Origin of the sequence: Kitasatospora sp. NPDC004723 (assembly GCF_040609255.1) — a bacterium.
Classification (GTDB): Bacteria; Actinomycetota; Actinomycetes; order Streptomycetales; family Streptomycetaceae; genus Kitasatospora.
In genome coordinates, this window is the sequence record NZ_JBEXJT010000004.1 from 342,161 (window position 1) to 385,727 (window position 43,567).

Annotated in this window: 40 protein-coding genes and 1 pseudogene (1 of these 41 only partly in view); 18 read left to right on the forward strand and 23 right to left on the reverse strand. The window is 74.4% G+C overall.

The genetic code is table 11. The features are described 5' to 3' along the window. The 3 genes from ABZW10_RS07795 to ABZW10_RS07805 form a co-directional block, all read right to left on the reverse strand. Positions 1–486, reverse strand: the start of a protein-coding gene (locus ABZW10_RS07795; RefSeq protein WP_355361454.1) for a serine hydrolase domain-containing protein. The gene continues 777 nt to the left of window position 1, outside the view; the window shows 486 of its 1,263 coding nt (coding positions 1–486); its start codon is at positions 484–486; the stop codon falls past the left edge of the window. Positions 487–850: 364 nt separating this feature from the next. Continuing rightward, positions 851–2,149 (reverse strand): serine hydrolase domain-containing protein, encoded by a 1,299-nt coding sequence (locus ABZW10_RS07800; RefSeq protein ID WP_355361457.1) that lies wholly within the window; start codon positions 2,147–2,149, stop codon positions 851–853. A 292-nt stretch (positions 2,150–2,441) separates the two neighbouring features. Next, the gene (locus tag ABZW10_RS07805; protein WP_355361459.1) at positions 2,442–3,008 is read right to left on the reverse strand and encodes a DJ-1/PfpI family protein; all 567 of its coding nucleotides are present in this window, start codon (positions 3,006–3,008) and stop codon (positions 2,442–2,444) included. A 253-nt stretch (positions 3,009–3,261) separates the two neighbouring features. On the opposite strand from ABZW10_RS07805, the gene ABZW10_RS07810 reads away from it, so the two are divergent. Both ABZW10_RS07810 and ABZW10_RS07815 read left to right on the forward strand, forming a co-directional pair. Continuing rightward, entirely contained in the window at positions 3,262–3,810 is a 549-nt protein-coding gene (locus ABZW10_RS07810; RefSeq protein WP_355361461.1) for an alpha/beta hydrolase, read from the forward strand. Between the two features lie 385 nt (positions 3,811–4,195). Then, the gene (locus ABZW10_RS07815; protein WP_355361463.1) at positions 4,196–5,476 is read left to right on the forward strand and encodes a glycerophosphodiester phosphodiesterase; all 1,281 of its coding nucleotides are present in this window, start codon (positions 4,196–4,198) and stop codon (positions 5,474–5,476) included. A 106-nt stretch (positions 5,477–5,582) separates the two neighbouring features. On the opposite strand, the gene ABZW10_RS07820 is transcribed toward ABZW10_RS07815, so the two are convergent. Beyond that, on the reverse strand, positions 5,583–7,937 hold the full coding sequence (locus ABZW10_RS07820) for a transglycosylase domain-containing protein (protein ID WP_355361465.1): 2,355 nt from the start codon (positions 7,935–7,937) through the stop codon (positions 5,583–5,585). A 255-nt stretch (positions 7,938–8,192) separates the two neighbouring features. Continuing rightward, positions 8,193–9,260 carry a hypothetical protein gene (locus ABZW10_RS07825; protein ID WP_355361549.1) on the reverse strand — a complete coding sequence of 356 codons (1,068 nt, stop codon included), beginning with the start codon at positions 9,258–9,260 and terminating at the stop codon, positions 8,193–8,195. A 145-nt stretch (positions 9,261–9,405) separates the two neighbouring features. On the opposite strand from ABZW10_RS07825, the gene ABZW10_RS07830 reads away from it, so the two are divergent. Next, positions 9,406–10,422, forward strand: a complete 1,017-nt coding sequence (locus ABZW10_RS07830; protein ID WP_355361467.1) for an SPFH domain-containing protein — start codon at positions 9,406–9,408, stop codon at positions 10,420–10,422. Beyond that, the gene (locus tag ABZW10_RS07835) at positions 10,419–11,333 is read left to right on the forward strand and encodes a hypothetical protein (protein WP_355361469.1); all 915 of its coding nucleotides are present in this window, start codon (positions 10,419–10,421) and stop codon (positions 11,331–11,333) included. The genes ABZW10_RS07830 and ABZW10_RS07835 overlap by 4 nt, the downstream gene beginning before the upstream one ends. Positions 11,334–11,358: 25 nt before the next feature. Here the strand turns inward: ABZW10_RS07835 and ABZW10_RS07840 are convergent, their stop codons facing one another. From ABZW10_RS07840 to map, 3 genes are all read right to left on the reverse strand, one after another. Continuing rightward, the gene (locus ABZW10_RS07840; RefSeq protein WP_355361471.1) at positions 11,359–12,198 is read right to left on the reverse strand and encodes a universal stress protein; all 840 of its coding nucleotides are present in this window, start codon (positions 12,196–12,198) and stop codon (positions 11,359–11,361) included. Then, positions 12,191–13,126 (reverse strand): universal stress protein, encoded by a 936-nt coding sequence (locus ABZW10_RS07845; RefSeq protein WP_355361473.1) that lies wholly within the window; start codon positions 13,124–13,126, stop codon positions 12,191–12,193. The genes ABZW10_RS07840 and ABZW10_RS07845 overlap by 8 nt, the downstream gene beginning before the upstream one ends. Before the next feature lie 233 nt (positions 13,127–13,359). Then, entirely contained in the window at positions 13,360–14,127 is a 768-nt protein-coding gene (gene map, locus ABZW10_RS07850) for a type I methionyl aminopeptidase (RefSeq protein ID WP_355361475.1), read from the reverse strand. A gap of 97 nt (positions 14,128–14,224) precedes the next feature. Between map and ABZW10_RS07855 the strand changes: the two genes are divergently transcribed. Further along, the gene (locus ABZW10_RS07855) at positions 14,225–14,500 is read left to right on the forward strand and encodes a helix-turn-helix transcriptional regulator (protein WP_355361477.1); all 276 of its coding nucleotides are present in this window, start codon (positions 14,225–14,227) and stop codon (positions 14,498–14,500) included. 52 nt (positions 14,501–14,552) lie between these two features. On the opposite strand, the gene ABZW10_RS07860 is transcribed toward ABZW10_RS07855, so the two are convergent. From ABZW10_RS07860 to ABZW10_RS07880, 5 genes are all read right to left on the reverse strand, one after another. Then, on the reverse strand, positions 14,553–15,323 hold the full coding sequence (locus ABZW10_RS07860; RefSeq protein ID WP_355361479.1) for a glucose 1-dehydrogenase: 771 nt from the start codon (positions 15,321–15,323) through the stop codon (positions 14,553–14,555). A gap of 95 nt (positions 15,324–15,418) precedes the next feature. After that, a complete protein-coding gene (locus ABZW10_RS07865; RefSeq protein ID WP_355361481.1) occupies positions 15,419–16,009 on the reverse strand; it encodes a TetR family transcriptional regulator in 591 nt (196 codons plus the stop codon). 92 nt (positions 16,010–16,101) lie between these two features. After that, positions 16,102–16,398 (reverse strand): MTH1187 family thiamine-binding protein, encoded by a 297-nt coding sequence (locus tag ABZW10_RS07870; protein ID WP_355361483.1) that lies wholly within the window; start codon positions 16,396–16,398, stop codon positions 16,102–16,104. A 72-nt stretch (positions 16,399–16,470) separates the two neighbouring features. Beyond that, positions 16,471–17,985, reverse strand: coding sequence for a SulP family inorganic anion transporter (locus tag ABZW10_RS07875; protein WP_355361551.1), 1,515 nt, complete (start codon positions 17,983–17,985; stop codon positions 16,471–16,473). 83 nt (positions 17,986–18,068) lie between these two features. Then, positions 18,069–18,194, reverse strand: a complete 126-nt coding sequence (locus ABZW10_RS07880) for a hypothetical protein (RefSeq protein ID WP_355361485.1) — start codon at positions 18,192–18,194, stop codon at positions 18,069–18,071. Between the two features lie 610 nt (positions 18,195–18,804). Between ABZW10_RS07880 and ABZW10_RS07885 the strand changes: the two genes are divergently transcribed. Together ABZW10_RS07885 and ABZW10_RS07890 are read left to right on the forward strand one after the other, a co-directional pair. Then, positions 18,805–19,332, forward strand: a complete 528-nt coding sequence (locus ABZW10_RS07885) for a pyridoxamine 5'-phosphate oxidase family protein (protein WP_355361487.1) — start codon at positions 18,805–18,807, stop codon at positions 19,330–19,332. A 114-nt stretch (positions 19,333–19,446) separates the two neighbouring features. After that, a complete protein-coding gene (locus ABZW10_RS07890) occupies positions 19,447–19,935 on the forward strand; it encodes a glutathione peroxidase (RefSeq protein WP_355361489.1) in 489 nt (162 codons plus the stop codon). 84 nt (positions 19,936–20,019) lie between these two features. Here the strand turns inward: ABZW10_RS07890 and ABZW10_RS07895 are convergent, their stop codons facing one another. After that, positions 20,020–20,940: a LysR substrate-binding domain-containing protein gene (locus tag ABZW10_RS07895; protein ID WP_355361491.1), complete on the reverse strand. Its 921-nt coding sequence runs from the start codon at positions 20,938–20,940 to the stop codon at positions 20,020–20,022. Between the two features lie 96 nt (positions 20,941–21,036). Between ABZW10_RS07895 and ABZW10_RS07900 the strand changes: the two genes are divergently transcribed. The 3 genes from ABZW10_RS07900 to ABZW10_RS07910 are packed head-to-tail and all read left to right on the forward strand — an operon-like array spanning position 21,037 to position 24,418. Then, positions 21,037–21,741, forward strand: coding sequence for a succinate dehydrogenase cytochrome b subunit (locus ABZW10_RS07900; protein ID WP_355361493.1), 705 nt, complete (start codon positions 21,037–21,039; stop codon positions 21,739–21,741). Then, positions 21,738–23,684: a fumarate reductase/succinate dehydrogenase flavoprotein subunit gene (locus tag ABZW10_RS07905; RefSeq protein WP_355361495.1), complete on the forward strand. Its 1,947-nt coding sequence runs from the start codon at positions 21,738–21,740 to the stop codon at positions 23,682–23,684. Before ABZW10_RS07900 ends, ABZW10_RS07905 begins: the two co-directional genes overlap by 4 nt. After that, positions 23,681–24,418, forward strand: a complete 738-nt coding sequence (locus ABZW10_RS07910) for a succinate dehydrogenase/fumarate reductase iron-sulfur subunit (protein WP_355361497.1) — start codon at positions 23,681–23,683, stop codon at positions 24,416–24,418. Before ABZW10_RS07905 ends, ABZW10_RS07910 begins: the two co-directional genes overlap by 4 nt. A gap of 64 nt (positions 24,419–24,482) precedes the next feature. On the opposite strand, the gene ABZW10_RS07915 is transcribed toward ABZW10_RS07910, so the two are convergent. Both ABZW10_RS07915 and ABZW10_RS07920 read right to left on the reverse strand, forming a co-directional pair. Further along, the gene (locus tag ABZW10_RS07915; RefSeq protein WP_355361499.1) at positions 24,483–26,264 is read right to left on the reverse strand and encodes a sulfatase; all 1,782 of its coding nucleotides are present in this window, start codon (positions 26,262–26,264) and stop codon (positions 24,483–24,485) included. Then, positions 26,261–26,887, reverse strand: a complete 627-nt coding sequence (locus ABZW10_RS07920; RefSeq protein WP_355361501.1) for a PadR family transcriptional regulator — start codon at positions 26,885–26,887, stop codon at positions 26,261–26,263. Before ABZW10_RS07920 ends, ABZW10_RS07915 begins: the two co-directional genes overlap by 4 nt. 86 nt (positions 26,888–26,973) lie before the next feature. On the opposite strand from ABZW10_RS07920, the gene ABZW10_RS07925 reads away from it, so the two are divergent. Further along, positions 26,974–27,945, forward strand: coding sequence for a formylglycine-generating enzyme family protein (locus ABZW10_RS07925; RefSeq protein WP_355361503.1), 972 nt, complete (start codon positions 26,974–26,976; stop codon positions 27,943–27,945). A 302-nt stretch (positions 27,946–28,247) separates the two neighbouring features. After that, positions 28,248–28,550 (forward strand): hypothetical protein, encoded by a 303-nt coding sequence (locus ABZW10_RS07930; protein ID WP_355361505.1) that lies wholly within the window; start codon positions 28,248–28,250, stop codon positions 28,548–28,550. A gap of 175 nt (positions 28,551–28,725) precedes the next feature. Here the strand turns inward: ABZW10_RS07930 and ABZW10_RS07935 are convergent, their stop codons facing one another. From ABZW10_RS07935 to ABZW10_RS07945, 3 genes are all read right to left on the reverse strand, one after another. Then, positions 28,726–29,766, reverse strand: coding sequence for a hypothetical protein (locus tag ABZW10_RS07935; protein WP_355361507.1), 1,041 nt, complete (start codon positions 29,764–29,766; stop codon positions 28,726–28,728). Beyond that, positions 29,766–30,281: a sigma-70 family RNA polymerase sigma factor gene (locus ABZW10_RS07940; protein ID WP_355361553.1), complete on the reverse strand. Its 516-nt coding sequence runs from the start codon at positions 30,279–30,281 to the stop codon at positions 29,766–29,768. Before ABZW10_RS07940 ends, ABZW10_RS07935 begins: the two co-directional genes overlap by 1 nt. Positions 30,282–30,952: 671 nt before the next feature. Further along, complete coding sequence (locus ABZW10_RS07945) at positions 30,953–31,525, reverse strand: helix-turn-helix domain-containing protein (protein WP_355361555.1); 573 nt, start codon at positions 31,523–31,525, stop codon at positions 30,953–30,955. Between the two features lie 179 nt (positions 31,526–31,704). Here ABZW10_RS07945 and ABZW10_RS07950 point away from each other — a divergent pair, with 179 nt between their 5' ends. The 3 genes from ABZW10_RS07950 to secD all read left to right on the forward strand — a co-directional run bounded on the left by ABZW10_RS07950 (position 31,705) and on the right by secD (position 35,977). Continuing rightward, positions 31,705–32,694 carry an alpha/beta hydrolase gene (locus ABZW10_RS07950; RefSeq protein WP_355361509.1) on the forward strand — a complete coding sequence of 330 codons (990 nt, stop codon included), beginning with the start codon at positions 31,705–31,707 and terminating at the stop codon, positions 32,692–32,694. 377 nt (positions 32,695–33,071) lie between these two features. Then, positions 33,072–33,476, forward strand: a complete 405-nt coding sequence (locus ABZW10_RS07955; protein ID WP_355361511.1) for a hypothetical protein — start codon at positions 33,072–33,074, stop codon at positions 33,474–33,476. A gap of 149 nt (positions 33,477–33,625) precedes the next feature. Then, positions 33,626–35,977 carry a protein translocase subunit SecD gene (secD, locus tag ABZW10_RS07960; RefSeq protein WP_355361513.1) on the forward strand — a complete coding sequence of 784 codons (2,352 nt, stop codon included), beginning with the start codon at positions 33,626–33,628 and terminating at the stop codon, positions 35,975–35,977. 289 nt (positions 35,978–36,266) lie between these two features. On the opposite strand, the gene ABZW10_RS07965 is transcribed toward secD, so the two are convergent. From ABZW10_RS07965 to ABZW10_RS07980, 4 genes are all read right to left on the reverse strand, one after another. Next, positions 36,267–37,199 carry an alpha/beta fold hydrolase gene (locus tag ABZW10_RS07965; protein ID WP_355361515.1) on the reverse strand — a complete coding sequence of 311 codons (933 nt, stop codon included), beginning with the start codon at positions 37,197–37,199 and terminating at the stop codon, positions 36,267–36,269. A 117-nt stretch (positions 37,200–37,316) separates the two neighbouring features. Next, the gene (locus ABZW10_RS07970) at positions 37,317–38,231 is read right to left on the reverse strand and encodes a DUF2797 domain-containing protein (protein ID WP_355361517.1); all 915 of its coding nucleotides are present in this window, start codon (positions 38,229–38,231) and stop codon (positions 37,317–37,319) included. Positions 38,232–38,411: 180 nt separating this feature from the next. After that, entirely contained in the window at positions 38,412–38,999 is a 588-nt protein-coding gene (locus ABZW10_RS07975; RefSeq protein ID WP_355361519.1) for a rhodanese-like domain-containing protein, read from the reverse strand. A gap of 46 nt (positions 39,000–39,045) precedes the next feature. Beyond that, a complete protein-coding gene (locus ABZW10_RS07980) occupies positions 39,046–39,858 on the reverse strand; it encodes a sulfite exporter TauE/SafE family protein (RefSeq protein WP_355361521.1) in 813 nt (270 codons plus the stop codon). A gap of 335 nt (positions 39,859–40,193) precedes the next feature. Here ABZW10_RS07980 and ABZW10_RS07985 point away from each other — a divergent pair, with 335 nt between their 5' ends. From ABZW10_RS07985 to ABZW10_RS07995, 3 genes and pseudogenes are all read left to right on the forward strand, one after another. Then, positions 40,194–40,931: a maleylpyruvate isomerase N-terminal domain-containing protein gene (locus tag ABZW10_RS07985; RefSeq protein WP_355361523.1), complete on the forward strand. Its 738-nt coding sequence runs from the start codon at positions 40,194–40,196 to the stop codon at positions 40,929–40,931. Positions 40,932–41,073: 142 nt separating this feature from the next. After that, entirely contained in the window at positions 41,074–43,230 is a 2,157-nt protein-coding gene (locus ABZW10_RS07990; protein WP_355361525.1) for a restriction endonuclease, read from the forward strand. A gap of 181 nt (positions 43,231–43,411) precedes the next feature. Then, a pseudogene (locus tag ABZW10_RS07995) lies at positions 43,412–43,567 on the forward strand (ABC transporter ATP-binding protein); the annotation flags it as partial.

The window sequence follows — 43,567 nt, forward strand, 5'->3', positions numbered from 1 at the left end:
GTCGAACAGCCCGCTGGTGTGGCTGAGCAGCTGGCGCAGGGTGATGTTCGCACCGTTCGGCACCGCGCCCGGCAGCAGCTTCTCCACCGGATCCTCCAGGCCGAGCCGGCCCTCCGCGACCAGCTGGAGCACGACGGTGGAGACGAAGCTCTTGGTCAGGCTGCCGATCCGGAACCGGCCGTCCGGGGAGGCCGGGGCGCCGGTGGTGATGTCGGCGGTGCCGGCGCCGCCCTTCCACAGGGTGCGGCCGTACTCGCCGACCCGGGCGAGCGAGGCGGTCACGCCGTCGCCCGCGAGCATGCCGCGCACCGAGGCCTCCAGGGCCCTGGTGTCGACGCCCGTCCGCGGGCCCCGGCCGGCGGCGTCCTCCGCCGTGTCCTGGGGACCGGTCACCGTCACCACCGCGGTCGGCGCCGCCGTGCCGAGGGCGCCGGCCGTCGGGGCCGCTACACCCACCAGACCCGCACCCGCAAGCGCGAGCGCCACGACGCGCACCGCCGTCCCGCGCCACCGGCGTTCCGCTCCCGCTCGGGACCGCCCCCGCGCCGCCCCCGGGTCCGCTCCGTGCCCGAACTCCGTCATGCCCATGAACCCTCCCCTGCCCGTTGCCACCGACTCCGGCAACTCCGATGCCAGTCACCAGAACTGACATTCCGACAGATATGGCCGAAAGATCGTCGGCCCACCGTCCGTACCGGCCGCGACTCGGGTACGACCCTCGCACGGCGGTCGCCCCTCGGGTAGGCCGTCGGGCAGGGGATGCCCCCGAGGCCCGCCCGGGGGTGCCCTGGAGACCCACCCCGGAGTGCCCCGGTCCGGGGGCACTCCGGGGTGGGCCGACGGTCCGGGGTCAGTCCCGGCCGAGCGGGGCCGGGGCGTCGCAGGTCGCGGCGGCGACCAGCTTCTCGAAGGCCTTCCTGGTGGGCAGCGGAGTCGAGATGCCACTGCCGTTCATCGACACCGAGAGCTGGCGGCGCAGGTCGGCCGTGCTGTACAGGAAGGTGCTGAAGCCGGGGATGCCGCCGGTGTGGCCCCAGAGCTCACCGCAGTCGGTGGTGGTCCGCTCCAGGCCCAGGCCGTACCCGCCCTGGCTCTGCGGGGTGACCGTCATCATCTCCGCGAGCTGCTGCCGGGGCAGCAGCCGCCCGCCGAGCAGGGCGGTGATGAAGGTGTTGAGGTCGGCGGTGGTGGAGATCCCGGCGCCGGACGCACCTGCCATGCTCGGGTCCAGTTCGGTGACGTCCACGCGGCCGTCGGGCAGGTCGAAGTAGCCGTGCGCGTGCGGGCCGGGGACGGCCGTCTCGTGGTCGGGCATGGAGGTGGCGGTCAGGCCCAGCGGGCGGATGATGCGGCGCTCCACCTCCTGCTGCCAGCTGCGGCCGGTGGCCCGCTGGACGATCTGTCCGGCCAGGATGTAGTCGGTGTTGGAGTAGTGGTAGCCCTGGCCGGGCGGGAAGTACGCCGGGTGGTTGTTCGCCAGCGTGATGAGCTGCTGCGGTGTCCAGCGGGTGTAGCGCCCGTTCACCAGCCACCGTTCGAGGGCGCCGGGCGCTCCGGGATCGAAGGCCTGGTCCTCGGTGTAGTCGAACAGCCCGCTGGTGTGGTTGAGCAGCTGGCGCAGGGTGATGTTCGCGCCGTTCGGCACCGCGCCCGGCAGCAGCCGCTCCACCGGGTCGTCCAGGCCCAGCCGCCCCTCGGCGACCAACTGGAGGACGACGGTGGAGACGAAGGTCTTGGTCACGCTGCCGATCCGGAACCGGCCGGTGGCCGAGGCCGGGGCGCCGGTCGTGTAGTCGGCGGTACCGGCGGCGCCCTTCCACAGCGTGCGGCCGTACTCGCCGACCCGGGCGAGCGAGGCCGAGGCACCGCCGGAGTCGACGATGGCCTGCGCCGCCGCGTCCAGGGCCCTGGGGTCGACACCCTTGCGCGGCCCCCGCGCACCGGTGTCCGGCGTCACCCCGTCCTGGGCGCCGGTCACCGTCACCACCCCGACCGGCCCCGCCGCGCCGAGGGCGCCGGCCGCCGGGGCCGTCACCCCGACCAGGCCCGCGCCGGCGAGCGCGAGCGCCACCAGGCGCGCGGCCGGGCGGCGGCGACGCCCCGCGCCCCCGCGACCGCCCGGATCCGTTCCGCCCCTGTGTTCCGCCATGTCCGTCCACCTTCCCGTGTCCATGCCGAGGGGTGCGTTCAACACCCTTGTGCGTCTCGGCACTTGACACGCTGACAGGTGGCGGCGGCCAGGTCGTCAGCCCACGGTCCAGGTCGGCTCCGACCCTGGACGTACCTTCGAACGGTGGGCCGCTCCCCCTCAAGGATGGGCCACTCCCCCGAGACCGCTCGGGGACACCGGCGGGCAAGGACACCGGCGGGCAAGGACACCGGCGGGCAAGGACACCGGCGCCCCCGCGTCCAGGCGGTCAGGCGTGCAGGCGGTCAGGCGGTCAGGCGACCGGGGCCTTGACCCGCAGCACCTCGATGAACGCCCGCAGCCACGCCGGGTGGTCGGGCCAGGCGCGGGCCGAGACGACCACGCCGTCCACCACCGCCTCGCCGTCCACATAGGTCGCGCCCGCCGCCTTCACGTCCGGCTCCAGGGCCGGGTAGGCGGCGCTGGTCCGCCCGCCGAGCACCCCGGCGGCGGCGGACACCAGCGGGCCGTGGCAGATCTGCGCGACCGGCTTCTCGCCCTCGAAGAAGTGCCGGACGATCCGCTGCACCTCGGGGTCGTTGCGCAGGTACTCCGGGGCGCGTCCGCCCGGGATGACCAGGGCCACGTAGTCGGCCGGGTCGACGTCGGCGAACGCCACGTCGGCGGGCCAGGTGTAGCCCGGCTTCTCGGTGTAGGTGTCGAACCCCTCGACGAAGTCGTGCACCACGAACTGGAGCCGCTTCTTCGCCGGCGCCGCGATGTCGACCTGGTAGCCCTCCTCGCGCAGCCGCTGGTACGGGTAGAACACCTCCAGCGACTCCGCGGCGTCCCCGGTGACGAGCAGGATCTTCGATGCCATCGTCGACATCCCTCCGAAGTGATCGGTCCTCGAACAGTGGAGCAGTGGTACGGACCCCGACCGGCGGGCACCGGTGCGGGACCGCACCAACCTCCCGCACCCGCCCCACCCGCGCAACGGGGCGCACCGGTCAGCCGGCACCCTGTGCGCGCCCCCGCACGCCCCCTGTCGGCGGCGCGCGCCCCCACCAGGGCACACGCCTAGACTCCGTGCTGCCCCATGACCGCGACAGCCCCGAAGGGAGTCCGCCCCGATGTCGGACCGCACCACCTATCTCGTCCTGCCCGGCTACCAGAACTCCGGACCGGCCCACTGGCAGAGCCGCTGGGAGGCGGCCGACCCGGTGGCCTTCGTCCGGGTCCGGCAGCAGGACTGGGACCACCCGGAGCCGGAGGCCTGGGTGGGTCAGGTGGACGCGGCGGTCGCCGAGGCGGCGGTCGACGGGCCGGTGGTGCTGGTGGCGCACAGCCTCGGCTGTGTGACGGTGGCCCGCTGGGCGGCCACCGCGCCGGCCGGACGGACGGCGGCCGTGCGCGGCGCGCTGCTGGTCGCGCCCGCCGACGTCGACCACGCGGACGTGCCCGAGCTGTTCGGCTTCCGCCCGGTGGCGCTGTCCCGGCTGCCGTTCCCGGCCACCGTGGTCGGCAGCACCGACGACCCGTGGGTCACCCCGGAGCGGGCCCGGCGGTTCGCCGGGGCCTGGGGCGCGCGCTACGTCGAGCCCGGCGCCTTCGGGCACCTCAACTCCGACTCCGGGCTGGGCGACTGGCCGCTGGGCCGGGAGCTGCTCGCCGCCCTCTGAGCGGACGGGCGGCGCGGCTCGGGGGCTCGGGGGGCTCGGAGCCCCGGGGGCTCGGGGGCTCGGGGACCAGGGCTCGGGGGCCCGCGTTCATCCCAGGTTCCGGGGATGGGATTGCGTCCACCTCCCGCGCCAGAATCAAACGCAGTGGTCCGCCCACCCCGGACCGGAGGCCGGCCGCGGTGCGTGACCGCGGCCGGCCTCCCCCGTTCCCCGGGGCGGCGAGGCTCCAGCGGCGGCGGGGCCGGACGACGGGTACCGGGCCCGGACGGTAGGTGCGGGAACTTCTCCCGCAGTTCGCCCGACGGCCACCCGGCGGGGCACCACTGCTCCTAGTCTGCGGGCGGCACTCACACCGCGACGCCATCAGCGCGAGCTAGGAGCATCCATGACGTACCGTCCGTCCGACGGCAGCACCCCGGCGCAGTCCCCCGACACCACCGCCTCCTCCCGCCGGTCCTTCCTGCGGGTCACCGGTGCGGCCGGGCTCGGCGCGGCGGCCCTCGCGGCCGGCGCCGGCGAGGCCTTCGCCACCCCCGCCGCCGACGAGCCGGGCGACGAGCAGTACGGTGCCGCCGACGAGCGCGGCGCCGCCCGCCCGACCGGTACCCCCTCGCCGGTGCGCACCGGCACCGGCCTGGACCGCCTGCCGCACCCGCTGATCATCGGTCACCGCGGCGCCCCCGGCTACCGTCCCGAGCACACCCTCGGCTCCTACGACCTGGCGCTGCGGCTGGGCGCGGACGTCATCGAGCCGGACCTCGTCCCCACCAAGGACGGCCACCTGGTGGTCCGCCACGAGAACAACATCGCGGAGACCACGGACGTCGCGGACCACAAGGAGTTCGCGGACCGCCGCACCACCAGGACGATCGACGGCGCCGCCCAGACCGGCTGGTTCACCGAGGACTTCACGCTCGCCGAGCTGCGCACCCTGCGTGCCAAGGAGCGCCTGCCGCAGCAGCGCCAGCGCAACACGCTCTACGACGGCCGCTGGGCCGTGCCGACCTTCCGCGAGGTGGCCGACTTCGCCCGCAAGCGCGGCCGGGAGCTGGGCCGGGACGTCTGGGTCTACCCCGAGACCAAGCACCCCAGCTACTTCCGCTCGATCGGCCTGCCGCTGGAGGAGCGCCTCGCCGACGAGCTGCGCCGCACCGGCCTGGCCGGGCGCAACGGCCGGGCGATCCTGCAGTCCTTCGAGCCGAGCAGCCTGCAGCGCCTCGCCAAGCTGGTCGACAACCCGAAGATCTTCCTGCTCAGCGGCCCGACCAGCCAGCCGTACGACTTCGTGCTGTCCGGCGACAAGCGCACCGTCGCCGACCTGGTGAAGCCCGAGGGCCTGCGCTGGATCGCCTCCTTCGCGCACGGCATCGGCCCGACCACCACCCTGATCGCGCCCGTCGACGCGACCGGCAAGCTGCTGCCGCCGACCACCCTGGTCAAGGACGCGCACACGGCGGGCCTGCTGCTGCACCCCTACACGGTGCGCAACGAGAACTCCTTCCTGCCGCTGGACTACCGCCGGGGCACCGACCCCAACGCGTACGGCGACTCGATCGGCTGGGCGAAGTACCTCTACGAGCTCGGCGTGGACGGCTTCTTCACCGACCAGACGGACAGCACCGTGCTGGCCCGCCAGGACTTCTGGGCGGCCAAGGGCGTGCACTGACGCCAGGCTCCGCCCACGACCGCGCCCCGGAACGTCCGTCGACGTTCCGGGGCGCGGTGCCGTGCGGGGCGCGGTGCGGGGCGCGGTGCCGTGCGGGCGGGCCGGCTCAGCCGTCCTGGTGCTGCTGCTCGGGCTGCGCGGGCTCGCCCTGCTGCTGGTCCGGCTGCTTCGGCGGCTGCTCCTGCTGGGTCGGCTGCGCGGGCTTGGGGTTCGGGCTGGGGTTGCGCGGCGCCCGGGTGGACGGCTGGGGGCGTCCGGGCCAGGACGGCCAGTCGGTCGCGGAGCCGCTGCCCGATCCCGGGCTCGCCGAGGGGTCGCGCTTGGGCGCCGGGTTGGGGATGTAGACGGTCTTGAACTCCTGCTCCGGCATGCCCCGGACGGCGTCGTTCATCGCCATCTGCCAGATCGGTCCGGGGCCGGTCGCGCCGAAGACCTCGTCGAACCACTTGCCGCCGATCCGGATGTTCTTCATCTTCACGCCGCCGGCCGGGCCGCCCAGCCAGACCGAGGTGGCGAGGTTGGCGGTGTAGCCGCTGAACCAGGCGGACTTCTTCTCGTCGGAGGTGCCGGTCTTGCCGGCGATCTGGCGGTCGTCGTCGAGGCCGAGGTCGCGCGCGGTGCCGCCCTTCTCGGTCACCCCGAGCAGCACGGTGTTGATGATGTCGGCGGTGCCCTCGGAGAACACCCGCTCGCACTTGGCGGGGCTGACCGCGACGTCCTTGCCGTCGATCGTCTTGATGGCGCTGATCGCGACCGGCGTGCAGTAGGTGCCGCGGTTGGCGAAGGTCGCGTAGACGTTGGCCATGACCAGCGGGCTCACCTCCTGGGTGCCCAGGCCCAGGGCGGGCAGCTCCTCCAGCGGCTTGCCGCTCGCCTTGGTGAGCACGCCGAGCTTGTTGGCCATCTGCTTGACCGCGCAGAGGCCGATCTCCTGCTCCATCTGCACGAAGTAGGTGTTGACCGAGAGCGCCATCGCCTCCTTGAGCTCGTACGGGCCGACCTCGCCCGTCGACTCGTTGGGGATGGTGCCGCTCTTCTTGCCCTTGTCCAGGTTCTTCCAGGTGCCGTCGCAGGTGCTCATCGTCGGCCAGTCCATCTTGTTCGGCGAGTCGTAGGCCTGGGTGGAGGTGAGCCCGGCCTCCAGGCCGGCGGCGGCCACGATCGGCTTGAAGTTGGAGCCCGGCTGGAAGCCGTTGCCGCCGCCCATCGCCGCGTCCACGTTGTAGTTGACGACCGTCTGGTTCTTCGACGGGTCGATGCCGTACGGGCGGGTCTGGGCCATCGCCAGGATCTTGCCGCTGCCCGGCTCCACCATGGTCATCGCCGCCGACACCTCGTCGGTGACCTTGACCTTCGTGGTCACCGCCTTGAGCGCGGCGGCCTGCTTCGCCGGGTCGAGGGTGGTGTGGATGTACAGGCCGCCCATGTCCCAGAGCTTCTTGCGCTCGGCGGCGGTCTTGCCGAAGACCGGGTCCTGCTTGATCACGTGCTTGACGTAGTCGCAGAAGAAGCCCATGCCCGCGTCGGCGGTGATGCAGCCGTTCTGCGGCGCCTGGTAGTGCAGCACGATCGGCCCGGACTTGGCCTCCTTGGCCTGCTCCGCGGTGAGGTGCTTGTTCTCCACCATCTTGTCGATCACGACGTCACGGCGCTTGCGCGAGGCCTCGGGGTGGGCCTTGGGGTCGAACTGGGAGGGGTTCTGCACCAGGCCGGCGAGGGTGGCCGCCTCGGCGACGGAGAGGTCCTTGGTGTTCTTGCCGAAGTAGCGCTGGGCCGCCGCCTGGATCCCGTACGCCTGCTGGCCGTAGTAGGTGATGTTCAGGTAGTTGGTGAGGATCTGCTCCTTGGTGAGCTCCTCCTCCAGCTTGATGGCGTACTTGAGCTCCTGCACCTTGCGGCCCAGGGTCTTGCGCTGGGCCTCCCGGACCGCCACCTGGTCGTCGCCGGCCTTCTCGACGTTGACGTTCTTCACGTACTGCTGCGTCAGGGTGGAGGCGCCCTGCAGGGCGGTGCCGCTCTCCGCGTTCTTGGTGATGGCCCGCAGGACGCCCTTGAGGTCGACGGCGCCGTGCTCGTAGAAGCGCGCGTCCTCGATGTCCACCTGGGCCTGGCGTATCAGCGGGCCCATCTCCTCCGCGGTGATCACCCGGCGGTCGCGCTCGTAGACCTTGGCTATCTGCTGGCCCTTGGCGTCGAATATCCAGCTGGCCTGGGTCAGCGGCGGGGCCTTCAGGTCGTCAGGGATGGTGTCGAACTCCTCCACGGTGCCCTTCATGCCGAGCCCGAGCGCGCCGGCGGCCGGCAGCGCGATGCCCGCCAGCAGCACGCCCGCGAGGGTGCTGTAGCCGAGGAACTTCACGCCGTGGCCGAGGAGGCCGAGCGGGGTCTCCCGGCGCCGGGGGCGCGGCACCCAGGTGTCGAGGGGCTCCGGGGAGGGCGTGCGGCGGCTTCTCCGTGACATAGTCGGAACACTACGTCCACGAAAACCGCCCGTGGGGCCGGTGTTGGCCAAGCTTTGTCACAAATCGGCGACAGATCGGCGTTGTTGGGCGTGGCATGACCACCGGACCGGAGTCCGGCCCGGTGCGGACGGGGTCGTTCGCCGACGTCCGACCACGGCCGCCGCACCGAAACCGTTCGGGCCCTACCGGCCGTCCGGCCCGTTCGGGCAGCTCCGGCGGCGCGGGCAGTTCCGGCGGCGCGGGCGGCGCCGGGGTCAGCCGTCGCGCTTCTTGCGGCGCAGCCCGAACACCGCGCCCGCCACCGCGAGCAGGAACGCCACCCCGAGCACCCGGTCCCCGGTGCCGGCCTCGGAGGAGCCACCGTCGGCCGAGGAGGACGAGGAGCCCGCCGAGGCGCCCTCCGACGGCGGGGCCGCCGCGCCGGACGACGGCGCCGAGCGGTCCGCGGCCGTCGCGGTCGGGGTGGGCGTGGCGCTCGGCAGCGGCTTGACCGTGTCCGGGAGCTGGTCGTCGTCCAGCGGGGAGCGCCAGACCGGGCTGTCCTTGCCCTCGCTGCCGTAGAGCAGCGCCCGGCCGTCGGCGGTGAAGGTGACCGACTCGCCCTGGCGCTGGAAGGGCGTGGACAGCGGCTCGTCACCGCTCGGCGCGCCGTCCTTCCAGCGGTAGAGGGTGGCCGAGAAGTAGCCGCGCAGCACCAGTCGGGTGCCGTCCGGAGAGAAGGCGCCGTCGGTGATCCACGGGACGTCGGCGATCCGCCGGAAGGTGTTGACGCCGCTCGCCGAGAGCTGCTCGGGGCCCTGGTAGAGGCCGCCGCCGCCCTGCTTCTTGCTCGCGATGTAGGCGCGGCCGGTCACCGGGTGGACCATCAGCGCCTCGGCGTCGCGCGGGCCGTCCTCGTAGCGGACCCGGTAGCGGGTCACCTGCACCGTCTGGTCGCGGAGTTCGGCGGGCTCGGCGAAGGCGTAGATCCAGACCTCGGGCCACTTGCCGCCGAGGTTGTCGCCGATGTCGCCGACGTAGAGCCGGCCGTCCGGGCCGAGCGAGATCGCCTCGACGTCGCGCGGCTCGATGCCGCGCAGGGTGACGGTGGCGACGGTGCGGCCCTGGGAGTCGACGGCGTAGACGTACGGGCCGTCGTCGCTGTCGTTGTGCGTCCAGTAGACGCCGGGGTGCTGCCGGCTGGCCGCGAGACCGCTGGACTCGGTGATCCGCGGGTCGCCGATGGTGAACGCCTGGCCGCCCGGGTCGGCCGCGCGGGCCGGCGGGGCGCCGACCGTGGCGGTGGCGGCGACCGCGGCGGTCGCGCAGGCGGCGGCCAGCAGGGCCGCGGGGAGCCTCGTCGTTCGCGTCCTCAGCACCGGTCGATCCTCCCACGGCCGTGGCGGCGGGACCGGACCGACCTTTTTCGTCACCTTGACGAAAATAGCGGGCGACCAATATCGTCATCACGACGATAAGGAGTCGCTCATGGCCGACATCACCAAGCGCTTCGGGCTGCGCCACCTGCGCGCCCGGCCCACCGCCCACATCCGCCACGTCCGGCACGGCCGCCTCGCCCACGACGGCACCGGCCTCGCCTTCTGGTTCCGCCCGCTCACCGCCGCGCTCTCCGAGGTCCCGGTCGACGACCGCGAGCTGGCCATGCTCTTCCACGCCCGCACCGCCGACTTCCAGGACGTCACCGTCCAGGGCACCCTCACCTACCGGATCACCGACCCGGCCACCGCCGCCGCCCGCGTCGACTTCGGCATCGACCCCCACACCGGCGCCTGGCGCTCCGCCCCGCTCGACCAGCTCGCCACCCTGCTCACCGAGACCGCCCAGCAGCACGCGCTCGGCCTGCTCGCCCGCACCCCGCTGGCCGCCGCGCTGGCCGACGGCGTCACCGCCGTCCGCGAGCGGATGGCCGCCGGGCTCGCCGCCGAGGCGCGGCTGGCCGAGACCGGGCTCGCCGTGATCGCCGTCCGGGTGGTCGCCCTGCGCCCCGAACCGGAGGTGGAGCGCGCGCTGCGCACCCCCGCCCGCGAACTGGTCCAGCAGGAGGCCGACCGGGCCACCTTCGAACGGCGCGCCGTCGCCGTCGAGCACGAGCGCGGCATCGCCGAGAACGAGCTCGCCAACCGGATCGAACTCGCCCGGCGCGAGGAGCAGCTGATCACCCAGCAGGGCGCCAACAGCCGGCTGCAGGCCGAGGACGAGTCCGCCGCCGACCGGATCCGCACCGACGCCGAGGCGCAGCGCCGCACCCGGCTGGCCGGTGCCGAGGCCGAAGCGGCCCGTGCCCTGGGCGAGGCCAAGGCCGCCGCCGAGGCCGCCTGGCTGGCCGCCCACCAGCAGGCCGACCCGGCCGTGCTGCGGGCGCTCGCGCTGATGCGCCTCGCCGAGCACCTGCCGCGGATCGACAGCCTCACGCTCACCCCGGACGTGCTCACCGGTCTGCTCGCCAAGCTCGGCGCGACGGGCGCCGAGGGGGCCGGGCGGTGACGCTCGCGCCCCGGGTGGTCCTGGTGCACCGCCGCACCGAGTACCAGGAGCTGCTCGCCCATCACGGCACGCCCGGCCAGGCGGCGTACTTCCTGAGCAGCCGGAGCCGGTCGGTGGAGGAGATCGAGCTGCGCCACCGGCGCCAGGAGCTGGCGCTCGCCGAGGCGGCCGGCGCAGTGCCGCTGGACTGGCGGCGCACCCGGGTCGAACGTGCCGACCTGCCGCGGTTCCTGTTCGAGCCGCAGGACGTGGTGGTCGTGGTCGGCCAGGACGGGCTGGTCGCCAACGTCGCCAAGTACCTGGCCGGGCAGCCGGTGATCGGCGTGGACGCGGAGCCCGGACGCAACCCGGGCGTCCTGGTCCGGCACCGCGCGCACGACCTCGCCCGGCTGCTGCCGGCCGCCGTCGGCCCGGGCGCCGAGCGGCGCACCGAGGAGCGGACCATGGTCGAGGCGGTGGCCGACGACACCCAGCGGCTGCTCGCGCTCAACGAGGTGTACATCGGCCAGCCCGGCCACCAGACGGCCCGCTACCGGCTGGCGGTCGAGGAACGGCCGGGCGGAGCCGACGCCGGTGAGCCGCAGGCCTCATCCGGCGTGCTGGTGGGCACCGGGACGGGCGGTTCCGGCTGGTGCCGCTCGGTCTGGCTGGAACGCGGCGGGCCGCTCCCCCTGCCGGGGCCGGGCGCCCCGGCGCTCGCCTGGTTCGTGCGCGAGGCCTGGCCCTCCCCTGCCACCGGCACCGCGCGGGTGTACGGCCTGCTCGACGCGGGCCGGCGGCTGGTCCTGACGGTGGAGTCGGACCGGCTGGTGGCCTTCGGCGACGGGGTCGAGGCCGACGCGCTGGAGCTGGCCCGGGGCCAGAGCGTCCGGGTGGGCGTGGCCGCCACCCGACTGCGGCTGCTGGCGTGAACCCCGGGCCGGCTCCCGCGTGTCATCACTCCGCCGTGCGTTCCTCCGGATGGCGGACGACGACGACCGGGCAGTGGGCGTGCTGGATCATCGCCTGGCTGGTGGAGCCCAGCAGCAGGCCCGCGAAGCCGCCGCGGCCGCGGGCGCCGACCACCAGCAGCTGCGCCTCCCGGCTCGCCTCGATCAGTGCCGGGCGGGTCTGCGCCTCGAAGACCTCGGAGCGCAGCTCGACGTCCGGGTACTTCTCCCGCCAGCCGGCCAGCGCCTCGGCGAGCACCCGCTCCTCCTGGTCGGGCCAGCTGGTGCTCGGGTGCGCGATGTGCAGGGCGGTCAGCGGGGCGCGGCGGGCGGAGGCCTCGGCGAAGGCGAAGCCGAGCGCCTCGGCGCCCACCCCGCTGCCGTCCACCGCCACCAGCACGGGCCCCTCCGGGTCCGGCCGGCCGCGGACGATCAGCACCGGGCAGTCGGCGTGCGCGGCCAGGTGGACGGCCACCGAACCGATCAGCAGGGCGCCGAACCGGCCGAGCCCCCGGCTGCCGACCACCACCAGCCCGGCCTCCCGCGACCAGCGGGCCAGCACGGTCAGCGGCTCGCCGGTGACCAGCTCGGTGGCGATGTCGAGGCGCGGGTCCAGTGCCTCGGCGCGGGCCCGGGCGTCCGCCAGGATGCCCTCCGCCTGGTGCCGCAGCCCGCCCTCGGGCGGACCGTCCTGCGCCGGCCCGAGCGGGACGTGCATCAGCGGCCAGATGAACGCGTGCACGATCCGCAGCCGGGTGCCGCGCAGCCGCGCCTCGCGGACGGCGACGTCGACGGCGGCCAGGCTCTCCTCCGAGCCGTCGACGCCCACCAGCACCTGGTCACGCATCGCCGGCCTCCTGCTCCTGCTGCTCCTGCTTCTCGTCCCGCTCGTAGGGGACGACGGCGACCGGACAGGGCACGTGGTGCAGGACGGCGTGCGCGACGGCGCCGATGTGCGCGCCCAGCGGCGAGCGGCGGACCCGCCGTCCGATCACCACCAGCTCCGCTCCCGCCGCACGGTCGGCGAGCACCTTGGCCGGGCGGGCGTTCACGGCCTCCTCGGTGACGGCCACCCCCGGGTGCTTCTCCCGCCAGGGCTGCACCACCCGGGTCAGCTCGCCCTTCGCGTACACCAGCATCTCGCCGGTGACGTCGACGCTGGCCGCGATGCCCGCGTACTGGTAGGTCGCCGGCAGCGTCCAGGAGTACACGGCGCGCAGCGGCAGCCCGCGCCGCTCGGCCACCTCGAAGGCGTGCGCCAGCACCGCGTCCGCTCCCTCGAAGGGGTCGACGCCGACCACCACCTCGCGCGGGCCGGCCGCTTCCTCCCCGTCCTCCCCCCGCCGGACCAGCACCACCGGGCAGTCCGTCCGGGCCAGCACCCGCTGGCTCACCGAGCCGACCAGGAACCCGGCCACCGCGCCGAACCCGCGCGAGCCCAGCACCAGCAGCTCCGCCGGCGCGCCGTCCGGCTCCTGCGCCCCGCTCACCTCGTCGACCAGCGCCCGCACCGGGTCGGTCGGCACCTGGACGGCCTGCACGGTCAGCTCCGGCCAGCGCTCCCGCACCCGCAGCTCGGCATCACGCAGCGTGACGTCCGCCTGCCGGCGCGCCAGATCCACCGTCCCGAGCACCGCGAGCGGCGTCACCACCGTCGGCCAGGCGAGCACCACCTTCAGCGGCAGCCCGCGCCGCGCGGCCTCCTCCGCCGCCCAGTCCAGCGCGGCAAGGCTCTCGGGCGAACCATCGACACCGACGACGACGGACCTTGTCATGACGACCTCCGGCAGTTCTCGAACAGGATGCGGCCGGACGGGGTGGAAGCCCGGCCGCAACCACCACCCTTCCCGCCCCCTCCCAGTCCACCCAGAGTCCAAGGTCCCCGCCACCCGGCTGACGGTCCCGCGATCCCCTGCCGCCCCGTCGCCGCGTCCTCACGTGCAGGAGCATTCGGAAGCCTTGCCACAAACCTGGTGTCCCGCGAACGATCCCGCGCGCAGCGGGCGGCTCAGGGGAGGGTGAGGATGCGGGGGCCGGCTTCGGTGATGGCGACGGTGTGCTCGATGTGGGCGGCGCGGGTGCCGTCGGTGGTGCGGAGGGTCCAGCCGTCGGGGTCGGTGGTGTGGGTGTCGGTGCCGCCGGCGATGAGCATGGGTTCGATGGCCAGGACCAGGCCGGGCTTGAGGGGGAAGCCGCGGCCGGGGCGGCCCTCGTTGGGGAGGTGCGGGTCCTCGTGCATGCGGCGGCCGATGCCGTGGCCGCCGTAGCCCTCCAGGAGGCCGTAGCGGGCGGTGCGGGCGACGGTGCCGACGGCGTGGGCGATGTCGCCGGTGCGGTGGCCGACCACGGCGGCGGCGATGCCGGCCTCCAGGGCGCGGCGGGTGGTGTCGATCAGGCGGACGTCCTCGGGGCGGGGCGTGCCGACGGTGAAGCTGACGGCGGCGTCGCCCGCCCAGCCGTCCAGGACGGCGCCGCAGTCGATGCTCACCAGGTCGCCGTCGCGCAGCCGGTAGCCGTTCGGGATGCCGTGCACCACCGCGTCGTTGACGGAGGCGCAGATGACGGCCGGGAACGGCACCGGGGCGAAGGACGGCCGGTAGCCGAGGAACGGCGAGGTCGCCCCGGCCTTCCGCAGCACGTCGTGCGCCACCTCGTCCAGTTCCAGCAGGCTCACCCCGGCACCCGCCGCCCGCTCGACCTCGGCCAGCGCCGTGGCGACCACCCGCCCGGCCTCCCGCATCGCGGCCAGCGCCGCCTCCGACTTGAACTCCACCATGAGGTCCTCCGACCAACCGGCTCCAATTCTTATACCGGTATTTGTATCACGGTCGGGATGGTGCCGACGGCAGGACCCGTGGCCTACCATCGGGGGCATGGTGAGGACTCCGCTGACCCCCGGGGAACGCGAGCGCGGCGAGCGCTTCGGTGTGCTGCTGCGCGAGGCGCGGGGCGGGCGCAGCATGGTCGAGGTGGCGGCGGCGGCCGGCGTCTCGGCCGAGACACTGCGCAAGATCGAGACCGGGCGGGCGCCGACGCCCTCGTTCTTCACCGTCGCGGCGCTGGCGTACGCGCTGGGGCTCTCGCTGGACGAGCTGGCCACCGCCTGCGCGGATCCGGCCGAGGACGAGGACGAGGCGCTGTCGGCCTGAGCCGGCGGGGGCCGGTGGCGCCCCGGGTGGGGAGGCCACCGGCCGGCGGCGGTCAGGCGGTGACGCCGCCGTCGAGGACGAGGTCGGCGCCGACGGTGTAGGCCGACTCCTCCGAGGCCAGGTGGAGGACGGCCGCGGCGACCTCCTCGACGGCACCGGCGCGGCCGACCGGGATGCTGTCCTTCATCCGGTCCGCCTTGTCGGAGTCGCTCTCGCCGGGCTGGGAGGACATCGTGGTGTTGATCGGGCCGGGGCTGACCAGGTTGATCCGCACGCCCTCGGCGATGTGGTCGCGGGCGGCGGCACGGGTCAGGGTGGCGACGGCGGCCTTGGAGACGGCGTAGGCGCCGACGTTCTCGAGCCGCCGGTGGGTGCCGAGGTTCGAGGAGATGTTGACGATCGCCCCGCCGCCGTTGGCGCGCAGGTGGGCGATCTGGTGCTTCATCGCGTACCAGGTGCCGGTGAGGTTGATGTCGATCAGCCGCTGCCACTCCTCCTCCGCGACGTCGGCGATCCGGCCGACGCCGCCGAAGACGCCGGCGTTGTTGACCGCGACGTCCAGGGCGCCGAACCGCTCGACGGTCTCGCGGACCAGGCGGGCGGCGTCGGCGGTGTCGGACACCGAGCCGGTCAGGGCGACGGCGGTGCCGCCCTCGCGCTCGATCAGGGCGACGGTCTCGGCGAGCGCGCTCGCGGTGCGGCCGGCGACGGCGACGCGGGCGCCCTCCCCGGCGAAGGCGAGGGCCACGGCTCGGCCGATGCCGCTGCCGCCACCGGTGACCAGGACGGACTTGCCGGTGAAGCGGGTGGTGCTGCGGGTCATGCGAATGCTCCTCGATCGGAGGTCTATATTGACCGTTCGGTTCAGAATGGAGACAGCAAAAAACACACCAGCAGAAGAACAGTGGAGCGGACCGGTCAGCCCAGCAGGGCGAGGGCCTGCCCGGCGGCGTCCCGCAGCCGGGCCGAGCCGTCGCCGGCCTTGCCGATCACCCGCATGCCCTGGAACAGCACCAGCAGCATCCGGGCGATCGCGTGCGGGTCGCGGTCCTCGGACAGTTCGCCCTGGGCCTGCGCCCGGACCAGCGCCGTGGTCAGGACCGTCTCCAGGTGGGCCAGGTTGGCCTCCACCCGGCGGGCGGCGTCCGGGTCGTGCGGGGCCAGCTCCACCGCGGTGTTGGTGACGAAGCAACCGCGCCGCCGCCCGCCCTCGCCGTCCGTGGCGGACTCGCCGGCGAAGCGGAGGACCAGGGCACGGACGGCCGGCAGCACCGGGCCGGGCTGCGACAGCTCGGCCAGCAGCGCGGGTTGCTGCTGGCGGCCGTAGCGCTCCAGCGCGCGCAGGTAGAGCTCCCGCTTGCTGCCGAAGGTGGCGTAGACACTGGCACGGGCGATCCCGAGGTGCTCGACCAGGTCGGCCATCGAAGTGGCCTCGTAGCCGCGCTCCCAGAACAGTTCCAATGCCGACTGGAGCGCCGCGTCCGGGTCGAATTCCTTGGTTCGCGCCATGCCTGAAAGGTAGTCGTTTCCAGATCGATCGGTCAAGAAAGAAAATCGGCGGTTCGGCCCGCCCCGACGGCGGGGCGGGCCAGCCGGGCGGCTCAGCCCCCGGCGAGGTGGCGTTCCACCGAGGCGACCTTGCGGGTCAGACCGTCGGTGACCCCGGCCCGGTCGTCGATCTTGATGACGGTGCTCACCCGGTTGCTGTAGGCCTTGACCGCCTCGATCGCCTCCCGGATGACCGGCATCACCTCGTCCCACTCCCCCTCGATGCTGGTGAACATCGCGTCCGTACGGTTGGGCAGCCCGCTCGCGCGGACCACCCTGACGGCCGCGGCGACCGCCTCCCCGACGTCCTCGCCGACCCCGAGCGGGGTGACCGAAAAGGCTGCGATCACGGCTGCGTCTCCTCCCAGTACGGCTCCCCGGGCGGCCCGGGGAGCCGGCGGGCCACCAGGCTAGCGAGTCGGTCAGACCACGGTCGGCAACGGCGGGTCGACCGCCAGCGGGGCGGAGCTGCGCGCCCGGTGCTGCGCCGCCCAGGCGGCCAGGGCGACCGTGCAGGCGTGGTCCAGGTGGCGCAGCCCGGACCAGTCGAGTTCAACCGGGCGGTCCGCCGGGAGGCGTTCGAGGGTGTCCAGCAGCCGGGGCAGCCGCAGGAAGGTGGCGTTGCCGCTCAGCCGCACCCGCAGGGGCGCCTCGGCGGCGCCGGGGGCGGTGGGCGGCTCCTCCACGGCGATCTGCAGGTGGGAGGTCTGCCAGGCGGACTTGGCCACGGCGAGGCCGATGCCGATCAGCACCCCCTCGAACAGGTCGGTGGTGACGACCGAGACGGTGGTGACGGCGAGCACCGCCGCCTCGCCCCGGTGGTCGCGGCAGAGCGCGACGATCCGCCGCACCGGGATGAGCTTGGCGCCCGCGTGGACCAGGACGGCGGCCAGCGCGGTCAGCGGGACCAGCCCGAGCACGCCCGGCAACAGGGCGGTGAACAGCAGCAGCCAGCCGCCGTGCAGCACCCGGGAGGCCTTGGTGCGGGCGCCGGCCTGGACGTTGGTCGCACTGCGGACGATCACGGCGGTCATCGGGAGCGCGCCGAGCAGACCGCAGAGGGCGTTGCCGACGCCCTGGGCGGCGAGTTCGCGGTCGTAGTGGGTACGCGGTCCGTGGTGCATCCGGTCGACGGCGGCGGCGCTGAACAGGGTCTCGGCGGAGGCGATCAGGGTGAAGGCGAGGACGGTGCCGACGCCGGCCGTGGTGGCCAGGGCGCCGAGCGCGGCGTGGTCGGGCAGCCGGATCACGTCGAGCAGCCCGGCCACCTCGACCCGGGCCACCGGCAGGTCGGCGACGGCGGTGACGGCGGCGGCCAGGCCGACGGCGCCGAGCGGGCCGGGCAGCGCGCGGGCGAGGCGCGGCGGCAGGTACTTCCAGGCGATCAGCACCAGCAGGGTGGCGATGCCCAGCGCCACCGCGCTCGGCCGGGCGGCTCCGGTGGCGGCGTCGCGCAGCAGCGCGGGCAACCCGGCGATCTTCTCCGGCCCGGTGCCGGGGGCGCGCCGGTCGGCGAGCGCGTACAGCTGGCCGAGCACCAGGGTCAGGCCGATGCCGGCCAGCATGCCGTGCACCACGGAGGCCGACATGGCACGGAACCAGCGGCCCAACCGCAGTGCGCCCATGACGAGTTGGAGCAGTCCGGTGAGCAGCACCAGGACGCCGAGGGCGCCCGCGCCGTACTGCTGGACGGCTTCGTGGACGAGGACGGTCAGACCGGCGGCCGGGCCGCTGACCTGCAGGCTGCTGCCGGGCAGCGCGCCGACCACCAGGCCGCCGACGATGCCGGTGACCAGGCCGAGTTCGGCGGGCACCCCGGAGGCGACGGCGACGCCGACGCAGAGCGGGAGGGCGACCAGGAAGACCACCAGGGAGGCGGGCAGGTCGTACCGCCAGGGGACGGCGCGCAGGACGGCGGCCGGGCCGCGGTGGCGCAGCGTCCGGCGGGGGCGGGCGCGACCGGGCGGGGCGCTGCGGTGCGGGGCGGCGGGCGGGCGCTTGCGCCCGCGGGGCAGGCCGTTCACCGGCGCACCCCCGGCGGCGCGATACGGGCGGCGGGCGTGGTGGCGGGCAGGACGGCGGGTGTGGTGGTGGGCATGATGGTGGGTGCGGCGGGGCAGGCGGGCAGGGCACGGCGTCGAGGCATCGGGAGATTCCTTCCGCGCACCGGCACGGCGGCGCGCCGCGGGCGGCGCATCGCTGCGGGTGCGTTGCTGCGGGTGCGTTGCTGCTGAAGGCTGCGGTGCTGCGGTGGCGGCTGGGACGCGCGGGACGGGCCGGCCGGCGCGGCGTGCGTGCTGCACGGGACCCGACAGCCGGAGTTCCCCCGATCCCCGGAATGTCCCGAACCCCCTTGCCGTGACCCCCTGTTGAACATGGCAACCATGACGGGCCCGGCGTGCCACCGACGGTACCCAGCGTCCCGGAACACGCCAACCTCGCACACCGAACCTCCACCCGGGCAGCACACCAAGCGCGCTTCCGGGCCGGAATCCCGGCCTCGGACGGGTACGCACGTTCGCCCGTCGAGCATGCGGCCGACACCCCGGCGGTCCCGCCCCGCGGAGCCGGAGGAGGACCCCGGCCTCCCCCAGCACTCCGCGAGCCCGCCCCGGGCACTCCGCGAGCCCGCCCCGCCCACCGCCGCGGTCCCGCTCGGCGGCACGCGTTCCACCCCCGGGCAGTGCGGGTACGTACCAAGGAACCGCCCGCGCGCGACGTGCGCGCGCGGGCCATCCTGCCCGGGAGGCCCCACCGTGTCCTTCGCGATGACCCGCGCCGAGTGCGAGCGCTTCCTGGCCGGCGTGCACGTCGGCGTCCTGTCCGTCGCCGAGGCGGAGCCCGGCGCGGCCCCGCTCACCGTGCCGATCTGGTACTCCTACCGGCCCGGCGGGCTGATCACCGTGCTGACCGGGCGGAACTCCGTCAAGGCGCGCCGGATCCGGACGGCCGGCCGGTTCACGCTCTGTGCCCAGCAGGAGGAGACACCCTGCCGCTACGTGAGCGCGGCCGGGCCGGTGGTGGCGATCGAGGACCGGGTCGACCCGGACGAGCGCGCCGCGCTGGCCCACCGCTACCTGCCGCCGGCCACCGCCGCCGCCTACCTGCTGGCCACCGCCGAGCAACTGACGGCCGACGTCACCGTCCGGATGCGGCCCGAACGGTGGCTCAGCGCCGACTTCGCCCCCGTCACCGAGCAGATAGCCCTGCTGGAGCGGTCGGCCGCCGAGCACTCCCCCTCCCGTCGGCGCGCGCCGGAACACCCGCCGTCCGGGCGCGGTTGAGCAGGTGGGCGGCACCCGGCGGGGTACCGTACCCGCGCGGGCCCGCCCGCCACGGCAGCACCGCCGACCAGCCCCGACCCACCACCGACGACCTCCTCCGAAGGGGACCCCACCGTGAGCCTGTACGACATCCCGCTGCGCACGCTGTCCGGCGAGGCCGCCTCGCTCGCCGACTACAAGGGCAAGGCGCTGCTGATCGTCAACGTCGCCTCCAAGTGCGGCCTGACCCCGCAGTACGCCGGCCTGGAGCGGCTCCAGGAGCGGTACGCCGAGCGCGGCTTCACCGTGCTGGGCTTCCCCTCGAACCAGTTCGCCGGGCAGGAGCCGGGCAGCGCCGAGGAGATCCAGACCTTCTGCTCCACCACCTACGGCGTGACCTTCCCGCTGTTCGAGAAGACCGATGTGAACGGCGAGGACCGGCACCCGCTGTACGCGCGGCTGACCGAGAAGGCCGACGCCGAGGGCCAGGCCGGGGACATCTCCTGGAACTTCGAGAAGTTCGTCCTCGGACCGGACGGCACCGTGGCCGCCCGGATCCGCCCGCGCACCGAGCCGGAGTCCGACGAGGTGATCGCCGCGATCGAGGCCGTGCTGCCCAACTGAGCAGCCGCGTGACGGGGCCCGGGGCCGCAGGACGCGCCCCGGGCTCCGCGCGTACCTCGCGCCTCGCACCTCGCACCTCGCACGCTAGAGCAACAACCGCGTCCCCGGCGGGAGTTCGCCGTCCCGCGCGGCGTCGTGCAGATGCGCCAGCAGGGTCGCCCGCAGGGCCTCGGCCGCGCGGGTCGGCGGCACCTCGTGGCCGTGCGCGACGGCGATGGTGCGCCCCAGGCCCGGGCCGGCGAACGGGGTCACCGCGAGCCCCGAACGGTGGGCGACCATGCCCGGCAGCACGGCCGGCCCGAGCCCGGCCCGCACGAAGCCGAGCACCGCGTCCATCTCCCCGCCCTCGACGGCGAACTCCGGCTCGAAGCCGGCCTCCCGGCAGGCCGCCAGGGTGGCCTCCCGCACGTCGTAGCCCTCCCGGAACATCACCAGCGGCCGACCGCGCAGCTCCGCCACCCGCACCGTGCGCCGGGCCCGCCGCTCCGCCGAGACCAGCACCAGGTCCTCGTGCAGCAGCTCGGTGACGGCCAGCGCCGGCGCGGCCTCCCCGCGCGGCGGGGTGATGATCAGCGCGAGGTCCAGCTCCCCCGCCGCCAGCGAGCGGACCAGGTCCCGCGAGCCGCCCTCGCGCACCACCAGCGCCACGCCCGGGTAGCGGTCCCGGAACACCCGCAGGACGTCCGGCACCAGGCTGGTGCACAGGCTCGGGGGCGCTCCCAGTCGCACCCGGCCCCGGCGCAGCTGCACGGTCTCCTGGACGGCGAGGCGGGCGCTCTCGGTGTCCGCGAGGATGCGCCGGGCGAGCGGCAGCAGGGCGTCGCCGGCATCGGTCAGCGCGATGTTGCCGCGGGTGCGGTGGAACAGCTCCGCACCCAACTCCCGCTCCAGCGACCGGATCTGTTGCGAGAGCGACGGCTGGGCGACATGCGCCGCCTCGGCCGCGCGGGTGAAGTGGCGGGTCTCGGCGACGGCCACGAAGTAGCGGAGTTGCTGGAGCTGCACCCAGCCAGGATAGGCCGCATCGATAGGCGGTGCCTATGGTGACCAGCCGCAGCATGTCTTGGACGCACCGTCGTCGCCCTCCCTACCGTTGTCGCCATGACAACCGCGACTCGGACGGCCCGGCACCCGTCCACCCTGGTGACACTGTGGCGGTCGACCGTCGGCAAGAAGGCGGTCATGGCCGTCAGCGGGCTCGCCATGCTGCTGTACCTGGTCGCCCACATGCTCGGGAACCTCAAGGTCTTCTTCGGGCCGGACGACATCAACGGCTACGCGGCGTGGCTGCGCACCATCGGACAGCCGCTCCTCGGCCACGAGTGGTTCCTGTGGATCGCCCGGGTGGGGCTGCTGGCCGCCGTCCTGCTGCACGGCGTCGCCGCGTACCAGCTGAGCCGGCGCGACCTCGCCGCCCGGCCGAGCAAGTACGCCCACCAGCGCCGGCGGGCGAGCTACGCGACCCGGACGATGCGCTGGGGCGGGGTGATCCTGGCGCTGTTCATCGTCTGGCACATCCTGGACCTGACCACGCTGACCGTGAACCCCAACGCCGAGCACGGCAAGGTGTACCAGAACATCGTGGCCTCCTTCGGGACCTGGCACTCCTGCGTGATCTACATCGTCGCGATGCTCGCCGTCGGCCTGCACATCCGGCACGGCTTCTGGAGCGCGGCGCAGACCCTCGGCGCCAACAACGCCCGCCGCGACCGCGCGCTGAAGCTCACCGCCAACGGCCTGGCGCTGCTGCTGACCGTGGGCTTCCTGTCCGTCCCCGTGGCCGTGATGACCGGAGTGGTGAGTTGAGCGAGTACCCGAACTACACCGTCGGCGAGCCGATCACCGACTCCCGGGCCCCCGAGGGGCCGATCGAGCAGCGCTGGGACCAGCGGCGGTTCGAGGCCAAGCTGGTCAACCCGGCGAACCGGCGCAAGCACACGGTGATCGTGGTCGGCACCGGCCTGGCCGGCGGCGCCGCCGGCGCCACCCTCGCCGAACAGGGCTACCACGTCGTCCAGTTCTGCTTCCAGGACTCCCCCCGGCGGGCCCACTCGATCGCCGCCCAGGGCGGCATCAACGCCGCCAAGAACTACCGCAACGACGGCGACTCGATCCGCCGGCTGTTCTACGACACCGTCAAGGGCGGCGACTTCCGCGCCCGCGAGTCCAACGTCCACCGGCTGGCCCAGGTGTCGGTGGAGATCATCGACCAGTGCGTGGCCCAGGGCGTGCCGTTCGCCCGCGAGTACGGCGGTCTGCTGGACACCCGCTCGTTCGGCGGCGTGCAGGTCTCCCGGACGTTCTACGCCCGCGGCCAGACCGGCCAGCAGCTGCTGCTCGGCGCCTACCAGGCGCTGTCGCGCCAGATCGCCGCCGGGAACGTGGAGATGCACGCCCGCACCGAGATGCTGGACCTGCTGGTGGTCGACGGCCGGGCGCGCGGCATCGTCGCCCGCGACCTGGTCACCGGCGAGATCACCAGCCACACCGCCGACGCGGTGGTGCTCGCCTCCGGCGGCTACGGCAACGTCTTCTACCTCTCCACCAACGCCAAGAACTCCAACGCCACCGCGATCTGGCGGGCGCACCGGCGCGGGGCCTACTTCGCCAACCCGTGCTTCACCCAGATCCACCCCACCTGCATCCCGCGCTCCGGCGAGCACCAGTCCAAGCTCACCCTGATGAGCGAGTCGCTGCGCAACGACGGCCGGATCTGGGTGCCCAAGGCCAAGGGCGACGCCCGCCCGCCGGCCGAGATCCCCGAGCAGGAGCGGGACTACTACCTGGAGCGGATCTACCCGGCCTTCGGCAACCTGGTGCCGCGCGACATCGCCTCCCGGGCCGCCAAGAACGTCTGCGACGAGGGCCGCGGTGTCGGCCCCGGCGGGCAGGGGGTCTACCTGGACTTCGCCGACGCCATCCGCCGGCTGGGGCGGGACGCGGTGGAGGCCAAGTACGGCAACCTGTTCGAGATGTACGAGCGGATCACCGCCGAGGACCCCTACCGGGTGCCGATGCGGATCTACCCGGCGATCCACTACACGATGGGCGGCCTCTGGGTCGACTACGACCTGCAGACCACCGTGCCCGGCCTGTTCGCGATCGGCGAGGCCAACTTCTCCGACCACGGCGCCAACCGCCTGGGCGCGAGCGCGCTGATGCAGGGCCTGGCCGACGGCTACTTCGTACTGCCGCCGGTGCTCAACGACTACCTGGCCCGCGAGAAGCTCCCCGCCGTCCCCGCCGACCACGAGGAGCTCGCCTCGGTGGAGGCCGAGGTCACCGACCGCCTCAACCTCATCCTCGCGGTGGACGGCGACCGCACCCCCGACTCCTTCCACCGCGAGCTCGGCGAGCTGCTCTGGGACGAGTGCGGGATGGCCCGCGACGAGGCCGGGCTGCGCCGCGCGCTGGAGCGGATCCCGGCGCTGCGGGAGGAGTTCTGGCGCCGGATCAAGGTGCCCGGCACCGGGCAGGAGCTCAACCAGTCGCTGGAGAAGGCCAACCGCCTGGTGGACTACTTCGAACTGGCCGAGCTGATGTGCCTGGACGCGCTGCACCGCGCCGAGTCCTGCGGCGGCCACTTCCGCACCGAGAGCCAGACGGCCGACGGCGAGGCGGCCCGGCGCGACGGGGAGTTCTCCTACGCCGCCGCCTGGGAGTTCACCGCCACCGGGCAGGCGCCCGTCCTGCACCGCGAGCACCTCGACTTCGAGTACGTCCACCCCACCCAGCGGAGCTACGCGTGAACCTCACCCTTCGGATCTGGCGCCAGGCGGGCCCCGACACGCCCGGCTCGATGACCACCTACCAGGTCAGCGGGATCAGCCCGGACATGTCCTTCCTGGAGATGCTGGACACCCTCAACGAGGAGCTGATCACCCGGGGCGACACGCCCGTCGCCTTCGACCACGACTGCCGCGAGGGCATCTGCGGCGCCTGCGGCATGGTCATCAACGGACAGGCGCACGGCCCCGAGCGAACCACCACCTGCCAGCTGCACATGCGGCACTTCCGGGACGGCGACACCATCGACGTCGAGCCGTGGCGGGCGGCGGCCTTCCCGGTGGTCAAGGACCTGGTGGTGGACCGCTCCGCCTTCGACCGGATCATCGGCTCCGGCGGCTACATCACCGCCCCGACCGGCAGCGCGCCCGACGCGCACGCCACGCCCGTCCCCAAGGAGGCCGCCGACACCGCCTTCGAGCACGCCGAGTGCATCGGCTGCGGGGCCTGCGTGGCGGCCTGCCCGAACGGCTCGGCGATGCTCTTCACCTCGGCCAAGGTGGTGCACCTCAACGTGCTGCCGCAGGGCGCGCCGGAGCGGAAGTCCCGGGTGCGCGACATGGTGGCCGCGATGGACGCCGAGGGCTTCGGCGGCTGCACCAACACCGGCGAGTGCGCGACGGCCTGCCCCAAGGGCATCCCGCTGCCCAGCATCGCCGCGATGAACCGCGAGTTCCTGCGCAGCTCGCTGGGCTGACACCACGCCGGCACCCCGGCTGAGCGGCGCCCTTCCCCGCGCGGGGAGGGACGCCGCTCTGCGGTTACGCGCCGTCCGCGCCCGGCAGCGCGGCCAGGGTTCCGGCCAGGGCGTGCAGGTCCGCCGCGCCCACCGAGGGGCCCATGGCGGCGAGCCGGAACGGGGACATCCCGCCCAGCATCGCCCGCAGGCCGGGGTTGGCCAGCATCGGCAGCCGTTCCAGGACGGCCTCGCGCGCCCCCTCGTCCGCCAGCAGCGCGCGCAGCGGGGTGTGCACCGAGAGCGGGCCGGCGGGGAAGTCCTCCGGCGCGGGCAGCGGCTCGCCGGCCGCGAGTGCCTGCGGCCGCTGGGCGCGGACCAGCAGGTGCTCGGCCGTGACCGGCCCCTCGGCGGGCAGACCGAGCCGTTCGAACTGGTCGGCGGGCGCGTCGCTCCCGCGCAGCGCCTCGGTGAGCAGCGCCGCCATCCGCAGCTCCAGCTCGTCGTCGACCAGCGGGTGCTCCTGCTCCGGGTCCGTCTCCAGGTCGAACAGCAGGGTGCCGAAGGCGTACGGGTTGCCCCAGGAGGTGGCCGGCATCCGCAGCACCGGCACGCCCTTGGTGAACGGCAGCGGACCGGCCAGGGTGGCGCCGGCCAGCTCCTGCGGGGTGAAGTGGCCGCGCATGTGGGTGGGCATCAGGGTGTGCTCGTACAGCGGCCGGTTGGACGCGTCCTTGCTGGCGCGCATGTAGACGTGGCGGCCGTCGGTGATGTTGACGTGCCCGCCGAAGACGCCGAACAGGCCGTGCGGGCGGACCGGGGCGTCGTGGGCGACCGTGTCCACGAGCGGACGGCCCTGCATGTCGGCGGTGCGCGGGACGTCGAAGTACTCCAGCACGGTCGGCCCGAGGTCGACGGTCTGGACGAGGGAGTCGCGCCGGCCGGTGGCCCGGCTGCGCGGGTCCCAGACGAACAGCGGGGTGTGGATGTTCTCGTCGTACCAGGGCTGGATGTTCTTGCCCCACCAGCCGCGCTCGCCGAGCAGCAGGCCGTGGTCGGTGCAGACGATCAGCAGGGTGTCGTCCCACAGGCCGTGCTCGTCGAAGGCGTCCAGGACGCGGCCGAGCGAGTCGTCGCACATGGTGAGCAGCGCGGCGTACTCGTTGCGGGCGTGCTCGACGGCCTCCGGGCTCTCGGTGACCCTCTTGTAGTCCGGCCAGTCGAAGTGCGGGCCGTCCCAGTCGTGCGGGTAGTGCTTCTTGTGCTCGGCGTAGGAGTAGAACGGCTCGTGCGGGTCGAAGCACTCGATCTGCAGGAACCAGCGGTCCTGCTCGCGGTTGGTGGCGATGAACTCCAGCCCGGCGTCGAAGGTGCGGGTCTGCGGGTGGTCGGCGACGTCGGCCAGGTACTGGCGGTTGACCCAGTCCTGGCGCCACATCGGACCCGCGCGCCAGGAGAGCGTGTCGGGGATCTCCGGGTCGGCGACGTGGCCCTTCCACTTGTCGCCCTCCTGGCCGCGGAAGAACTCGTAGCTGTCGTAGCGGTTGTGGTAGGTGGCGCCGCCGTCCTCCCAGTAGTGCTGGTGGTCGGTGACCAGGTGGGTGTAGACGCCCGCCTTGCTCAGCAGGTCGGGGACGGAGTCGTCGAAGGGCTCCAGCGGGCCCCAGGAGCGGTGCAGGAAGTTGTAGCGGCCGGTGTGCATCTCGCGGCGGGCCGGCATGCAGGGCATGGAGCCGCCGTAGCAGTTGTCGAAGGTCGCGGTCCGGGCGGCGAGGCGGGCGAAGTTCGGTGCGACGGTCCAGTCGCAGCCGTAGGGCGGCAGGAACCGCCGGTTGAGGCTGTCGAACATGACCAGGACGGCTTTCACCGGGGCGTCTCCTCGGGAGCGGAGGGGTGGGCGGTCGGGCTGGCGGTGGGGCTGGCGGTGGGAATGGTTCCGTCGACGAGCAGCCCGCGGATGCGCTCCAGCCAGTCGAGCCAGGCGTCGGCGGCGCGGGCGCCGTACTCGTGGGTGAGTTCGCGGATCATCCGCAGCCGCCGGACGTCCGTCTCCGGCGTGCCCTCGGGAAAGTGCAGGGTACGGTCCCGGGGGCGCATGACCGCCACCTGGCGGCGGCGGTACTCGAGCTCGGTGTCGACCAGCGGAAGCAACTGCTCCGGTGCGAGCTGGGCGGAGAAGTAGAACCGGGCCATGAAGTCCGGGTCCTGGAAGCGACTGGTCGGTTCGTACGGCGAGCGGGCCTCGCGCACCAGCTCGGCCCGCCCGGCGTCGGTCAGCCGGTAGACCTTGGCGTCCGGCCGGCCGTCGCGCGGGTCGGTCTCGTAGACCACCCAGCCCTGCTCGGCCATCCGCTTGAGCAGCCGGTAGATCTGGCTCGGGTGGGCGTTGGAGCGGACGAACTGCCCCTCCCCCGCCAGCCACTCCTTGAGGTCCCAGCCGCTGCGCGGGTGCAGGCCCAGCAGGCCCAGCAGGACGTGGTCGAACTTCACCGGTGCCCCCTCCCCGGCTCTCGCCGGTTCCTCGAACGTCGCTAGGTGCATTCTCACCTAGGTGCAAAGTGCTATAGCTTGGGCCCATGAGTCAACCCCCCGCCGCGCGAGCCTGCTGCATGCCGTCGGCCCGGACCGGCCCCGGACCCGCCCCGCAGCCGCTCCCGCCGCCCCCGTCACGCCCGGCGGCCGGACACCCGGAGCATCCCGAAGTGGCGTTGCCCGGCGGGGTGTTCGCGATGGGGGACGCCTTCGGGGAGGGCTATCCGGCGGACGGCGAGACGCCCGTGCACGAGGTGGAGCTGGCGCCGTTCACCATCGACACCGAACCGGTCACCACCGCCCGTTTCGCCGCCTTCGTCGAGGCCACCGGCCACCGCACCGACGCCGAGCTGGCCGGCTCCTCCGCCGTCTTCCACCTGTTCGTCCTCGCCGATCCCGCCGACGTGCTCGGCCGCTCCCCCGCCGCACCGTGGTGGATCGAGGTGCGCGGCGCCGACTGGCGCCACCCGTTCGGCCCGCTCGGCGACGCGGAGGACCTCCGGGACCACCCCGTGGTGCACATCAGCCACCGCGACGCGCTCGCCTACTGCCACTGGGCCGGACGCCGGCTGCCCACCGAGGCCGAGTGGGAGTACGCCGCCCGCGGACCGCTGACCGGCGCCCGCTACGCCTGGGGCGACGAGCTGCGCCCGGACGGCGCGCACCGCTGCCGGATCTGGCAGGGCCGCTTCCCCGACCTGCCGACCGGCGAGGACGGCTGGTTCGCGACCGCACCGGTCGGCAGCTACCCGCCGAACGGCTTCGGCCTGGTGGACGTGGCCGGGAACGCCTGGGAGTGGTGCGCCGACCGCTTCGACCCCGACTACTACGCCCGCTCACCGCGTTTCGACCCGCGCGGGCCCGGCGAGGACCACGACGGGACCCGGCGGGTGCTGCGCGGCGGGTCGTACCTGTGCCACGACTCCTACTGCAACCGCTACCGGGTGGCCGCGCGCACCGGCAACACCCCCGAGTCGACCAGCGGCAACTGCGGCTTCCGCACGGTGGCCCGCTGAACCGCGGGGCGCCTCCTCGAACGCCCGCACCCGGCGCGCGAGTTCGACACGCGCGCCCCGCTCCTTCGACTCTTCGTCAGGATCGGTGCTGACTCCCCGGATTTCGCGCTACCGTGGTCCCCGCCGAAAAGGAGTGTGCATATGCCCGAGGTCCAGGCCTGCTCCGGATGCGGCGGGTCCGGGGGGACCCAGAAGACCGAAGCCACGGTCGAACGGGACGAGGAAGGGAGTACGGTGCCGAAGATCCACGTCTTCTGGTCGCCGTGCGGTCGGTGCCACGGATCCGGGACGGTGATCGTCGGATGAGGTTGGTCTTCGAGTGCGTCGAGTGCGGCAGCCACTACCTGCCGCCGGAGGCGATGGTGTACCCGGACGGGCCCGCCTCGCCGATCTGGTGCACCTGGTGCCAAACCGCCAAGCGCGCGGCGGGCGTCCGGGAGGACCCGCTGCTGGCCCGCCTCGCCCTGGCGACCGCCCGGGCGGCACACGCCGGAACGGCCGCCGACGAGCCCACCGCCACCCGCACCGACGTCCGCCCCTCACGCCCACCGGTGTCACGCCGCGGCCGCTCCGGCCCGGGCGCGCTGCGCAGCAAGCTGGCCTAGGCGGTTCCCGGGACCGTGGTCGTGCGGCTCGCCGGCCGGGGCCCTTCCGACGGGCCCCGGCCGCGTGCCGGTGGGCAACGACTCCGTGCCCGCCCACTGCGCACCGGCCGATGACGCACCTCCACCACCGGTCGGATGATCCACGGGAAGCGGCCCGGTCTTCCGGCACGCGCGGTCAGACCCTTGTCACATCGCGCGTCCCGGTTCCCGGCCGGATGATGTAGATCCCGGACCCGGGCAGCGTCTCGCGCGAATCCTCCCGGAGCCGGTCGACGCTGATCTCGGCCGGCCATCGCGTGCGGAACTCCGACCAGCGCACTCCTGCGAGGTCGACCCTGGTGAGGTCGGCGGTGCTCAGATCAGCCGTGGTGAAATCGTCCAGGACTTCGGAGAGAAATTCCAGGTCGAGGGTTTCCGGTTCACCGATCCCGAGCAGTTCGCCGACCTGAACGGCCAGCGCCCGCGTGAGATACTCCACCTCCCGCACGGCGCGGGCCAGATCGCCGCCGCGCACCGCGTACATGAACACCTGGCAGGCCCGCAGGAACTCCGCAACAGCCGGGTGGCCGGCGCTTCTTACACGCTGGTCGATCGCCGCCGCCATTTCCCGGACGAGGATCTGCCCGATGGCTCCCGCTTGGTCGATCGCGGGGTAGTGGGACTCCAGCAGCGCGACGATCTCGTGCGCCATGTCCCGCAGCTCCCAGGCGAGAGCAGCCCGGCCGTCCAGCTCGTGGGCGATTCCCCGGGCGATGCCCTGGGCGACGAACGCGGCCCTCTTCAACGGCATCCGGTGGTACCGGCCGAAGCCGAGACCGTAGGTGAGATCCTGCGCCAGCACCACCGTGCGAATGAGCAGGTCGGCGAGGATCGCCGAGGTGACCAGCGGATGCTCCCGGAGCACGAGCCGCTGCTCGGGGTCGATCAGCTCGAACCGCTGGTGCATCAGACCGACGTCGTAGAGGGGTGCGGCGGCCTCCTCGAAGTCGGTCCTGGCGGCGCTCCGGAAGGTGATGGACGCGAGCCCGGCTTCGACGTCCAGCACTGCGTCCAGGCTTTCGGTGAGGTTCTTGTGCTGGGCGCAGATCATCACCTCACGCAGCCCTGCCTCCACGTCGAGATGATCGCCGAGCCCGTCCAGGAAGGTCTTCTGCAGATCCTCGAGCCGGCCCGAGAACTCACGGTTCGGGCGTCCAGGGGCAGACTTCTCGCCCATCACTCCCCCTCCCTCTCGGTCATCTTTCTGGAGACGGTCAGGCGCGCTTTGAACAGGCTTGCCCTGACTGCCGCCGGTCTCATTCCCAACTCGGCCGCAATTTCCGTCGGGGAATATTCGTCCAGCGTCCAGGCCATGACCTGACGCTGACGGGGAGGAAGACTGCTCAGCAGATTCAGAATGTCCTGCTGCCGCTCCCATTCCATCGCCTCGTCCGGCGCCGGCAACAACGAGGTCGGCTCGAAATCGAGGTCCTCGATGCTTTCCTCGACGCGACTGAAGGCGCGCACCAGCTCACGGGACGCGACCCTGCGGCACCACGCTTCCGGCGACTGGATGCGGTCCCACCGCCCGTAGGCCTTGACCATCGTGTCCTGGGCCAGCTCCGCGGCCAGGGGTGCCGGAGCCCCCTGCCACATCAGGAACGCCACCAGTCTGCGGAGGCACGTACGGTAGAAGTACGCAAACTCCTCGCTCCGGGGGCTTGTTCCGCTACCGCTGTCGGGGGCCGGCAGACGTCCGAGGGACGCCGCGGAGACGGCCTCCCCGTCTGGGCCGGTTTCACTCATGTGCGCCGCGACCCCGCTTCTCCTGCGCCACCGGCCGCCCCGGACCGTCGCCGTCGGCGTCGTCGTCGTCGTCGGCGTCGGCCTCGCACATACGAAGCGCGAGGACGACAACAACAGGAGGGGGCGGGGAGGACCGGGGACCGCTCCGCCGACGTGGCCACAACTGCCCCACGAGGGTGATCGACGCCCCCACCAACCCCAGCACTGCCACCACGACCGAGCCCGTGACGGGATCCACCAGCACTCCTCCGCTGCCGTTCAACACTTCTACAACTAAGAGTCCAGGGAAGGCAGAAGCGTTAACCAGTCGGAGGATCCCTTTTTGCTCCGGCCGACCTGGCGCAGCGGTGCGGCCGGTCCGACGAGGACGGAACACTGTCCGCCGGGCCGTCCCTCGCCCGCCGGCGGCACCGGCGTCAGCCCACGACGCCGCCTCACGGCGGTTCGGGAGGTGCGGAACGCCGGGGGGGCAGCGGGCACTTGAGGCCCGAGGCATGCCGGAGGCCGTTGCGGTGACGGTTTCCTTCACCGATGGCGAACACCGGACACACGAGGTGTTCAACCGCTCCGCAACACGCTCGGCCCTGGTGGCAGGGGCCCGGATGCAGTGCTCCGCCCTACCGGGCCCCACGGCCGAGGGCCGGGGTGCGCGACCGTAGGCGCTCCCCCTGCGGCCCGAACATGATCAGGTACTCGACCGGTCCGCCGGGTCCGGCGTTCGCGACTCCGTGGGCGGTGCGGGTGTCGAACTCGGCCACCTCCCCGGCGCTCAGGACGAGGTCCTGCTCACCGAGCGCCAGCCACAGCCGTCCGTACAGGACGCACAGCCATTCGTACCCGTCGTGGGAGACCTGCCGCGGCCGGGCCGGCGGGGCGTCGACGGCGGGCAGGACGTGCTTGTGGGCGTGCAGGCCTCCCACGTACCGGGTCAACGGCAGCACCACCTTGTCGCCGCCGGCGCGCTGCGGCACCGGGATGCGCGGTCCGCCCGCGGCGACGGGTGCGATGCCGGCCAGCTCGTCCAGGGAGCTGCCGTACGCCTTCGCGAGCCGCAGCAGCACCTCCAGGGTCGGCTTGCGCCGACCGGTCTCGATCCGCGACAGCGTGCTGAGCGAGATGCCGGTCGCGCGGCTCACGTCGGTGAGCGTGGCGCCGCGCTGCTCGCGCGCGGTCCGCAGCCGATGGCCCATGGCCGCCGGCGTGTCGGCCGTGCCGTCGTCCGTCACCGTCGCCCCGCTCCCTCCGGCCGTGCCGCCTCCACCGCCCTGTCCTGCCAGTTTGCCAGAATGGCAAGGATGCTCGCATCGGGTGGCCGCCGCGCCGCAGGATCGGTGGGCAACCGCGGCCACCCGTGAACCGAGGAGAAGCCATGCACCAGCCCGCATCGTCCGCCGACCTGCGCCACCGCACCGTCGAGGCCCCCGCCGGGCGCCTGCACCTGGTCGAACAGGGCACCGGACCGCTGCTCCTCCTCGTCCACGGCTTCCCCGAGTCCTGGTACTCCTGGCGCCGCCAGCTCCCGGCCCTCGCCGCGGCGGGGTACCGGGCGGTGGCGCTCGACGTGCGCGGCTACGGCCGCTCCTCCAGGCCAGCCGCGACGGACGCCTACCGGATGCTCGACCTGGTGGCGGACAACGTCGCGCTGGTGCGCGCCCTGGGCGAGGAGCAGGCGGTGGTCGTCGGGCACGACTGGGGCTCCGGCATCGCGGCGGCCTCCGCCCTGCTCCACCCCGAGGTCTTCCGCGCCGTCGGACTCCTGAGCGTCCCCTACGCGCCGCCCGGCGGCCCCCGCCCCACCGACGTCTTCGCGCGGATGGGCGGCGACCAGGAGTTCTACGTCTCGTACTTCCAGGAACCCGGCCGGGCCGAAGCGGAGATGGAGCCCGACCTCCGGGGCTGGCTCGCCGGCTTCTACGCGGCCATGTCCGCCGACACCATGCCCACCCGTGGCGAGCCCGACCCCCACTTCGTGACCCGCGCCGGCGGCCGGCTGCGCGACCGCTTCCCCGGCGGCAGGCTGCCCGCCTGGCTGACCGAGGACGACCTCGACGTGTACGCCGGGGAGTTCGAGCGCACCGGCATGACCGGCGCCCTCAACCGCTACCGCGCCATGGACCGCGACTGGGAGGACCTCGCCGAGTACCGCGGCGCCCCGATCGAGCAGCCGTCCCTGTTCATCGGCGGCGCCCTGGACGCCTCCACCACGTGGATGGCCGACGCGATCGACGCCTTCCCGGCCACCCTCCCCGGCCTGGCCTCCACCCACATCCTGGACGGCTGCGGGCACTGGATCCAGCAGGAGCGCCCCGAGGAGGTGAACCGCCTGCTGACCTCCTGGCTCGCCTCCCTCCAGCGCTGAACCGTCTTCCCGTCGCGATCGGTCAGCACCGGGAGGAGCAACCCGGCCTCCTCGGCAACGGCCCCGGGCGGTACGGCGGTAGCGGCCGGAGCGGAGCACTGCGTCGTGGGCGAGTTCGGCCTCGGCGTCGACCGGCGGCCAGCGGCCAGCGACCGGCGGGCCAGCCGTGCGAGGGCGTCCGCCCGGCAGTGCCGACGGCGTCCCGGACGGTCCGCAGATCGGCTCCGCGGCCGACGCCGGCGCCCGCCGGACCGTGACCCCGGACCCGGCCGGTCCGCTTTGCGGCCCGGACCTGCCCGCACGGCGGTGGCGTCGCCTAGAGTGAGAGGTTCTTGCGGGCGGGGCCGGGTGACGGCGTGAGCGGGGAGGGGGCCGGAGTGGAGCGACGTGTGCGTCGGGCCGCGGCGGCCGCGCTGTCCTGCGCGTTGCTCGCGGCCTGGGCCGTCTGCCAGGTCCTCCTCGGTACGGCGACGGGCGCGGCGCAGCCGGCGTCCGACGCGCCGCCGGCCGTCGCCGCCGTGCGGCTCGGCCCGTCGGGTGCGGAGGTGCGGCGCGCCGCGGACCGTCCCGGCTTCGACGTCGCCCTGCGGCGGACGACCGCCGCCGAGCCCGGCGTCCGGCTGCCCGTGTTTCCGCCGGTCGCGCTCCCGCCCGCCCGGACGGACGTCCCCCGGCCCCGGTCCGGGGTGTACGCGCCGGGGCCGCGCCAGGAGCGGGCGCCGCCGCCCGGCCACTACGACCCCCGCCACACCCGCGGTCCCCCCTCCACCCGGTCCAGCTGACGTTCCACCGCGCCCGCCGACCCCGGGTGCCGCGGCCTGCCCGCGGCCCGGGGCGTTCCCGGCGGCGCGCCGTTCCCTTGCGTCCGCCCGTCCCGGGTGCGGCGTCCCCCGCGGACGCCCGGCTCCCGCGGACCGCCCGTGGAGTACCCATGTCTACTCGCCGTGCCACGTTCTGGCGCGCGCTCGTCGCGCTCGCCGTCGTCGGTGTCTCGCTCTACGTCGCCCTGACCACCCCGCCCCGTCTCGGTCTCGACCTGCGCGGCGGCACCCGGATCGTCCTGGAGACCCAGGACTCGCCCACCGTCCGCGCCGACGCGGACGCCACCGACCGGGCGCTGGAGGTGCTGCGCCGCCGGGTCGACGGACTCGGCGTCGCCGAAGCTTCGCTCGCCCGTGCCGGGGAGCGGCGCATCGTCGTCGAACTCCCCGGCGTCCAGGACCCCCGCGAGGCCGCCGGGGTCATCGGCCGCACCGCCCAGCTCACCTTCCACCCCGTCACCGCGACCGCCGACGGCCCGGCCGGGCCCCCCGCGGCGGACGGCTCCCGGGTCCTCGCCGACCCCGGCCTGCCCGGCGGCCACCTGCGGCTGGGCCCGCCGGCGCTGACCGGTGACGGCGTCAAGGACGCCTCGGCCGTCCTCGACAGCCGGACGGGCCTCGGCTGGAGCATCGACCTCTCCTTCCGCGGCTCGGCCGGCGACGCCTGGGCCCGGCTCACCGGGGAGGCGGCGTGCGCCGCGCCGGGCGACCCCGCCCGCCGGGTCGCCATCGTGCTCGACGACCGCGTCCTGTCCGCCCCCGGCGTCCAGAACAGTGTGCCCTGCGGCCAGGGGATCACCGGCGGTTCGACCCAGATCACGGGTGGCTTCTCGGCCGAGGAGGCCCGCGATCTGGCGGCCCTGGTGAAGGGCGGTGCCCTGCCCGTCCCGGTGACGGTGATCGAGCAGAGCACCGTCGGCCCCACCCTCGGCGCCGAGGCGATCCGGGCCAGCGCCCTGGCCGCGGCCATCGGCCTGCTCTGCACCGCGGCCTTCATCATCGCGGTGTACCGCCTGCTCGGGGTGCTGGCCACCGTCGCGCTCGCCCTCTACGGACTGATCTCGTACGCCGCCGTGGTCGCGCTCGGCGCGACCCTCACCCTGCCCGGGCTGGCTGGCTTCGTACTCGCCATCGGCATGGCGGTGGACGCCAACGTGCTGGTCTTCGAACGGGCCAGGGAGGAGTACACCGCGCCCCGGGCGGCCGGCCGCGGCAAGGAACGCGACCTGCGGCGCCCGCTGCGCGTCGGGTTCGCGAAGGCGTGGAGCGCGGTGGCCGACTCCAATGTGACGACGCTGCTCGCCGCCGGGCTGCTCTTCGTGTTCGCCACCGGCCCGGTCAAGGGCTTCGGGGTGACGCTCTCGATCGGCGTGCTGGCCTCGATGTTCTCGGCCATGCTGATCACCCGGCTGCTCGCCGAGTGGGCGGTGCGACGGCCGGCCGTCGCCCGGCGGCCCGCCCTGACCGGCATGGCCACCGTCGGCCGGCTCCGGACCCGGCTGACCCGGCGCCCGCCCCGGCTGATGCGCCACCGCCGGCGCTGGCTGGGCGCCTGCGCCGGCCTGCTGCTGCTCGCCCTGGCCGGGATCGGCGGGCGCGGCCTGGACTTCGGCGTCGAGTTCACCGGCGGCCGGGTGGCGCAGTACACCGCCGCGCAGCGGGTCGACGCGGACGCCGCCCGTGCGGCGGTGGTCGGCGCCGGATTCCCGCAGGCCGTGGTGCAGACCACCGGCGACACCGGCGTGTCCGTCCGTACCAAGGAGACCGGCGACGACCAGCAGCAGCGCATCCGGCAGGCGCTCACCGGCGTCACCGGCGAACTGTCCGTGGAGCGCGACGAGCTGATCGGCCCGAGCCTCGGCAGCGAACTGCGCGGCTACGCGCTGGCCGCGCTCGGGCTCGCGGTCGCCGCCCAGCTGCTCTACCTCACGATCCGCTTCCGGTGGACCTTCGCGGCCGCCGCGGTGATCGCGATGACGCAGGACCTGCTGCTCGTCCTCGGCCTCTTCGCCTGGCTGGGCAAGCCGGTGGACAGCGTCTTCCTCGCCGCGCTGCTCACCATCGTCGGGTACTCGGTCAACGACACGGTGGTGGTCCTGGACCGGCTGCGCGAGCTGCGCCGCACCGGGACGAAGGCGAGCTGGGCGGACCTCGCGGACCGCGCCGTGGCGCAGACCCTCCCCCGGACGGTGAACACCGGCATGGGGGCGCTGTTCGTCCTGGTGGCCCTGGCGGTGCTCGGCGGCGACTCGCTCGCCGACTTCTCGGTGGCGCTGCTGGCCGGGATCCTGGTGGGCACGGCGTCGACGGTGTTCACCGCGATGCCGGTGGTCGTGCTGCTCCAGGGACGGTTCCCGGACCGGCCGCGGGAAGGCCGGCAGGCCCGGACGACGCGGGAAGCACGGACGCCGCACACGGTCGGCGCGGCACGGGAGCGCGACCACAACGGGGCGGTGGTCTGAGCGGCGCTCGATCCGATCCCGGAGTTCGGTCGGGGAGCGTGCTGCAGCTGATCCGGGACGGCTTCGTCCACCGCGCGGGGGACGCCTCCGCGCGGTGGGCGAGGGCCGCCTTCAGCGGGACGGGACAGCCTGCGTGACCCCCACCGCGCGCGGCTCGGCCTGGACGCGGCGGGCGACGGTGTTGACGTCGCGTGGTCGGCGGGTGCGGGGACCCGGCGGGGGTCGGGAGCGGCGGTCGACGGGCTGCTGCTCGCGGTCCACGCGGGCGAGGGCGTGCCACGGCCCTGGCTCAGGCGGCCACCGTGTCCGCGGTGTCGGCGAGGAAGCGGGCGAGGTGGTCGGCGACGGCCTCCGGGGCGTCCTCCGGGCTGTAGTGGCCGACGCCCGGGAGTTCGACCACCCGACCGGTGGGGAAGGCCTCCCGGAACAGCGGCAGGAAGTGGCGGGCGTTCAGCGTCCGGTCGGCGGTGCCCCACAGGGCCAGCGCCGGGACGGCCGCCAGCGCGGCGCGGGCCGCCGCGTCGGGCTGCTCGAAGCGGTGGGCGCCGGTGGCGAAGCCCTTTGCCCAGCCGATCGCGCCGATGCTCTCGGCCGCGTTCGGGAACGGCGCCCCGTACGCGCGCAGCCAGGTGTCGGTGGCGAGGGCGGGGTTCTCGAAGCCGTTGAGCCTGAGTGTGCCGAGGATGGTGACGTCGAGGGAGCCGAGCACCGGGTCCAGCGTGCCGTCGGCGTGCGCCCGGGCGATCCAGCGGAACCACGGGGAGTCGGCGGCGTTGGCGGTCAGCGCGTCACCGAGGCCGGGCTGCCCGAACGGGGTGGGCCCGTTGACACCGATCACCCGGGCGATCAGCTCGGGCCGGCGGGCCGCGAGGCCCATGCCGACCGGCCCGCCGAAGTCGTGCCCGACGAGGGTGATCCCGCGCAGACCGAGGTCCAGGACGAACGCCTCCACGTTGTCGATGTGGTCCTGCAGCCAGTAGGTGCGGCCGGCGGGCGTCGCGCTCTTGCCGAACCCCATGTGGTCCGGGACGACGACCCGGTGGGCGGGCGCGAGGCGGCGCACGACGTCCCGGAAGAGGTAGCCCCAGGTGGGCTCGCCGTGCAGGCAGAGGACGACCGGGCCGGTGCCCTCGTCGACGTAGTGCATCGGGAAGCCCGGCGCGGTGCTGAAGTGCGGGCGGTAGGGGAACGTGCCGTCGAAGGTCTCGTGGGCGGCGATCATGGCGGGCCTCTCGCGCGGGCAGCGGACAGCCAGGCGGTAGCGAAGCGCAACCAGGCAGGACTGAGCCTAGGCGCGCCGGTTTTTATACGCAACCACCGAGGTCGAGCGCCCGCCCGCTCAGAAGAGCACCTCCTGGGTGTCCGGCTCGGCGGGGCGGACCCGCTCGCTCAGCGTCAGGCCCGAGGACGGCCGCCCGGCCGCCGGGGCGAGCGTCCAGCCGGTCAGCAGCCGGGTGTCCAGGAGCAGCGGCGCGGCGCCGTCCGGCTGGTCGAGCAGCAGGTGCCGGCCGATCGGCGGGCGCAGCCGCCCGGTCAGCACCGCGCCGTCCGCCAGCCCCTCGACCGCGCGGTACACGGCGGGGGCACCGCCGGTCAGCCCGAAGACCCCGACGTGGTCGGTGACCGGGTGGTCCGCCAGCAGTTCGACGCCGTGCCCGCGCAGCAGCTCGTGCGCCCGGGCCCGGGCGTCGGTGAGCAGGGCGCGGCGGTGGTCGGCATCACCGTGCTCCCACCAGTGGTCCACCTTCACCCGGCTCTTGAACCGCTCCCGGGCCAACCCCGAGGCGGCCACGGTCAGTTCGGCCCGGCGGACAGCGGGCAGCGCGCCCCGGGCGGCGAACGTCCAAGCGAGCGCGCCCTGTTCGAGCAGTCGGCTGGTGCCGCGCTGCTCGGCGGTCAGCCCGACCTTGAGCAGCCCCTCGCCGAACCAGGCGAGGTACAGCCGGTAGGTGCGGCCGTCGTCGAGGATCTGGTCCCGGGCCAGCGCCAGCCCGCGGTCCACGCTCTGGCAGGAGGCGCACTGCACGGCGGCGCCGTCCGGCGCGATCACGGAGTGGTGCGGGCAGGGCGTGCGCTCGTCCTGCCCCTCCAGCCACGCCCCGATGCAGCGGCGCGGGCCGCCGACCAGCCAGCCGACCTCCACCCCGGACACCACCTCGCGCTCGTGCACCCGCCGCCCGTGCACCGCGCTCAGCACGGCCCGCCCGTCCCGCCACCCCAACCCGGTGGACACCCAGCCGCCCGCCACGCTCACCCGCCACCTCGCCGCACACCGTCCGAACCTCCGAGGCTACCCTCCGCCACCGACAGCCGGGAGAGTCCCGCTTCCGGCGGCGGGTGGGGGTGGGTGCGCGGGCCGGGCAGGCCGGGAACGGCTCCGCCGCCGACCCGGGTCGGCGGCGGAGCGGAGCGCGGGTGCGGAGCGCGGGTGCGGTCAGTGGGCCTCGGTGAGGGTGGCGAGGGTGGCTTCGAGGTCCGCGGCCTGGCCGGGGCGGGGGCGGTTGTACGGCAGGCGGGAGAGCAGCGAGCCCATCGCGCAGGTGTTGGTCACGGCCGAGAAGACCAGGCCCGCGCCGACCGCCGCCGAGACCCAGCGGGCCCCGGGGCGGACGAGGTCGACGACCACGCCGGCCAGCACCAGCCCGCCCGCCGCGAAGCGGACCTGCCGGTCCATCGCCCAGGGTGCCCGCGCCGGGGCGCCCTCGGGCCGCTGCACCTCGTGTCCGGCGGCTGCCCAGGCGCTGGTGCCGCCGACCAGCGTGGCGGCGGGGATGCCGGCCGCGGCCAGCGCCTCGCAGGCCCGGCCCGAGCGGTTGCCGGAGGCGCAGACGACGAGGAGTTCGCCGCGCGCGGCGACCGTGCGCAGGGCCGGGAGGGCGAGGTCGAGCCGGTCGAGCGGGATGTTCAGGGCGCCGGGGACGTGACCGGCGGCGTACTCGCCCGGGCTGCGGACGTCGACGACGGTGAGGGCGGCGAGGCGGGGGTGCGCCTGGGCCGGGGTGAGCTCGGTGAGGGCGGCCATGGAGGCTCCTTGCGGTAGGGAAGAAGGGGAACGAGGTGGTCAGGGGTCAGAGCAGGGCGTCGGCGCCCATCACGGCGGCGACGCCGAGCAGCAGGGCGGCGAAGGTCCGCTGGAGGACGGCCCCGGAGAGGCGGGCGGCGAGCCGCTTGCCGTCCCAGGCGCCGAGTACCGCGGCGGCGGTGAACGGGGCGATCACCGCCCAGTCGAGTCCGGCCGCGCCGCCACCGCGGGTGACGAGCGAGGCGGAGGCGTTGACGGCGATCACCGGGAGGCTGGTGCCGACGGCGGCCTCCATCGAGAGCCCGACCGCGCCGACCAGTGCCGGCACGGCCAGGAAGCCGCCGCCCACGCCGAGCAGGCCGGTCAGCGCGCCGAGTCCGGCCCCGGAGGCGGCCGCCCGCCCGGGGCGGGCACCGGCGGGCACCGGTGCGTCGGCCGCAGCCGGTCCGTCGCCCGCGGCCGACCCGTCCGTCGCAGCCGGTCCGTCGGCCGACGCCGGGCGGGGCGGGCGCAGCATGCGGACGGCGGCGAGCGCGGCGACCAGGGCGAAGGCCGCGGTGAGCAGGCTCTGCGGCAGCCTGGCGGCGGCGGCGCCGGTGAGGGCGGCGGGCAGCAGGCCGGCGGCGGCGAAGGCGAGGGCGGTGCGCCAGCGGATGGTGCCGGCCCGCATGTGGGCGACGATCGCGGAGATCGAGGTGGCGAGCACGATCAGCAGGGCGGCGGTGGTGGCGGCGGCCGGGGAGAGTCCGAGCAGGTAGATCAGCGCGGGGACGGCCAGGATGCCGCCGCCTCCGCCGAGCCCGCCGAGGACCAGTCCGACGACCGCTCCGGCGGCGAGTGCCAGCAGCAGGGTGGTCATCGGCACCACCCCGGGAGGTGGGGGCGGGCCGGGCGGGGGTCGGCCGGTATACGGGCGGCCGGGGCGGGGCGGTGGTGGTGCATGGTGGTGCTCCTGCGGGGGGGTGGTGCCGTGCCGGGAGGGCGGTCAGGCGGTGACGACGGTGGGGCCGGCCCCGACGGCGGAGGTGAAGGTGTCGCGGCCCTCGATCTCCGGGGCGTCGACGAAGAACACGTGCCTCTCCTTCGCTGGGCTTTTTACCCCCAGGGGTATCCACCGGGCACTGTCGACTGTAGCAGAGATACCCCCAGGGGCATCGCTGGGCAAGGCCCGCCCGACCGGCTACCGTCCTGCGCATGACCAGCACGGACCCCACCTCGCCGCCCGGCGACCCGACCCCCGACGACCTGGCCGCCATACTCCGGCTCGCCGTGGACACCCTGCGCGCGGCCCCCGCCGACGCCGACTGGTCCCGCCCGGCCGGCGGCGTCGACTGGGACTGCTGGACCACCGTCGAACACCTCGCGGACGACCTGCTCGCCTACGCCGCCCAGCTCGGCCCGGCCGAGCCGCCCCGCGACCGGTACGTGCCCTTCGTCGCCCGGCGCCCCTTCCCCGGCGGGCCGAACAGCTTCGCCTTCGCCCGCCGCGAGGACGGCCCGGACGGCCTGCTGGAGGTCCTGGAGGCGAGCGGCGGGCTGATGGTCGCGATCGCCCGGGCCAGGACCCCCGAGGTCCGCGCCTTCCATCCCTGGGGGCTCGCCGACCCGGCGGGGTTCGTCGCGATGAGCCTGGTGGAGACGCTGGTGCACGTGCACGACGTCGCCGAGGGCCTCGGACTGCCCTGGCAGCCGCCGGCCGACGTCTGCCGCCGCACCCTCGCCCGGCTCTTCCCCGACGTGACGCCCGGCGCGATGCCGGACGCGGCACCGGACGCGACATCCGACCCCGCGCCCGGCCCCGCCGCCGCAGACCCCGCGGCCCCCTGGCCGACCCTGCTCTGGACCACCGGCCGCGCCGCGGCGCCCGGCCGCCCGCGCCGCACCGAGTGGCGCTGGTACGCGGACGTGCGGGAGCCGGCCACCGCCCCCTGACGCCCGTTCACCCCCCGCCGACGCCGCAGGTCGCCGGGGCTTTGCGCGCGCCCCCGGTACACGTTCTATTGTGGCGGGCGCGGCGGCGGCGCGGCCGGGAGGCGGGCGCCGCGGCGGACCGGCGTGGAACGAAGGGGTGGACGTGGCGGGGCGGCGGAACAACGGGGTGCTGGCGGTCTGGGCGGAGACGCAGCGACAGGAGCAGCGCCGGGAGGAGGCCCGGTGGCGCGCCCAGGCCGCCGAGCAGAACCGGCGGGAGCGGGAGCAGCGCGAGGCCCAGAAGGCCGCGGCCCGCACCGAGCGCGAGGCGCAGAAGGCGTACCAGCAGGACCGGGAGGCCCAGGCGGCCCGGCGGACGGCCGAACTGGACGCCCGGGTGGAGGAGTTGCGCGGTCTGCTGACGACCGGCGCGGGCGCCGCGGCGTTCCGGGCGCAGAGCCTGCTGGCCCCGCGCCCGGTGCCGCCGTTCGAGCCGGGCCGGCTCGGCGAGCCGGTGCCGATGCCGGACCAGGCCCGCTACCAGGTGCCGCCGCCGGACCCGGTGCAGGCCCGCAACCCCGGGGTGTGGCAGCAGTACGAGCAGTACGTGGCGCAGGCGCGGGCCCGGTTCGAGCAGGACTGGTACGCGGCGCAGGCGGCGGAGGCGGACCGGCAGCGGCGGTTGGCCGAGTACCACGGGCAGTACCTGGAGTGGGTGGCCCGGTTCCGCCGGGAGGACGAGCAACGGGCCGCCCGGACTGAGGAGTTGCTGCGCCGGCTGCGGTCCGGCGAGGCGGAGGCGGTGCAGGAGTACTTCACCGCGGTGCTGTACGCCTCGGCGGGCTGGCCGGAGGGCTTCCCGCGACAGCTGGTGGCGGCCTGGGAGGCGTCCGGCCGCCAGCTGGTGGTGAACTGGGAGCTGCCGGGCCCGGACGTCGTCCCGGCGACCGCCCGGGTGCGGTACGTGAAGTCCGACGACCGGGAGGCCGAGGTGGCCCGCCCGGCGACGGAGCGCAAGGCGCTGTACCGGGAGGTGCTGGCGCAGACCGCACTGCGGGTGGTGGCCGAGCTGTACCGGGCGGACGGGGACGGGCTGCTGGCCTCGGTCGTGCTGAACGGCTTCGTGCGCGGCATCGACCCGGCGACCGGCCGGGAGGCGGAGCGCTTCCTCACCACGGTGACGGTCGACCGGGGCGAGTTCGCCGGGCTGGCGCTGGACCGGGTGGCGGCCGTGGAGTGCTTCCAGGGCCTGGGCGGCGTGCTGTCGGCGCGCCCCGAGCGACTGGACGAGGTGCGGCCGGACCGGCTGCCGGAGACGGTCGGCGGCACTGTGGCCGGACAGGGCGGCGAAGACGACCCGGACCTCTTCGAGATGGACCCGATCGAGTTCGAGGAGCTGATCGCCGAGCTGTTCCGGCTGCGCGGCTTCCGGGTGATGACCACGGCGCGCAGCGGTGACGTCGGGGTGGACGTGGTCGCCGAGGACCTCGATCCGGTGACCGGCGGACGGATCGTCATCCAGGCCAAGCGCTATCGCTCGACGGTCTCCCCCACCGCGGTGCGCGACCTCGACTCGACGGTGCGCCACCACGGCGCGATCAAGGGCATCCTGGTGACCACCGCGGGTTTCGGGCCGGGTTCCTACGAGTACATCCGCAACAAGCCGCTGAGCCTGGTGAGCGGGCCGGAGCTGGTGGAGCTGCTGGCGGAGCAGGGCCTGCGCGGGCGCCTGGGCGAGCGGACGAACGGCGCCGGCCACCGCGTACCGGCGGCCTCGTCCGCCGGGAACCCGACCGAGCAGGGCGCGACCAGCACGCTGGCACTGTCCTGGCGCAGCCGTACGGCCGGCGGGGACGCCGTCGAGCTGGACGTCTCGGCGTTCCTGTGCGCGAACGGCCGGGTGCTGGACGACGAGCACTTCGTCTTCTTCAACAACCCGCAGGACCCGGCCGGCGCGGTGCGGCTGCACCCCACCCGCTCGGTGCCGGGCGAGCCGGTGCGCCGCGCCGAGCTCACCCTGGAGCCGGGGCGGCTGGCGCCGGGCGTGGACGAGGTGGTGGTGGCGGTGTCCACCGAGGAGGAGGAGCCGCCGGTGCTGCCGCTCGGCTATGTGCACGGGCTGACGGTGGCGAGCGTGTTCGGCCCGGACACCGACGGTCCCGCCGAGTGGGCGGCCGAGACCGGCGGGGTGTCGCAGAGCGCGATGGTCCTCGGCTCCTTCCAACGGCGCAGCGGCGTCTGGCGGTTCACGCCGGGCGGGACGCCGGTGGAGGACGGGCTGGCCGGGCTCGCGGTGCGCTGGGGCGTCGCGATCGAGTAGTCGCCGCACAGCATCTCAGGGTCGGAGGTCATACCTGAGGAGGAGGAGCACCCCCGCCGAACCGCCGGTACGGCGGGGGGAGCCCGTACTCGGGAGCGACAAAACGGACGTGGGCCGCTTGAAAGAATGTAAAGGGAAGGCAATCTTCCGATTCTTTGACCCGCACCTCCAGGGAGCCCTCGTGACGATGTCCGTAACCGCCGTCCGTACCGGCCGGGCGGCCGCCCGCGCCACCGGCCTGTACAAGGTCTACGGGGAGGGCGAGACCCGCGTCGTCGCCCTCGACAACGTCAGCGTCACCTTCCCCCAGGGCGAGTTCACCGCGATCATGGGCCCC

Bases quoted from the DNA above. Each gene is read 5' to 3' on its own strand.
- ABZW10_RS07900 (WP_355361493.1), top strand. From the start codon at position 21,037: ATGACAACCGCGACTCGGACGGCCCGGCACCCGTCCACCCTGGTGACA.
- ABZW10_RS07935 (WP_355361507.1), bottom strand. From the start codon at position 29,766: ATGGGCGAGAAGTCTGCCCCTGGACGCCCGAACCGTGAGTTCTCGGGC.
- ABZW10_RS07985 (WP_355361523.1), top strand. From the start codon at position 40,194: ATGACCAGCACGGACCCCACCTCGCCGCCCGGCGACCCGACCCCCGAC.
- ABZW10_RS07975 (WP_355361519.1), bottom strand. From the start codon at position 38,999: ATGGCCGCCCTCACCGAGCTCACCCCGGCCCAGGCGCACCCCCGCCTC.
- ABZW10_RS07845 (WP_355361473.1), bottom strand. From the start codon at position 13,126: ATGACAAGGTCCGTCGTCGTCGGTGTCGATGGTTCGCCCGAGAGCCTT.
- ABZW10_RS07805 (WP_355361459.1), bottom strand. From the start codon at position 3,008: ATGGCATCGAAGATCCTGCTCGTCACCGGGGACGCCGCGGAGTCGCTG.
- ABZW10_RS07980 (WP_355361521.1), bottom strand. From the start codon at position 39,858: ATGACCACCCTGCTGCTGGCACTCGCCGCCGGAGCGGTCGTCGGACTG.
- secD (WP_355361513.1), top strand. From the start codon at position 33,626: ATGTCTACTCGCCGTGCCACGTTCTGGCGCGCGCTCGTCGCGCTCGCC.
- ABZW10_RS07810 (WP_355361461.1), top strand. From the start codon at position 3,262: ATGTCGGACCGCACCACCTATCTCGTCCTGCCCGGCTACCAGAACTCC.
- ABZW10_RS07950 (WP_355361509.1), top strand. From the start codon at position 31,705: ATGCACCAGCCCGCATCGTCCGCCGACCTGCGCCACCGCACCGTCGAG.
- ABZW10_RS07925 (WP_355361503.1), top strand. From the start codon at position 26,974: ATGAGTCAACCCCCCGCCGCGCGAGCCTGCTGCATGCCGTCGGCCCGG.
- ABZW10_RS07860 (WP_355361479.1), bottom strand. From the start codon at position 15,323: ATGACCCGCAGCACCACCCGCTTCACCGGCAAGTCCGTCCTGGTCACC.
- ABZW10_RS07965 (WP_355361515.1), bottom strand. From the start codon at position 37,199: ATGATCGCCGCCCACGAGACCTTCGACGGCACGTTCCCCTACCGCCCG.
- ABZW10_RS07815 (WP_355361463.1), top strand. From the start codon at position 4,196: ATGACGTACCGTCCGTCCGACGGCAGCACCCCGGCGCAGTCCCCCGAC.
- ABZW10_RS07830 (WP_355361467.1), top strand. From the start codon at position 9,406: ATGGCCGACATCACCAAGCGCTTCGGGCTGCGCCACCTGCGCGCCCGG.
- ABZW10_RS07840 (WP_355361471.1), bottom strand. From the start codon at position 12,198: ATGCGTGACCAGGTGCTGGTGGGCGTCGACGGCTCGGAGGAGAGCCTG.
- map (WP_355361475.1), bottom strand. From the start codon at position 14,127: ATGGTGGAGTTCAAGTCGGAGGCGGCGCTGGCCGCGATGCGGGAGGCC.
- ABZW10_RS07930 (WP_355361505.1), top strand. From the start codon at position 28,248: ATGAGGTTGGTCTTCGAGTGCGTCGAGTGCGGCAGCCACTACCTGCCG.
- ABZW10_RS07855 (WP_355361477.1), top strand. From the start codon at position 14,225: ATGGTGAGGACTCCGCTGACCCCCGGGGAACGCGAGCGCGGCGAGCGC.
- ABZW10_RS07800 (WP_355361457.1), bottom strand. From the start codon at position 2,149: ATGGCGGAACACAGGGGCGGAACGGATCCGGGCGGTCGCGGGGGCGCG.
- ABZW10_RS07880 (WP_355361485.1), bottom strand. From the start codon at position 18,194: ATGCCTCGACGCCGTGCCCTGCCCGCCTGCCCCGCCGCACCCACCATC.
- ABZW10_RS07820 (WP_355361465.1), bottom strand. From the start codon at position 7,937: ATGTCACGGAGAAGCCGCCGCACGCCCTCCCCGGAGCCCCTCGACACC.
- ABZW10_RS07945 (WP_355361555.1), bottom strand. From the start codon at position 31,525: ATGGGCCATCGGCTGCGGACCGCGCGCGAGCAGCGCGGCGCCACGCTC.
- ABZW10_RS07865 (WP_355361481.1), bottom strand. From the start codon at position 16,009: ATGGCGCGAACCAAGGAATTCGACCCGGACGCGGCGCTCCAGTCGGCA.